The 57,671-nt window shown below is 37.0% G+C and carries 49 protein-coding genes, 12 pseudogenes and 1 other annotated feature (2 of these 62 running past the window's edge); of the genes and pseudogenes, 25 read left to right on the top strand and 36 right to left on the bottom strand.

What is annotated here, in order from left to right; translation table 11 throughout:
- On the bottom strand, positions 1 to 219 hold the start of the coding sequence (locus ACWM1W_RS16385) for an epoxyqueuosine reductase QueH (protein WP_004647714.1). The gene continues 450 nt to the left of window position 1, outside the view; the window shows 219 of its 669 coding nt (coding positions 1–219); the start codon lies at positions 217 to 219; its stop codon lies beyond the left edge, outside the window.
- 301 nt (positions 220 to 520) lie between these two features.
- On the opposite strand from ACWM1W_RS16385, the gene ACWM1W_RS16380 reads away from it, so the two are divergent.
- A complete protein-coding gene (locus ACWM1W_RS16380) occupies positions 521 to 997 on the top strand; it encodes a hypothetical protein (protein ID WP_034171260.1) in 477 nt (158 codons plus the stop codon).
- A gap of 71 nt (positions 998 to 1,068) precedes the next feature.
- Here ACWM1W_RS16380 and ACWM1W_RS16375 read toward each other — a convergent pair whose 3' ends face one another.
- Positions 1,069 to 1,581, bottom strand: coding sequence for a hypothetical protein (locus tag ACWM1W_RS16375; protein WP_312309335.1), 513 nt, complete (start codon positions 1,579 to 1,581; stop codon positions 1,069 to 1,071).
- A gap of 300 nt (positions 1,582 to 1,881) precedes the next feature.
- Here ACWM1W_RS16375 and ACWM1W_RS16370 point away from each other — a divergent pair, with 300 nt between their 5' ends.
- The 5 genes from ACWM1W_RS16370 (at position 1,882) to ACWM1W_RS16350 (ending at position 6,421) form a co-directional block, all read left to right on the top strand.
- Positions 1,882 to 2,865, top strand: coding sequence for a putative oxygenase MesX (locus ACWM1W_RS16370; protein WP_312088449.1), 984 nt, complete (start codon positions 1,882 to 1,884; stop codon positions 2,863 to 2,865).
- A 51-nt stretch (positions 2,866 to 2,916) separates the two neighbouring features.
- Positions 2,917 to 3,960, top strand: coding sequence for a methionine synthase (locus ACWM1W_RS16365; RefSeq protein ID WP_375726216.1), 1,044 nt, complete (start codon positions 2,917 to 2,919; stop codon positions 3,958 to 3,960).
- Between the two features lie 97 nt (positions 3,961 to 4,057).
- On the top strand, positions 4,058 to 4,552 hold the full coding sequence (locus ACWM1W_RS16360) for a flavin reductase family protein (RefSeq protein WP_004780032.1): 495 nt from the start codon (positions 4,058 to 4,060) through the stop codon (positions 4,550 to 4,552).
- 43 nt (positions 4,553 to 4,595) lie between these two features.
- Positions 4,596 to 5,396, top strand: coding sequence for a sulfite exporter TauE/SafE family protein (locus ACWM1W_RS16355; RefSeq protein WP_048881932.1), 801 nt, complete (start codon positions 4,596 to 4,598; stop codon positions 5,394 to 5,396).
- Positions 5,397 to 5,503: 107 nt separating this feature from the next.
- On the top strand, positions 5,504 to 6,421 hold the full coding sequence (locus ACWM1W_RS16350; RefSeq protein ID WP_375726215.1) for a LysR family transcriptional regulator: 918 nt from the start codon (positions 5,504 to 5,506) through the stop codon (positions 6,419 to 6,421).
- 78 nt (positions 6,422 to 6,499) lie between these two features.
- Here ACWM1W_RS16350 and ACWM1W_RS16345 read toward each other — a convergent pair.
- The 4 genes and pseudogenes from ACWM1W_RS16345 to ACWM1W_RS16330 all read right to left on the bottom strand — a co-directional run bounded on the left by ACWM1W_RS16345 (position 6,500) and on the right by ACWM1W_RS16330 (position 9,540).
- A pseudogene (locus tag ACWM1W_RS16345) lies at positions 6,500 to 7,781 on the bottom strand (ISNCY family transposase).
- 707 nt (positions 7,782 to 8,488) lie between these two features.
- Positions 8,489 to 8,784, bottom strand: a pseudogene (locus ACWM1W_RS16340) (IS3 family transposase); the annotation flags it as partial.
- 16 nt (positions 8,785 to 8,800) lie between these two features.
- The gene (locus ACWM1W_RS16335) at positions 8,801 to 9,178 is read right to left on the bottom strand and encodes an IS5/IS1182 family transposase (RefSeq protein WP_052209095.1); all 378 of its coding nucleotides are present in this window, start codon (positions 9,176 to 9,178) and stop codon (positions 8,801 to 8,803) included.
- 2 nt (positions 9,179 to 9,180) lie between these two features.
- Positions 9,181 to 9,540, bottom strand: a complete 360-nt coding sequence (locus ACWM1W_RS16330; protein ID WP_461603323.1) for a transposase family protein — start codon at positions 9,538 to 9,540, stop codon at positions 9,181 to 9,183.
- Positions 9,541 to 10,279: 739 nt separating this feature from the next.
- Here ACWM1W_RS16330 and ACWM1W_RS16325 point away from each other — a divergent pair.
- The 3 genes from ACWM1W_RS16325 to ACWM1W_RS16315 are packed head-to-tail and all read left to right on the top strand — an operon-like array spanning position 10,280 to position 13,949.
- A complete protein-coding gene (locus ACWM1W_RS16325) occupies positions 10,280 to 11,956 on the top strand; it encodes a phosphoethanolamine transferase (RefSeq protein ID WP_034171268.1) in 1,677 nt (558 codons plus the stop codon).
- Position 11,957: 1 nt separating this feature from the next.
- A complete protein-coding gene (locus ACWM1W_RS16320; RefSeq protein ID WP_004780026.1) occupies positions 11,958 to 12,629 on the top strand; it encodes a response regulator transcription factor in 672 nt (223 codons plus the stop codon).
- 6 nt (positions 12,630 to 12,635) lie between these two features.
- Positions 12,636 to 13,949: an ATP-binding protein gene (locus tag ACWM1W_RS16315; protein ID WP_171248474.1), complete on the top strand. Its 1,314-nt coding sequence runs from the start codon at positions 12,636 to 12,638 to the stop codon at positions 13,947 to 13,949.
- A gap of 26 nt (positions 13,950 to 13,975) precedes the next feature.
- Here the strand turns inward: ACWM1W_RS16315 and ACWM1W_RS16310 are convergent, their stop codons facing one another.
- Together ACWM1W_RS16310 and ACWM1W_RS16305 are read right to left on the bottom strand one after the other, a co-directional pair.
- Positions 13,976 to 14,686, bottom strand: a complete 711-nt coding sequence (locus tag ACWM1W_RS16310) for a phosphatase PAP2 family protein (RefSeq protein WP_004780023.1) — start codon at positions 14,684 to 14,686, stop codon at positions 13,976 to 13,978.
- Between the two features lie 39 nt (positions 14,687 to 14,725).
- On the bottom strand, positions 14,726 to 15,112 hold the full coding sequence (locus ACWM1W_RS16305) for a diacylglycerol kinase (protein WP_375726214.1): 387 nt from the start codon (positions 15,110 to 15,112) through the stop codon (positions 14,726 to 14,728).
- A gap of 383 nt (positions 15,113 to 15,495) precedes the next feature.
- Here ACWM1W_RS16305 and ACWM1W_RS16300 point away from each other — a divergent pair.
- Positions 15,496 to 16,640 (top strand): IS3 family transposase gene (locus ACWM1W_RS16300; RefSeq protein WP_375725726.1). Its coding sequence is split into 2 segments (ribosomal slippage): positions 15,496 to 15,760 and positions 15,760 to 16,640, totalling 1,146 coding nucleotides; the frame shifts between segments, so codons are not numbered across the junction.
- A gap of 361 nt (positions 16,641 to 17,001) precedes the next feature.
- Here the strand turns inward: ACWM1W_RS16300 and ACWM1W_RS16295 are convergent.
- The 5 genes and pseudogenes from ACWM1W_RS16295 to ACWM1W_RS16275 form a co-directional block, all read right to left on the bottom strand.
- A pseudogene (locus tag ACWM1W_RS16295) lies at positions 17,002 to 17,141 on the bottom strand (ISNCY family transposase); the annotation flags it as partial.
- 153 nt (positions 17,142 to 17,294) lie between these two features.
- Positions 17,295 to 18,188 (bottom strand): LysR family transcriptional regulator, encoded by an 894-nt coding sequence (locus ACWM1W_RS16290; protein ID WP_461603322.1) that lies wholly within the window; start codon positions 18,186 to 18,188, stop codon positions 17,295 to 17,297.
- An 85-nt stretch (positions 18,189 to 18,273) separates the two neighbouring features.
- Positions 18,274 to 19,431, bottom strand: coding sequence for an MFS transporter (locus ACWM1W_RS16285; RefSeq protein WP_375726285.1), 1,158 nt, complete (start codon positions 19,429 to 19,431; stop codon positions 18,274 to 18,276).
- Positions 19,432 to 19,678: 247 nt separating this feature from the next.
- Positions 19,679 to 20,719, bottom strand: a complete 1,041-nt coding sequence (gene arsB / locus ACWM1W_RS16280) for an ACR3 family arsenite efflux transporter (RefSeq protein ID WP_034171275.1) — start codon at positions 20,717 to 20,719, stop codon at positions 19,679 to 19,681.
- 4 nt (positions 20,720 to 20,723) lie between these two features.
- Positions 20,724 to 21,038 carry an ArsR/SmtB family transcription factor gene (locus tag ACWM1W_RS16275; RefSeq protein WP_375726257.1) on the bottom strand — a complete coding sequence of 105 codons (315 nt, stop codon included), beginning with the start codon at positions 21,036 to 21,038 and terminating at the stop codon, positions 20,724 to 20,726.
- Positions 21,039 to 21,120: 82 nt separating this feature from the next.
- On the opposite strand from ACWM1W_RS16275, the gene arsC reads away from it, so the two are divergent.
- From arsC to ACWM1W_RS16255, 4 genes are all read left to right on the top strand, one after another.
- A complete protein-coding gene (arsC, locus tag ACWM1W_RS16270; RefSeq protein WP_034171277.1) occupies positions 21,121 to 21,549 on the top strand; it encodes an arsenate reductase (glutaredoxin) in 429 nt (142 codons plus the stop codon).
- Positions 21,550 to 21,667: 118 nt separating this feature from the next.
- Positions 21,668 to 22,600: an IS5 family transposase gene (locus tag ACWM1W_RS16265; protein ID WP_034171278.1), complete on the top strand. Its 933-nt coding sequence runs from the start codon at positions 21,668 to 21,670 to the stop codon at positions 22,598 to 22,600.
- A 111-nt stretch (positions 22,601 to 22,711) separates the two neighbouring features.
- Positions 22,712 to 23,176, top strand: a complete 465-nt coding sequence (locus ACWM1W_RS16260) for an N-acetyltransferase (protein ID WP_034171279.1) — start codon at positions 22,712 to 22,714, stop codon at positions 23,174 to 23,176.
- Positions 23,177 to 23,311: 135 nt separating this feature from the next.
- Positions 23,312 to 24,886 carry a sensor domain-containing diguanylate cyclase gene (locus ACWM1W_RS16255; RefSeq protein ID WP_034171280.1) on the top strand — a complete coding sequence of 525 codons (1,575 nt, stop codon included), beginning with the start codon at positions 23,312 to 23,314 and terminating at the stop codon, positions 24,884 to 24,886.
- A 309-nt stretch (positions 24,887 to 25,195) separates the two neighbouring features.
- On the opposite strand, the gene ACWM1W_RS16250 is transcribed toward ACWM1W_RS16255, so the two are convergent.
- From ACWM1W_RS16250 to istA, 3 genes are all read right to left on the bottom strand, one after another.
- On the bottom strand, positions 25,196 to 25,807 hold the full coding sequence (locus ACWM1W_RS16250) for a LysE family translocator (protein WP_375726256.1): 612 nt from the start codon (positions 25,805 to 25,807) through the stop codon (positions 25,196 to 25,198).
- 93 nt (positions 25,808 to 25,900) lie between these two features.
- A complete protein-coding gene (gene istB / locus ACWM1W_RS16245; protein WP_075167882.1) occupies positions 25,901 to 26,674 on the bottom strand; it encodes an IS21-like element ISAba8 family helper ATPase IstB in 774 nt (257 codons plus the stop codon).
- Complete coding sequence (istA, locus tag ACWM1W_RS16240) at positions 26,674 to 27,693, bottom strand: IS21 family transposase (protein WP_286716026.1); 1,020 nt, start codon at positions 27,691 to 27,693, stop codon at positions 26,674 to 26,676. Before istA ends, istB begins: the two co-directional genes overlap by 1 nt.
- Positions 27,694 to 28,042: 349 nt before the next feature.
- On the opposite strand from istA, the gene ACWM1W_RS16235 reads away from it, so the two are divergent.
- The 4 genes from ACWM1W_RS16235 (at position 28,043) to ACWM1W_RS16220 (ending at position 30,237) form a co-directional block, all read left to right on the top strand.
- Positions 28,043 to 28,492, top strand: coding sequence for a hypothetical protein (locus tag ACWM1W_RS16235; protein ID WP_375726255.1), 450 nt, complete (start codon positions 28,043 to 28,045; stop codon positions 28,490 to 28,492).
- Between the two features lie 23 nt (positions 28,493 to 28,515).
- Entirely contained in the window at positions 28,516 to 29,040 is a 525-nt protein-coding gene (locus ACWM1W_RS16230) for a hypothetical protein (protein ID WP_034171282.1), read from the top strand.
- A gap of 165 nt (positions 29,041 to 29,205) precedes the next feature.
- Positions 29,206 to 29,508, top strand: coding sequence for a hypothetical protein (locus tag ACWM1W_RS16225; protein ID WP_034171283.1), 303 nt, complete (start codon positions 29,206 to 29,208; stop codon positions 29,506 to 29,508).
- Positions 29,509 to 29,655: 147 nt separating this feature from the next.
- On the top strand, positions 29,656 to 30,237 hold the full coding sequence (locus ACWM1W_RS16220) for a hypothetical protein (RefSeq protein ID WP_375726254.1): 582 nt from the start codon (positions 29,656 to 29,658) through the stop codon (positions 30,235 to 30,237).
- Positions 30,238 to 31,059: 822 nt separating this feature from the next.
- On the opposite strand, the gene ACWM1W_RS16215 is transcribed toward ACWM1W_RS16220, so the two are convergent.
- Together ACWM1W_RS16215 and ACWM1W_RS16210 are read right to left on the bottom strand one after the other, a co-directional pair.
- The gene (locus tag ACWM1W_RS16215) at positions 31,060 to 31,806 is read right to left on the bottom strand and encodes an IS5 family transposase (protein ID WP_261634917.1); all 747 of its coding nucleotides are present in this window, start codon (positions 31,804 to 31,806) and stop codon (positions 31,060 to 31,062) included.
- A 66-nt stretch (positions 31,807 to 31,872) separates the two neighbouring features.
- Positions 31,873 to 32,538, bottom strand: coding sequence for an ACP-like domain-containing protein (locus ACWM1W_RS16210; RefSeq protein WP_461603321.1), 666 nt, complete (start codon positions 32,536 to 32,538; stop codon positions 31,873 to 31,875).
- Between the two features lie 151 nt (positions 32,539 to 32,689).
- On the opposite strand from ACWM1W_RS16210, the pseudogene ACWM1W_RS16205 reads away from it, so the two are divergent.
- Positions 32,690 to 33,610: pseudogene (locus ACWM1W_RS16205) on the top strand (IS5 family transposase).
- Positions 33,611 to 33,856: 246 nt separating this feature from the next.
- On the opposite strand, the gene ACWM1W_RS16200 reads toward ACWM1W_RS16205, so the two are convergent.
- The gene (locus ACWM1W_RS16200; protein ID WP_375726283.1) at positions 33,857 to 34,045 is read right to left on the bottom strand and encodes a YqaE/Pmp3 family membrane protein; all 189 of its coding nucleotides are present in this window, start codon (positions 34,043 to 34,045) and stop codon (positions 33,857 to 33,859) included.
- 430 nt (positions 34,046 to 34,475) lie between these two features.
- Here ACWM1W_RS16200 and ACWM1W_RS16195 point away from each other — a divergent pair, with 430 nt between their 5' ends.
- Positions 34,476 to 34,937 carry a DIP1984 family protein gene (locus tag ACWM1W_RS16195; RefSeq protein ID WP_375726284.1) on the top strand — a complete coding sequence of 154 codons (462 nt, stop codon included), beginning with the start codon at positions 34,476 to 34,478 and terminating at the stop codon, positions 34,935 to 34,937.
- 861 nt (positions 34,938 to 35,798) lie between these two features.
- Here ACWM1W_RS16195 and ACWM1W_RS16190 read toward each other — a convergent pair.
- The 3 genes and pseudogenes from ACWM1W_RS16190 to ACWM1W_RS16180 form a co-directional block, all read right to left on the bottom strand.
- The gene (locus tag ACWM1W_RS16190; RefSeq protein WP_375726288.1) at positions 35,799 to 36,620 is read right to left on the bottom strand and encodes an IS5 family transposase; all 822 of its coding nucleotides are present in this window, start codon (positions 36,618 to 36,620) and stop codon (positions 35,799 to 35,801) included.
- Positions 36,621 to 36,777: 157 nt separating this feature from the next.
- A pseudogene (locus ACWM1W_RS16185) lies at positions 36,778 to 38,011 on the bottom strand (IS3 family transposase).
- Positions 37,620 to 37,736: a sequence feature (AL1L pseudoknot), on the bottom strand. Its footprint overlaps the pseudogene before it by 117 nt.
- 351 nt (positions 38,012 to 38,362) lie before the next feature.
- A complete protein-coding gene (locus ACWM1W_RS16180) occupies positions 38,363 to 38,590 on the bottom strand; it encodes a hypothetical protein (protein ID WP_034171725.1) in 228 nt (75 codons plus the stop codon).
- Positions 38,591 to 38,764: 174 nt separating this feature from the next.
- On the opposite strand from ACWM1W_RS16180, the pseudogene ACWM1W_RS16175 reads away from it, so the two are divergent.
- Positions 38,765 to 39,256, top strand: a pseudogene (locus ACWM1W_RS16175) (IS5 family transposase); the annotation flags it as partial.
- A 63-nt stretch (positions 39,257 to 39,319) separates the two neighbouring features.
- Here ACWM1W_RS16175 and ACWM1W_RS16170 read toward each other — a convergent pair.
- Positions 39,320 to 39,486 (bottom strand): annotated as a pseudogene (locus tag ACWM1W_RS16170) (IS5/IS1182 family transposase); the annotation flags it as partial.
- A gap of 456 nt (positions 39,487 to 39,942) precedes the next feature.
- On the opposite strand from ACWM1W_RS16170, the gene ACWM1W_RS16165 reads away from it, so the two are divergent.
- Positions 39,943 to 41,175: an ATP-binding protein gene (locus ACWM1W_RS16165; RefSeq protein ID WP_375726274.1), complete on the top strand. Its 1,233-nt coding sequence runs from the start codon at positions 39,943 to 39,945 to the stop codon at positions 41,173 to 41,175.
- A 417-nt stretch (positions 41,176 to 41,592) separates the two neighbouring features.
- Positions 41,593 to 42,579, top strand: coding sequence for an IS110 family RNA-guided transposase (locus ACWM1W_RS16160; RefSeq protein ID WP_375726273.1), 987 nt, complete (start codon positions 41,593 to 41,595; stop codon positions 42,577 to 42,579).
- Positions 42,580 to 42,653: 74 nt separating this feature from the next.
- Here ACWM1W_RS16160 and ACWM1W_RS16155 read toward each other — a convergent pair.
- From ACWM1W_RS16155 to lipA, 13 genes and pseudogenes are all read right to left on the bottom strand, one after another.
- Positions 42,654 to 42,977 (bottom strand): annotated as a pseudogene (locus ACWM1W_RS16155) (integrase core domain-containing protein); the annotation flags it as partial.
- Between the two features lie 47 nt (positions 42,978 to 43,024).
- Positions 43,025 to 44,011: an IS110 family RNA-guided transposase gene (locus ACWM1W_RS16150; protein WP_313483543.1), complete on the bottom strand. Its 987-nt coding sequence runs from the start codon at positions 44,009 to 44,011 to the stop codon at positions 43,025 to 43,027.
- Positions 44,012 to 44,249: 238 nt separating this feature from the next.
- Positions 44,250 to 44,948: pseudogene (locus ACWM1W_RS16145) on the bottom strand (helix-turn-helix domain-containing protein); the annotation flags it as partial.
- 294 nt (positions 44,949 to 45,242) lie between these two features.
- Positions 45,243 to 45,804, bottom strand: a pseudogene (locus tag ACWM1W_RS16140) (IS5 family transposase); the annotation flags it as partial.
- Positions 45,805 to 46,195: 391 nt separating this feature from the next.
- Positions 46,196 to 48,388, bottom strand: coding sequence for a PhoX family protein (locus ACWM1W_RS16135; RefSeq protein WP_375726281.1), 2,193 nt, complete (start codon positions 48,386 to 48,388; stop codon positions 46,196 to 46,198).
- 205 nt (positions 48,389 to 48,593) lie between these two features.
- The gene (gene tatC / locus ACWM1W_RS16130) at positions 48,594 to 49,352 is read right to left on the bottom strand and encodes a twin-arginine translocase subunit TatC (RefSeq protein WP_034171712.1); all 759 of its coding nucleotides are present in this window, start codon (positions 49,350 to 49,352) and stop codon (positions 48,594 to 48,596) included.
- Positions 49,349 to 49,771, bottom strand: a complete 423-nt coding sequence (gene tatB / locus ACWM1W_RS16125) for a Sec-independent protein translocase protein TatB (RefSeq protein ID WP_004812198.1) — start codon at positions 49,769 to 49,771, stop codon at positions 49,349 to 49,351. Before tatB ends, tatC begins: the two co-directional genes overlap by 4 nt.
- A 9-nt stretch (positions 49,772 to 49,780) precedes the next feature.
- Positions 49,781 to 50,002: a Sec-independent protein translocase subunit TatA gene (locus ACWM1W_RS16120; protein ID WP_034171713.1), complete on the bottom strand. Its 222-nt coding sequence runs from the start codon at positions 50,000 to 50,002 to the stop codon at positions 49,781 to 49,783.
- A gap of 147 nt (positions 50,003 to 50,149) precedes the next feature.
- Positions 50,150 to 50,545: pseudogene (locus ACWM1W_RS16115) on the bottom strand (integrase core domain-containing protein); the annotation flags it as partial.
- Between the two features lie 146 nt (positions 50,546 to 50,691).
- Complete coding sequence (locus ACWM1W_RS16110; protein WP_034171714.1) at positions 50,692 to 52,503, bottom strand: monovalent cation:proton antiporter-2 (CPA2) family protein; 1,812 nt, start codon at positions 52,501 to 52,503, stop codon at positions 50,692 to 50,694.
- A gap of 245 nt (positions 52,504 to 52,748) precedes the next feature.
- Positions 52,749 to 53,689 (bottom strand): annotated as a pseudogene (locus tag ACWM1W_RS16105) (IS5 family transposase).
- Between the two features lie 81 nt (positions 53,690 to 53,770).
- The gene (locus tag ACWM1W_RS16100) at positions 53,771 to 54,862 is read right to left on the bottom strand and encodes a sigma-54-dependent transcriptional regulator family protein (RefSeq protein WP_005105904.1); all 1,092 of its coding nucleotides are present in this window, start codon (positions 54,860 to 54,862) and stop codon (positions 53,771 to 53,773) included.
- A gap of 255 nt (positions 54,863 to 55,117) precedes the next feature.
- Entirely contained in the window at positions 55,118 to 56,092 is a 975-nt protein-coding gene (gene lipA, locus ACWM1W_RS16095) for a lipoyl synthase (RefSeq protein WP_005237641.1), read from the bottom strand.
- Positions 56,093 to 56,435: 343 nt separating this feature from the next.
- On the opposite strand from lipA, the gene ACWM1W_RS16090 reads away from it, so the two are divergent.
- Both ACWM1W_RS16090 and ACWM1W_RS16085 read left to right on the top strand, forming a co-directional pair.
- Positions 56,436 to 57,398 carry a thiamine pyrophosphate-dependent dehydrogenase E1 component subunit alpha gene (locus ACWM1W_RS16090; RefSeq protein ID WP_004812189.1) on the top strand — a complete coding sequence of 321 codons (963 nt, stop codon included), beginning with the start codon at positions 56,436 to 56,438 and terminating at the stop codon, positions 57,396 to 57,398.
- A gap of 15 nt (positions 57,399 to 57,413) precedes the next feature.
- Positions 57,414 to 57,671, top strand: partial view of an alpha-ketoacid dehydrogenase subunit beta gene (locus tag ACWM1W_RS16085; RefSeq protein ID WP_048881927.1) — the start only. 762 nt of this gene lie beyond the right edge of the window; 258 of the gene's 1,020 nt are visible here — the first part of the coding sequence; it begins with the start codon at positions 57,414 to 57,416; its stop codon lies beyond the right edge, outside the window.

The raw sequence follows: 57,671 nt of genomic DNA, 5'->3' as shown, positions 1-57,671 counted from the left end.
ATTATGTTTTTCTGCAAAGCGAATATTTTCTTCCTTACGGATTTCATATTCCTTGACAGGGTGAATATTGGGATTATAAAAAAAGATCGAAAAGTCGATGCCTGATTCAATTAGGGTTTCCATCACTTCACCCGAGCATGGTGCACAGCAGGAGTGAAGCAGAAGCTTGTCGTGACCTGCTGGGAGAGTCAATTTCTGACGTTCAAGTTTGTTTGACATAGTTATATGGGTTTAAATCTAAACCCTATATTTTAACGATTTAATTAGATAGTAAGGATTTGATATACTGATATTTTCTAAGGTTAAGATGAAAGAAATTCACTAATTGAAATTTAATAAGAACTAAAGTATATAAGAGAATAACTGCAATAATGCTTTGGAATCAGAACATTGCAAGTTAATCAAGAGTCATTGAATGAAGCTTTAAAATTAAGTGAAGAAATTATTAGTAATATTGAGTTAAGTACCTCTTCTTTATCTAATTGCGCATTAAAGGAGAGTAGATTGGCAAGATTGCTAAATGAATTCGATTACCAAAGTACCATTATCAGCACAAAAATTTGCATCTGTTTATGAGAATTTAACGTCCGAAAATTCAGAGGATTGGTCAAATGCTGTTCATAGTTGTAGGCGAATATTACAAGATACTGCTGATGTGATTTATCCTGCTAGAGAGGATAAGACTATTAATTTAGATAATGGTAAAACTAAAATTATTAAATTAGGTGTGGATAATTATATAAATCGAATTATTACATATGTTGATGAGCAGTCAGACTCTAAAAGATTTGAGGAAATCGTTGGTTCACAGATGAAATATTTGGGCGAACGGTTAGATGCTATTTTCAAAGCTGCTCAGAAAGGTTCTCATAATATTATTACTTCTAGGCAAAAAGCTGATCGTTATGTTATTTACACATACTTGATAGTTGGAGATTTATTATCTTTGGTAGAGTTGCAAAAAACATTACCAATTTCAGATAAAGATTTTAGATAGCCGCTTAGCTTGCAAAATCAATAAGTATTTGGACACCCATTCTTCTTTAATTTGGACATTTTAATAAATCGTTAATTTTTGCAATGTTCCTCAGTTGGCAATATGAAGACCATGCCACTCACCAATGAACTAATACGATTACTTTCAGCCTTGCGCTGCTTAGTATTCACCGACAGAGCATAGATGATCATTGTGTCCCGATACATTTTTTCAGGCTCAACTTCATAGTCAATTTTCGAAGCACAAATCATTTGCCTGCTGACTTTGTGTGATGCTCTACGATAGACTTCACGATCATCACTAGCCAACGTCAGCTTTGTTCGTAATTCTTTTGCATACTGCATATATACGCTAACAAATTTGAGGTTATTTCCATATTTGAGATTTATGTATCCCTCAATATCATCTCGAACACCATTACTGTTTGCATCAATCCCACCAATGGTTTTTGTTTTATCTTCATTTTTTAGGAAGTTCGATGTTCTCACTTCTTTTAGTGAATTATGAATACTTGGATTAAGAAGCGAGGAACAGCCTATCATAAATATACTTAAGCAACTCAGTGCAATAACTGCTTTTTTCATAGGACTTATTTTACTTTTTCATTTAAATTTCGTTTTAGATACAAAGAGTATCTGAAAATCAGAGTATCCAATTAAAAGAAGAATCTATGTCCAGTACGATATACTATTAAGTGTCCAATTGGACAAGAATATGCTCTTAGCTTACTGAATAACTAAAAATCCTCAGCATCTTTAATTTATTAAGATGAGTATTTCTCATCTTAAGCTGAATTTATATCGTTTTACTCACTTTCTTATTCACGTTTAAATACAGCCATTCAGAAATTTAGCTTTTTATAAAATCTTTAGGTGGTAATCTCCATGAGTACAGCATTTGAGTGTTCAATTAAACGTATCCGTTTTGATGAAAACTACACGCCAGCAGAAAGCACACGTTTAACCACAAATTTTGCCAATTTGGCACGTGGGGAAAGCCGTGAAGAAAACTTGCGTCGTACCCTTGCGATGATCAACAACCGTTTTAATAGCTTGGCGACCGTTGATAACCCGAAAGGTGATCGCTACTCACTTGAGATCGACATCATTTCTGCTGAAATTGATATCGAAGGCAATGGCAAAACCTTTCCATTTATTGAAACACTGAAAAGTGTAGTGATTGACCATAAAACAGGGGAGCGTATTGAAGGCATGATCGGCAATAGCTTCTCATCTTATGTGCGTGATTACGACTTCAGCGTAGTATTGCCTCGATTGGGTTGTGGTGTAGGTGAAAAACCTGAAGATTTTGGAGATCTACATGGTAAATTGTATCAACATTTGGTGAATTCAGATGTATTTAAGGCAGAATTTACCAAGCCACCTGTGATTTGTTTAAGTGTTTCAACCTCTAAAACCTATTACCGTACGGCAAACGTACATCCTATTTTAGGTGAGGAATATACCAATGATGAATATTCACGTACCGATGAATATTTCGCCAAAATGGGCTTACGTGTACGTTACTTCAAACCAGAAGGTGGTAATGCACCATTAGCATTCTATTTCGCTGGCGACTTAGTCCGTGATTATACTGATTTTGAATTGATCAGCGCGATTGCAACCATGGAAAGCTTCCAAAAAATTTATCGTCCTGAAATTTACAACACCAACTCTCCGGCAGGTGTGGAGTATCAACCAAGCTTGAGCTATGGCGATTACTCACTGACACGTATCGTTTATGACCGTGTTGAACGTGGTGAGTTGGCGGTTAAGCAAGGTAAATGGACAGAAGAAAACTTCATCAAACCATATCAAGATATTTTAAATGAATGGGCAGCAAACTTTAAGGTCGAAACAGCTGCTTAAGACATCGAATTGACACACAGACTGACGAATTTTAGAGAAAGAAGATTAGACATGGCGCTTACACAACCGAAACTTTTACTCCCAACTTCAACTGCGGGTAGCTTGCCAAAACCGTCTTGGTTAGCTGAACCTGAAAAATTATGGTCTGCATGGAAGCTTGAAGGCGAAGAATTATTAGAAGCTAAACGTGATGCTTTGAAATTATCATTACATGAGCAAGTCACTGCAGGTATCGATATCGTGAGTGATGGTGAGCAAACCCGTCAGCACTTTGTAACCACGTTTATTGAACATCTTGAAGGTGTAGATTTCGAAAAGCGTGAAACCATGCGTATTCGTAATCGTTATGATGCAAGTGTACCTTCAGTTGTGGATGAAGTTTCTCGTAAAAAAGCAGTGTTTGTAGACGATGCGAAATTTTTACGCAGCCAAACCAGTCAGCCAATTAAATGGGCGTTGCCTGGTCCAATGACCATGATTGATACACTTTTTGACGGACACTACAAGAGCCGTGAAAAACTGGCTTGGGAATTTGCCAAAATTTTGAACCAAGAAGCTTTAGAACTTGAAGCAGCAGGCGTAGACATTATTCAATTTGATGAACCTGCGTTTAACGTATTCTTTGATGAAGTGAATGACTGGGGTGTACCAACCTTAGAACGTGCACTTGAAGGTCTAAAATGTGAAACTGCAGTTCATATTTGCTATGGTTACGGCATTAAAGCCAATACAGATTGGAAACAAACTTTAGGTAATGAATGGCGTCAATACGAAGAGTCATTCCCGAAACTACAACAATCTAAGCTCGATATTATTTCACTTGAATGCCAAAACTCACGTGTACCAATGGATTTAATCGAATTGATCCGTGGTAAGAAAGTGATGGTGGGTGCAATTGATGTGGCAACCACTCAAGTGGAAACTGCAGAGGAAGTAGCAAATACGCTACGCAAAGTATTGCAATTTGTTGATGCAGATAAACTGTATCCTTCAACTAACTGTGGTATGACACCGCTAGCTCGCCAAGTGGCACGTGGCAAACTTGAAGCTTTAAGCGCAGGTGCTGCCATTGTTCGTAAAGAGCTAGAAGCTTAATCAAACGTAGTCTCGTGCGAAGCAGAACAAATCATCGCAAGGTCATTTGTCCAGCTTTATGCACGAGCACGTGATATGTACATTTGAGATGAAAGAGATGATTGAAGCAACAGACTTTAGAAATGCAATGTCTTTACTCACCACAGCAGTGAATGTTATTACGACTTTGGGTGAAACAGGTATGCATGGATTTACTGCATCTGCCGTATGTAGCGTGACGGATACACCGCCAATGTTATTAGTCTGTATGAATCAATCCTCCCGTTCACATGCCCATTTTGTTGAAAATAAAGTCTTGGCTGTAAACGTACTAAGTACTCAGCATGAACAGCTTTCAAATGCTTTTGCTTCAAGTAAATTCAGCTCAGAAGATCGTTTCAAACTCGGTGATTGGAGTACGATGGAAACTGGTTCACCTATTTTGAAAGATGCCTTGGTCAGTTTTGACTGTGAGATTCAAGATATTCAGCAAGTCGGTACACACAGTGTTTTCATGTGTCGTGTTCTTAAAGTTCAACAAAGCGATCAAGAAGAAAGTCTGGTGTATTTTAACCGTGCTTATCATCAAGTGGGTCAATTGGAACACGTTTAACCCAATGCCTTAATTCCTTCATCTTTTTAAAAGTTAGTCTATTGTGGAACTTATAACCTTTTTAATCATCGGTGCTTTTGCTGGTTTTGCGGCAGGGCTGTTTGGCGTCGGCGGTGGTACGATTATTGTACCACTGCTTTTTATTGTCTTTACCCAAATGGGCTATGACCCCGATGTGGTTATGCACCTCGCATTAGGCACATCTTTGGCAACCATTGTTGTAACCTCGATTAGCTCATTGATGGCGCATCATAAAACTGGTGCTGTGATTTGGCCTGTTTTTAAAAATCTAGCGCCACCTATGGCAATTGGTTGTTTTTTTGGGGCAGGTATTGCTGGTTTGATATCAGGATTACATCTACAAATCATTGTTGGCTTATTTCTGATTTGGGTCGCATATACGATGTTTACAGGTGCCAAAAAAGCAATTGACCCAACGAAAACGTTACCCTCATCAGGTCAACAAGTTGCTGCAGGTAGTGTGATTGGGGTTGCATCAGCAATCTTTGGTATTGGTGGTGGAAGTCTGACGGTTCCATATCTGAATCGCTATGGTGTGGTCATGCAGAAGGCTGTTGGAACATCTGCGGCGTGTGGGTTACCGATTGCGGTTGCAGGTGCATTAGGATTTATGATTTTTGGCATGAATGCTGAAATCAATGTGCCGAATACTATTGGTTATGTTCATATTTATGCCTTCATTGGCATCAGTATCATGAGTTTCATCACTGCAAAATTTGGTGCGAAGGCTGCACATGCCTTATCGCCAGTAATGTTGAAGAAATGCTTTGCCGTTTTATTGGTCATTGTTGGATGCTTTTTTCTTGTGAAAGGATTCATTTGACATTACGCAATGATCATTCATCATGTTAAATAGCCTGCTTCATGTGGGCTTTTAATCTTTGCTTTTAATGTATCCTTACAAGGACAATGATTTGAGTTTCTCCCAAGATGATCGAATTAAAACACTTAAGAATGCTTTCAGCTTTAAGAGAACATGGTTCTTTAGTCGCAGCTGCGAGCGATCTTTGCATTACACCTTCAGCGGTATCTCATCAGCTACGTGAGCTTGATCAGTGGATGGGTGTTGAGGTCGTGAACCGCAAGACTCGACCTATTACTTTTTCTAATGTTGGTCAACGTCTACTAAAACTAGCAGATGAGATTTTGCCACAAGTACAAATCGCACAAGCTGATATCAGTAGAATTCTGCATGGTCAAACAGGTCGAATCACATTTTCTTCTGAATGCCATAGTTGTTTCGATTGGCTTATGCCACTACTAAATCAGTATCGTATTCAATATCCAGATGTCGATTTAGACTTCGCATCAGGATTTGAAGCGAATCCACATGAGTTATTGCAAAATGGCGAATTTGACTTACTGATTACAGCAGATCCAATCGCTTTAAAAGGTGTTGAATACTTTCCGGTATTTGAATATGAATCGCGACTTGTTTTATCAACAACCCATCCATTGGTACGTGTAGAGCAAATTACCGCTAAAGAGTTAGCTGAAGAAACACTGATTACTTATCCAGTGGATAAACATCGTTTAGATATCATGTCGAAACTATTTATTCCTGCAAATATTCAACCTAAAAACATTCGAACCACTGACTTAACCCAAATGCTGATTCAGCTTGTGGCGAGCGGACGCGGTATTGCAGCGCTACCTGATTGGGTAGTGAATGAATATGAAGCGAAAGGCTGGGTCACGTCACGACGTCTAGAATGTGTTTCACCTGAAGGATTACGCCGAACCTTATATGCAGGTTTTAGAGCGGATGAAAAACAGAGAGACTATTTTGAAGGGTTCTTAAAGCAGCTTGAACGATTTTCTAAGAAACGAAATAGCTATTATGCTTAAATCTAGGCTTTTTTCCTTTACTTCAGGGTCAAAGGAGTGCTAAAAAAGTGTAGAGTAGATTTGTATGTTATTCACCAATTAAAATGTCCTGTTTTTTACCCCCCAAGAGTCAAGCACAGGATTCAGATTTCTTTGTTCAATAACAGCTTTCTGAGCTTTACGACTCGGCATACTTTTCTTGAGACGAGAACGTTTATTTTGTTTTCCAATTCTTCATGTTGATGTTAAATATGCGCCAGGACTGAACCTAACCGTTTATTCTCAACAATCTCTCACTGATTCAGCTGACTTAATTTATCGAAGAGGCTGTAGTTGAGCTTTCGACCATCACACATGATGGCTACAGTACCTCCGGGTATTCCAGAAACTCAAGATATTTACTGATCAGCCTCTGATTTTCTTCTGTCTTCTCTAGGAGATATACGCATTTATCATAAGTAATGGTCAGGCTATTCGTGACTCTACGGGGTTCACGCCAAGTAAAAATATCATCCAGTTCAAGATCAGATTCGGTTAATGGCTTATGCAGGTTCTTTGAGTTTCGCGCACATTTGGCAAACTTCTCTGATTAAACTGCTCAATGAAGCAGGTTAGCCAGGCATTCGCTTCGGCAATCGAACTGATGCCTTCCCAGACGTATCTCCTTGATCAAACGGTTTTGAAGGGTTCTATCGCGTTCTACGCGACCTTTGGCCTGTGGTGAGTTGCCAAAGATAATATCAATGTTTAACTCATTCAGAATCCGGTTAAATTGCGTGATCTGGCTGTCCTGCCTGGATTTCTGCTTAACTCTGAATACCAAATGTTTGTCGCTATAAAAGTCCAGAGGTTTGCCGTATTGTTCAATGTAGGCTCGGGTTGAAAGCATGTAATCAAAGGTCATTTCAGCCTCACAAAAGCACAGATGCAACAGCTTTCCAGCGGCATCATCGATATAAACCAGCAAGCAGCATTTTACAGCTCGACCTTCAAACCAGTCATGGTATGAGCCATCAATCTAGATCAGCTCACCGAAGCAATCACGGTTATAGCGTGGCTGGTACGGACGTTTCATGCGCTGATCTCGATCCACAGGTCATTGGGCGTCATCCAGCGCCGAACGAACCGTTTCTACCGGGATATTCGGGTCAAATATGCTGCTGAGCTTCTCATGCGCCAATTTAGGTCCAAAGCCCAGCAGATGTTCAGAAATAATGGAAAGACATTTTGATTTTAACAGGACGTCATGGCGACGATGGCCAGGTTGACCACGACTGGCATGCGCCAGACCTGAAACCCCATCTTGATTAAGCTTCTGCAATAACCGGGTAATTTGACGGGTAGAAAGATTCAGGATTTCAGCAGCACGGACCTGGATAATACGATGATCTCAAACGTCTTACAGAACTGCAAGACTTTGAATCTCTTTATCAGACATAGTGATTAGCATCTATATTTCATATCCAGTCCATGATGATAAAAACCATCATAAACTAGACATTTTAATTGGTGAATAACAGTGTTAAAATTCTCTTGAAAACTCAAAGCTGTAGTTTATTTTTTGCCCCATCCCCCCAAAGTGGGCTTTTTTTATGATTTTTCACGTTCTACGTTTATTATTTAATCAAATTTTCACGACTTTTTTCATATTAGTTAAATAATTATGGTTAATCATAGGGTCTAAAAAAACGGCTCTAAAAGCCACTTTTTCGGTGCTAACTCAACATGCCCTAGAATAAGAATATGCTTATTGTTTTGCCTAGGAGTAGTCAATTCGTCATAGTTTGACTCAGTCTCTGACCGAGGATCTGTTGCTATATTCATATTACTAGATTCATTTAGTTTACTAGTATTTTCTTGTCTTGACTGTTCTAAGGTGCCTTTAAACTCAATTCTATGAGTGAGATCTTCAATATGTTGCACTAAAGAGCTTTCTCTTTGATTTGCTAAATCTAACTGATTTTTAAGTAAAGAAATTTGATCTTTTAGAACATTTTCGATCTCTGATTGTACACGTACTGGGCACCAGTTGGATTCCCATAAACTCTTGTTAATTTAGATAGATCTATGAGTACGTGACTATCCCTACAGTTCTTTATCATGATGGATAAAATCCACCATTATTTGTGTGGGCATTCGAGCTCCGCCTGGGTGAAAAAAGCGGCTGCTTTACGTAGAGTTTCATTGGCTCTTTGCAATTCTTTATTGCCACGTTTGAGTTGTTTAATACGTTCTTGATCTGAAAGTTGCTGTACTTTGGCTGGATTCTGTTGACTCAAATGCTTCTGATGCCAGAAACGTAGTGTTTCAGAAGTACAGCCAATCTTGGGAGCAATTGCTGTGATTGCAGCCCAAGTAGAAGTATAATCTTTTTCAGATTCAATAGACCTCTTGCAAAAATCATTTTTTAATCAATTCCATGTTGTAAATTGCAGTAATCAAATTAAGGCGTAAACCCATCCGTTTACGCCGATTGCGATAACGCTCAGCAAGAATTCTAAAGGTCTTTAATTTGCCATTTACGTGCTCAATTCGGATACGTCGTTTTCCAATTTCACGATTGATTTGCTTATGTAACAGCGTCAATGGCTTATTTTTGCTTGATCTAAAGGGAATAAGGCCGTTCACTCCCAGTCGATTCAAACCTTGATAGCCTTTATCTACAAGCAATAATGCCTTGTATTTTTGTTTTTTACGCTGTTTTTTAAATAACTCAAAATCATGCACGCTGCCATGTGCAATGGCTGTTGATATAATTTGGCCAGTCTCGTAGTGAATCGTCAGCTGGGCTTTGATCGTATGACGTTTTTTCTTGCCGCTATAGTACTTTTTCTATTTTTTTTTGGACGTTCTATCGTCATTTCAGTGGCATCAATCACGATAACTCCCCAATCTGCACCTTCGCCTTGTGGTAACTTTTTAGGTAAATAAAATTTATCGGACTTTATTAAAAGGTTTTCAATCTTTTGAATAATGCGTGAAGCGCTTGATTCATGGATACCATAGGTCATCGCAATATAGAAAAGTATGCGATATTCGCGCCAATAGCTTAAGGTCATCAACAGCTGATCTTCAAGCGAAAGTATTGAGGGTCTTCCTCGTCGACTATCACTTTGAGCGGCTCTCAATACTTCAAGCATTTCTGCAAAAGTTGAGGGTTGTATTCCGACAAGTCGTTTAAACTGCTGGCTTGGCAGTATTTTTTACTTTTGAGTAGTTCATGCAACAATGATAACCAAATACGGCTTATTGATCGGTACGAAAAACGACTACCAGGTTAGTCATTTTTTGATTTATGCAAGAGATCTAATCAATAATTGAACCGTTCTACCTCTAATTTCAGGGGTATATTTTGGTTTTGTCATCGGGACACTAGGCTTCGCTACATCTTGCGAAACAATACTTTATCTCATCTCAAGAAAGTTGGTCTCCGACAAACCCGGTAAGGTTCAGACAGACTTCACTCTGAGGCTGACTATAATAATAGATGATATTTGTCTAGGAGAGTGATGGCAGTCAACAGGCACTTTTTATGTTCATTCCTATGCAAGATTGTAAGCTGAAATCTACAACTTGGAGTTGATTAAAAACTGATCTATGACGGAATTAGGTCGACCACTTACCCACGTTACGTCTTAAATTTGGCTCAATTAAGGGGCGCTTTGCCTTTCAAATCTTTGTGCAATAAAACCGATGCTTACTAATAACCTTACTGATAAATACAATTTAATATTAAACAATGGCTTATATTTTTTGATGTCTTAGGATTAGATTTGAAATTAAAATATGTCTGAGTTTTTGTAGTTCTCAGATTATTTTAAGTCATTTTTAAGATTCAAATTTTAGGCTAAAGCATATTAAAGTCTTCGAACTTAAAAAATGCTTAAACTGACTTCTTTTCCAAGCTTTCTTCAAATCAAACCAATTCGTTTAGCAAGATTTAATCTGATGCTCGCTATTTGGTTGGGATTAGTTTTGAATTTTTCTTTTTATCAAAAAATTCATCAACTGACGCCCCATAGCAATTTCAAAGCATGGGCATTATTAGCTACGACAGTCTTGGTTGTTATTGGCTTTTATTATCTGGTATTACAATGGCTTATCTGGAAGTGGAATGCCAAAATACTAGCCAGTATTCTGATCATTCTGGGTGGCTTTAGTGCTTATTTTGTTAATAGTCTAGGTATAGTCATTACCCCAGACCAGATCCAGAATATGTTACAAACTGATGTTCGTGAAATTCGGGATCTTTGGTCAATACGATTAATTATCTGGACATTGGTATTTGTCATTTTCCCACTCTTTATCGTGTGGATACTTAAAATTCAGCCTGTATCATTGGGGCGTCAATTGTTGCATAAAAGTTTGAGCAGTGTACTTTCACTCGGATTAATACTCAGCTTATTATTCTGTTTTTATGTCGATTATGCTGCCATCTTTCGTGAGCATCGTGACCTGAAAGGGATGATCTCCCCACAAAACAGTATTGCATCTACATTATCCTATTATAAGAAAAAAGCCCCTAAAGCAAATTTGCCATTGGTGACCTTTGGTGAAGATGCACATCTACTTCAGCAGACTCAAATGCAAAGCAAACCTAAATTGATGGTGCTGGTAGTAGGGGAAACTGCACGTGCTGAGAGCTTTGCTCTAAATGGCTATGCACGTAATACAAATCCTGAACTGAGCAAACTGCAGGTGATAAATTTTAATCAAGTCAGTTCTTGCGGAACTGCCACAGCTGTTTCAGTACCTTGTATGTTTTCAGGGATGACACGTCAAAACTATGATGAACAGTTGGCTAGCCATCGTGAAGGATTACTAGATATTGCTCAGCGTGCTGGTTATCAAGTGACTTGGATTGATAATAATTCTGGCTGTAAAGGTGCCTGTAACCGGATTCAAAATTATCAAATTCCCATTCAACTGAAACAAAAGTGGTGTGATGCTGAAGGTGAATGTTTTGACGAAATATTGGTAGATAGTCTGAAAGATTATTTGTCACATCTCGATAAAAATAATCAAAAACCACAGTTGATCGTTCTGCACCAAATGGGCAGCCACGGTCCGGCTTATTTCAAACGCTCCAAATCACCATACCAACCTTTCCAACCAACCTGTAATACCAATGCCATTCAGGGCTGTAGCGCCGATGAGCTAAAAAATAGCTATGATAATTCTATTGTCTATACAGATTATGTCCTTGCTCAGATGATCAAAACGTTGCAGGATCAAAAACAATATCAAACTGGTTTCTGGTATCTGTCTGATCATGGTGAATCTACCGGAGAACATGGTCTATATCTGCACGGTGCCCCTTATAGCATAGCACCAACGCAACAGACCCATGTTCCAATGTTGATGTGGTTTTCAGAGTATTGGCAACAGTACAATACCCAGCAGGTCAACTGTCTCAAAGCACAAACCGGTAAGATGCACAGTCAGGATAATCTGTTCCCGAGTTTATTGAGTTTGCTGGGTATAAAAACGCAAGTGATTGAAGCTAAAAATGATATGCTTGCACAATGCTCATCATCATTAAAGAACAGAGCTTGAGATGCATAAAATATTGATTATTGAAGATGACTTCATGATTGCCGAGTCAACTAAAACATTGCTCAAGCTCCATCAATTTGATGTGCACTGGGTCAACAATGGTATTGATGGCTTAAAACAGCTACAACAGCAAAATTATAATATTGTCCTACTAGATCTGGGTTTGCCAATGATGGATGGTATGCTGGTACTTAAAAATATCCGTCAAAAGTTCCCAAGTTTACCTGTCCTGATTATTTCTGCTCGAGATCAGCTACAAAACCGGGTAGATGGACTGAATGATGGGGCAGATGATTACTTAATTAAACCTTATGAATTTGACGAGCTACTGGCACGTATTCACGCTTTAATGCGTCGAAGTGGAAGTATAAATATTGAGAAAGATACTAATAAGAAGTTATTACACAGTGGTTTGGAATTGGATATTGAGCAACACATCGCATTATTTAACGGACAGGCTATCGAATTATCTAATCGAGAATGGTCTATTCTCACCGCACTATTAACGTATCCAAACAAAATTTTTTCTAAAAATGATTTAGAAGACAAACTTTATGATTTCGATAGTGATGTAAGTAGTAATACTGTGGAAGTCTATATTCATCATCTGCGGGCCAAATTAGGGAAAGACTTTATCCGGACGATTCGTGGACTAGGATATCGCTTAGGGTAAAGCATGATGAAAAAACGCTATTCCTTGCAAAAACGTCTAATTATTTATATTTCATTGTTTAGCGTAGTATTAGGCTGTGTACTAATCTCTGCGGCATACCGGATTGCACTTGAAGAAATTAATGAAGTCTTGGACAAACAGATGCAAAGTCTCGCAGAGCGCATTGCAGAAAATCATCCTGAACCGCTACAAAGCGAGATTGATTTAGGAAAACAGTATAGTGAAGAAGATTTATTTGTAGATATTTGGTCTTATACAGATACTACATTACATCCACAGGATGTTTTGGTTGCATCGGTCAAGAAAGCAGGATTCTATACACATCAAACCCCATACGGAACCTGGCTAACTTATATCATTCCTGGAGACCAATTACAGATCCAAGTAAGCCAGCAAAAAAATGTCCGGCAAGATCTAGCATTGGAGCTCGCAGTGAATATGCTTCTCCCTTATGTACTATTTCTTCCTTTTGCTATATTCGGTTTAAGCTGGGTAATTCGGAGAAATTTTCAGCCTCTTATTGATTTTAAAACAGAATTGGCCAGCCGTAAGGCTCAAGAATTAAAACCAATTGAAATGAAAGAATATCCTTTGGAGCTAGAACCGACCATTCAGGAAATGAATTACCTGTTTGGCCGTATTTCCTTAGCCCAACAAGAGCAGCGTCAATTTGTAGCAGACTCTGCACATGAACTACGTACACCACTGACAGCTTTAAATTTACAGTTACAGATCTTATTACAGCAATTTCCACAAAGTGATGCCTTGCACAACTTGAGTCTGGGCATCTTAAGGATGCAACATCTGGTAAATCAACTGTTAAGTTTGGCTAAACAGGATGTCACAGAAGGTTTAACTGAGCCTGTACAATCCCTGTCTCTGAATCAAATGACAGTCGCCTGCATTGAGCAGTTGATCCAGCTGGCACTACAAAAAGAAATTGATTTAGGAGTAGAACAACAGCAAGAATTGTTGATTCAGGGCCAGGCCTCAGCCCTACACTCGATTATTTATAACCTGATTGATAATGCAATTAAATACAGCCCAGAGCATGGCGTGATCAATGTATCGATATTGCAGCAAGGTCAACAGGCGATTCTACAGATAGAAGATAGTGGAGCAGGGATTGATCCAGCGCAATTTAACCAAATTCGTCAGAGATTCTATCGGGTTCATAACCATGCTGAAATTGGTAGTGGTTTAGGTCTATCAATTGTGGATAAAGCAACTGAACGTTTGGGCGGTACTTTAGAATTTTCAAAAAGTAGCAGCTTAGGTGGTCTGTGTGTACAAGTGAAATTTGCCTTGGTCGAAGCCTAAATAGATAGACTTTTGTCTTTTAGGTATTAAGGCTGTTTGATGCTAGCGAGCAAGGAAGCGTTTTTTTCAACTGGCATTTTGTGGCTAAATAAAACATAACCAATGATATTAATGCACCAAATCACCCAGCCAGTCCACAGGTTGTGACTCAGGAAATGTGCCCCTCGCATCATTTGTGCCCAGCCCATAGCGAAGCCTAAGATCGCTGCAGCGATTAGAAAAAAATAAGCCCGCTGACGGTTTACAGTGCGATAAACAAAATAGCCTGTCATTAATGCAAAACCACTAGATGCATGTCCACCAGGAAAACAATGTCCAGCGGTAGCACTGAAATCCCATAAAAACCCATTAGATGTAGGTGTTACCATATCCCAAGGACAGGCATGAACTGACTGGGATTTGATAATTCCGATTATCCCAGTTGTAAGCACTACCATTATAAAGAAATAACCTAATTCCCAACGCCTCTTATGCCAAGATTGCCATTTTAGTGCGACCATCCAACCAATGAATAGCACTATATAAACTAGAATTAACAGATCTTTGATATAACGATGATTTAACTCTGCCAGTGCCCAATCTTGCCGGAGGGGAAATTGTCCCTGACCATCGATAAATGGATAGATTAGTTTTAAATCAATGACTCCACCCACATCAAAAAAATTCCAGAGAAGCAAAAAACTGAAACTCAGTAGCAATATTTGATTCAGTAAAAAACGAGATCGTTCGGACGACATTTTAAATATTCCATTCTTGTCGTTGTAGCAGAAATGAGATCAAAACGAATGACCGATTAAAATGATGCCCCAAGTTACGGTAATTAAAATGAGTGCGACAAACTGGGCGGCACTGCCCATATCCTTAGCATTTTTGGATAACTCATGCTGTTCTATGGAAATACGATCCACTACTGCCTCAATTGCTGAGTTAATCAGTTCAACAATCAGTGCTAGCAGGCACACAGCCACCATGAGTGCTTGCTCAGCTAGACTCTGTGATATCCAAAAACTAAGAGGAATCAAAATCAGGTTAATCAGCACGATCTGCCGAAAGGCTGCTTCAGTTAGGAAGGCTGTTTTAAGGCCGGTCGCGGAATAACGAGCAGCATTGAAAATACGTTGTGTTCCGGAAGTACCTTTGTAGAGTGAACGATCGGGGGACATAGAAGTGATTCAGTTAAGATGATATTTGATTAATTTAAATTTTTAACCTTAAAACTCCCTTAAAAATGGATGATTATTTGATTGTTTTGGCGCAAAAAATGGCTTAACCCACTTCAATAGTTTTTAATTTCTTGAAATGCTCTAAGGTATCCCTCATTACACATCTTCTTAAAAATCATCAAAAGTAGTAACTAATATCATGATTAGACTTCTTGCGTTAGTCAAAATTTAAACAGCCCAAAGCTACATTTTATAAGGTTTTAGCCAATTCAAAAATTAGGTAAAATGATACTTTCGCAAGAGGTATAGAGGTGGATCAGGAAATTTGAACAACACTTATAAGTGATATTTTGCTCCCCAAATGATGTTATAAACATCAATATATGGAGTATTTTATGGCACGTAGACCAAGAAGAAATCATTCAAATGATTTTAAAGCTAAGGTAGCACTTGCTGCGATTAAAGCAGAAAAAACACTTGCTGAATTGAGTTCTGAATTTGATGTTCATCAAAACCAAATTATCGACTGGAAAAATCAACTGATTTCAGCTTCCTCGCAAGCTTTCGATCAATCAAAAGCTCCAACAGAACCACCCATCGATCTAAAAAAACTACATGCAAAAATCGGTGAGCAGGCATTAGAAATTGATTTTTTAGAAGGTGTGTTGAAGAAACTGGGCCGCTTCAACCACAAAAGTTAATCGATGACTCACTTCAGATTTCAGTATCTAAGCAAGCTCAGCTGCTGAAAGTCTCCCGTGGTTGTTATTACTATCGCCCAAAACCTGTGAGTGCATCAGATCTGAAGCTGATGCGGTGTATGGATGAGTTACATATGCAATACCCTTTTGCAGGTAGCCGTATGATGCGTGATTTGTTGAATCGTCAAGGACATCATATAGGACGACGTCATACACGTACTTTAATGAAGAAAATGGGCATTAATGCGTTATATTGCAAACCAAATTTAAGCCAGGCTAATCAAGCTCACCGCAAATATCCATATCTGCTCAAAGGATTGGCTATTCAGCGCAGTAATCAAGTGTGGTCTACGGATATAACGTATATCCCTATGGCAAAAGGCTTTGTTTATTTATGTGCTGTGATTGATTGGCATAGCCGCAAGGTACTTGCGCATAGAGTATCGATTAGTATGGAGGTTACATTTTGCATAGAAACATTAAATGAAGCTATTGAAAAATATGGTCGACCTGAAATATTTAATACAGACCAAGGCAGTCAGTTTACCAGTGATGCATTTATTGATGTATTGAAATCAAATGGCATTCTAATCAGTATGGATGGTAAAGGTCGATGGGTAGATAATGTGATGGTTGAACGATTATGGCGGAGCGTTAAATATGAAGAGGTGTATCTCAAAGCTTATAGCAGTGTCACAGATGCGAAAAAGCAATTGAGTGCATATTTTGAGTTTTATAATCTGAAACGACCTCATTCGAGTCTAGACAAAATGACACCAAATGAGTTTTACTATGATCAGCTACCCCAACAAAACAAGGTGGCTTAACTAGAGCGGAATATCACTTATAAATACGCTTTTAGTTGTTCAAACATGTGGGACCACCTCTTATATTGTTCAAGGAGTAGGTCAGCTATTTGGTTAAGGTACTCGAGTATTTTTGTCATTCAGAATCGACTCATTAATCCTTTGTTTTTTTCTGTCATTTTCTATCTTAATGGCTAAAGCTAATATAATTATTATTATGATAAGAATGCTTATTTTGCCCTTCATTTGTATACTTCTATTAGAAATAACTTAATAAATATTAGCATCTCAGCTCGAGATCTTAAAGTAGGATTCAAACCATATTTTAAAATAGAGTCACTTTGCACTTAATGTAATACAATTCTTGAAAAATTCTAATAATTAAAAATTTAATCAAACGAGTGATTTGAAAGTCAAAAGATTTAAAAATTCTAAAGCATAGACTTGAATAATGCGATGATCTCGAACGTCTTGCAGAACTGCAAGACGTTGAATTTCTTTGTCAGACATAGTGATCAGCATCTATATTTCATATCCAGTCCATGATGTTTAAACCACCATAAACTAGACATTTTTATTGGTGAGAATATAGACACTTTAAATGGGTTCTAACAAACTCTGGAGCTTTCGTATAAGGTGTATTATGTTAATTTTAGAAAATCTAAGAAATTAATATTATTTTAAACTAAAATAATTTAAAAGATACTCCCTAACAAAAGAGATATTCGGTTTCGGTACACCTCTGTTCCAAACTAAATAGAGCTGGTTCTCTGGTGCTTCAATTTTATTGTTGATTGCTATCAACTTTCCCGTTCTAAGTTCTTCTTCACAATGATAATCAGGTAGCACCGACCAACCATGTCCAGCTATTAAAAGTTGTTTAATAGCTCTTAAGTCAGGAACAATGCATGATGCAATCATATTAATCTTAGTTTTAAATAAGGCTGACCAAACTGTTCTTATTAAAGGTAAATCTTCATCATAAGAAATTAATGGTATCTGTGTTAAAACATCCTTATTAGGCTTCTTACCAATTTTATTACTCAGGTTTGGAGCATGCACCAATAAGAATTTTTCAGTAATTAATGGTAAAAATTCGAACTTTTCTTCATTAGGCTTAGATGCTGTAACTGCTAAATCGATTAGCTTATCTTCTAGAAGCTCATATATTCTGTTTTTATTACCTGTTTGACAACGGATATTGAAACCTTTCTCCATCAACGAAATAAAAGGTGATGTTAAGCAGTAATATATAAAATCTGCTGGAGCAGCTAGAAATATTATCCCACCAGACACGTCACCTAATTTAAAGGAAGATAGCTTTAGTTCAAGTGCATCAACATTAGATGCTATTGACCGAGCTAATTCATCAGCGGCAATAGTAGGTTCAACACCACGTGGCTTACGTATAAAAAGCTTCTTGCCAATAAAAGCTTCTAAAGACTGAATATGTAGTGAAGCAGCGGGTTGAGTTATTGATAAATTCTCTGCTGCTTTTGAAAAAGATTTTGATCTATATACTTCTAGAAAGGTCCTTAAATGGGTAAGACGGCTCATAAGTTTGATCATTCAGATATTTCTTTAATATTGATTTTAAGTTATCGAAAATAAGAAAAGTAGAAAAAAATCGATAGATTTTTTTCTACTTCATAACTTAATTTTTTTTAATTTGAACCATTAAAATTACGAGGCCAATAATAGCTAAACAAGCGCCTGTAATGCCTGTATAGATCAAACCGACATGGCTGATAGTCAAGGCACCTAGTGTTGATCCCAGTGCAATTGCAAAGTTAAAACCAGCAATATTCAGACCTGATGCAATACTATCTGAATTAGGTGCATGTTTTTTTGCAATCTCCATTAATCTAGCTTGCAGAGTAGGCACTGAACCAAAAGTAAATAGGCCAAGTAAGGATACAAGAATAAGCATCATCACTGCAGAATGTATAAATAACCACATACTTAAGGTACTAAGGGCAATACCCACAATAATTACAATATTGGCTTTATTTGTACCAACTGCATCTGTAATTTTTCCACCTAGCATATTACCAATTGCAGCAAATATACCAAATAAGAGAGTGTATACAGGTATTGAAGTTACATTAACTTCTGTCACTTCAATAAGCATTGAAGCAATATAGGTATAAGCAACAAAAGATCCAGAGAAAGCAAATACCGTTACTAAGGCTCCATATATTAATTTGGAATTTAATAAACTTAGAAGCCCTTGTTTAATACTATATTTCTGGTCTAAATCAGTAATTAAAGGATCTTTCATACCAATAAATAATCCTAAAAACCCGAAAGCACCAAATATTGCAATCAATAACAATGCTAAATGCCAATCAATAATACTGCCTAGATAAGTACTAAAAGGAACTCCTATAGCCATTGCGATGGTGAACCCTCCAAATACAATGGCTACTGCACGACCTTCACGTCCATGACCTGCTAGTTTAGCTGCTGTACTTGCAGCAACAGCTAAGAATAAACCATGTCCCATTCCTGCAATAAATCGGGCAATAATCATTAAGGTTAAGTTAGTTGTTAGAGCGGTAATTAAACTACCTAGAGTAAAAATAACGGTGGTCATTAACATGACTTTCTTTCGTGACCAACCATTTGTTAAGAGAGTTACTATAGGTGCTGAGAATGTAGCTCCTAGTGTATAAGCAGTAACAAGTGAACCGATTTTTTCAACATTAACTCCTAAACTTTTTGCCATCACATCTGTGATACCAATTGGTACAAACTCCGCTAGACCTAAAGCAAAAGCCGTTATTGTAAAGATGTAGATAATGAATGGCATTTTTAAACTCATATTTAAATATATGAGAAGTTTAATTTCTATAAATACATAAAAAAAATTATAATATTTATATTAAATATAAAAAAAATTATACCTATTAATAAGAGCTATATCGGCTATTTAACATAATGGGCGTTATACGAAATTTTCAAAAAAATACAGTAAAAATGGGAGCTTAAGGCTCCCATTCTTGACTTCGCATAAGGTGTATTATGTTAATTTTAGGAAAACTAAATACTCTTTTGATTCATACTTCTTTAAAAACTTTTTTTCTAAGCCATAGCGAAACCGTGACTAAGGCAATCAATACAGGCACTTCAACAAGCGGTCCAATCACTGTTGTGAAAGCTACAGGTGAAGCTAATCCAAAAGTGGCAATCGCCACAGCCAGTGCTAATTCAAAATTGTTGCCTGCCGCTGTAAAGGAAATAGCAGTCGTTTTAGGGTAATCGTTACCCATCCACTTACTCATAAAGAAGCTGATGAAGAACATTGCAACAAAATAGATCGATAAAGGAATAGCGATTCTAAGCACGTCTAGAGGAAGGCTAATCACTTCATTACCTTTAAGACTGAACATGGCTACAATCGTGAATAAAAGCGCAATAAGGCTGATTGGGCTAATCTTTGGAATAAACTTAGTTTGATACCAATCCAAACCTTTCTGTTTGACTAAAATCAGCCGGGTTAAAAAACCAAGTAAGAATGGAATACCTAGATAAACCAGAACAGCATGGGTAATGGTCCAAAAACTTACATCAATGATTTGTGCTTCTACCCCAAAGAATGGCGGTAAGAAGGTCAAGAACAACCAAGCATAAGTACTAAAGAACAAGATCTGGAAGATACTGTTAAACGCAACCAAGGCAGCAACATATTGATTATCCCCACATGCCAGACCATTCCAGACGAGGACCATCGCAATACATCGAGCTAAGCCTATGAGAATTAGGCCAGTCATATATTCAGGATAGGTGTGCAGAAAAATGATTGCCAAAGCAAACATTAGACAAGGTGCAATGATCCAGTTTTGAACAAGAGATAATGTAAGGGTTCGCTTGTCCTCAAAGACTTTAGGCAAGGTTGCATAGTCAACTTTGGCAAGTGGGGGATACATCATCAAAATAAGCCCTATTGCGATAGGGATATTCACTGAATTAATGCTTAATTGATCTAATACAACAGATGTTTGAGGGAAAAACACCCCAATACCTACGCCTAATGCCATGGCAATGAAAATCCATAGAGTTAGGTTTCGATCTAAGAATGAGAGCTTTGATGCGGACATTGAATTACTCGCATTGCATAGAGATAGATAAGTTGCTCGCAGGTTTATTCAGTACTTCATCATTTAAAACATTGAGAACTGCATTTACCCATTCTGGTAAATCAGGATTTAATCGGTAGTACATCCATTGTCCTTTGCGCTCATCTAGCAAAATTGAAAGGTTACGGAGTAAAGCCAAATGACGAGAAATTTTAGGTTGGCTCAGTTGTAATATCTCTGTGATTTCACAAACACATACATTTTGTCTTTTTAAAATAATTTTTAAAATATCTAGACGTGTCGGGTCAGATAGGCATTTAAAGAAATCTGCTTGATCCATAATCTATACTCTTATATATGCTATTGCGAATATACGTATATCCATATATAAATGCAATATTATAAAGTCCTGAGTAAGTCCAATGTCATCAAAAGTTAAGATCTATCATAATCCAGCGTGCGGAACATCAAGAAATACACTGGCGCTAATTCGAAATACCGGAGAAGAACCCGAAATTATTGAGTATCTTCTCAACCCTCCAAGTAAAAGTGAACTCATTAATTTAATTGAGAAATCAGGTCTCTCTGTACGTAAAGCTATTCGCAAAAACGTGGAACATTTTGAAGCTCACAACTTGGATCAGCAGCACTGGACAGATGAACAGCTCATTAATTTTATGCTTGAGTATCCAATTTTAATTAACCGTCCATTTGTTGTGACTGAACTGGGCGTAAAACTATGTAGACCATCTGAACTCGTTTTAGATATTTTGTCTGCGCCTCAATTAGGAGCTTTTATCAAAGAAGATGGTGAAATAATCATCGATAAAAATGGTAAGCGGATTAAATAAATCCGCCTCATTTAACATAATGGGAGGGGGAGATTAAGCTAAAATTAGGGTTTTAATTTAGAGAGGCTTTGTTGCACAAACCTATCTCTAAAGGCTTATTCCCTAATATAATTTTCGAATGAATAAGCCTACACCTAAAATCTACCGTACAACCAATTGGTCCACATATAACCAAGCTCTCATTAATCGTGGGAATATTGCCATTTGGTTTGATCCAAAAACACAATGGTATGCTCAACCCAAAAGCAAACATGGTCGAAATCAAACTTATTCCGATACTGCCATCCAATGCTGCTTAATGATTAAATCCATATTTCGTCTTTCTCTACGCATGGTCACTGGCTTTGTGCAAAGCCTCATTAAGCTTTGTGGTTTAGATTGGACAGCACCAGATTATTCCGCCATTTGCAGAAGACAAAGGTATATTGATATTTCGATTTGTTATCAAAAAAGTAGTGATGGACTGCATCTACTCGTAGACTCCACTGGCTTGAAATTTTTAGGTGAAGGCGAATGGAAACGCAAGAAACATCAGCCTGAATATCGTCGACAATGGCGTAAACTACATATTGGTATAGATGCGAAAACCCTACAAATACTAGCAGTTCAGCTCACAGCGAATAATGTGAGTGATTCACAAGTCCTTGGGGATTTACTTGATCAAATTCCACAAGATGAGCAGATTGACTCTGTTTATACCGATGGTGCTTATGACACAAAACAATGCCGTCAGGTCATTGCAGATCGGCAAGCGCATGCTGTGATTCCGCCAAGAAAAAATGCGAAACCTTGGAAAGATACAAAGATCAGCTCGTTAGAGCGAAATGAATTACTTCGAACAGTTAAACGTTTAGGCAGGACACTATGGAAAAAATGGTCAGGCTATCATCGGCGAAGTTTGGTCGAAACTAAGATGCATTGCATCAAATTATTGGGGGATAAACTCAGTTCGAGAAACTTCCAAAGCCAAGTCAATGAGATGCATGCACGTGTAGCAGTATTAAATAAATTCACAGAGTTAGGCCGACCTCACACCCAAGTTGCCACTTAAATTTGAGTAGATATGGGAAATCTTAATTTTTAAATCTTTGTGCAACAAAGCCACTAGATACTATAATTGGTTGCTCATGGAGAGTAGTATTTTTCGGATGGATTTTTATATATGCCAAATTTTGTGATTGATAAGATTGAACGAAAAGCCGCATTAGACGTGTTAAAAAAATTTACAGTTAGAAAACTTGGATATTCCCTAAGACGAGCAGATATTTTTTTCCTTCAGCATAAGGATGAATATATGACGGCTCACTTTAATATAGGTTTAGATGATTTGTATCTTCGATTTGGAGATTGTCGACATGCAGCTCCAGATCACAAATCTATTGTTGTTGCGAGAATTGGGTTTCGTCAGACAAAAAGGGGGCATGGTACTGAATTGCTGAAAGTACTTTGTATGTTTGGCCAAAGATTTGGTTATGAATTTTTGCAAGTAGAATGCCCTAATCCTGATTGTCAGGCGTTCATGAGAAAATTAGGGTTTAAAGATACTCATATTCTACCTATTGGCGAATTGAGAAATTCTATTCAAGAATATGAGCTGTTGAGACAGACCGAAGCTAATTGCGTATAAGAGATTTTATGTTTTGCGTATAAGAGATTTTATGTTAAATATATAGTTATTAGAACAAATAAATATGAATATAGCTTTAAGTATTATCTAAAAGTATACTAAACTTAAAAGCTATACTTAATTAATTGTAAGTGAATGAAATTATTTTTATTTATTAAAAAAAAACTTGATTTAACTCTTAGAAACCTAATACTTTTTTTAGCAGTATTTTCTGTATCTACCCTTTTTATTATTTCTTTAGTTGTTAGTTATCAAATAGTAAAAAATCAACTTATCAATAATTCATTATCATTAAACTCTGAATATGCAAATAAAATTGCAACAAGTACTGATAATCATTTTAAAAATATATTAACCCAACTCGATTATAGTGCAAAAGTATTAGGAAAAGATTTTGATGATGAAAGCACTAGAGAATCAGAAGTACAGAGATTAAATATGCAATCTAATTACTACAATAGCGTAGTAATTAGCGATCCTCAGGGTAGGTTGATCAACTATTCACCTAATATTTTAAACATTGATAAAAACAAAGTACAAAGCACATTAGGAATTAATAACTCAATAAAAAATAAAAAGCCTTATATCTCTACACCTTATCTTTCTATTAGAAAGAATATGATTATTTTTATTTCTCAGCCGATTTATGATAGTAAAAAAAACTATAAGGGATTTATTGGATCTACTATTTATTTAAAGGAAAAAAATATTATTAATCAGATGTTAACTACATCTGAAAGCTATAAAAAAAGCTATATGTATGTCATTGATGGAAATGGTCAGATAATTTTTCATCCTGATCATAAAAGAGTTGGGGATATAGTAAAAAATAACAATGGTTTAGAATATATAAAAAAGCAAAAAGTTGGAAAAATTCGCCTGATCAATAGTAGAGGGATAGATAATCTTGCTGGATTTTCACATATAAAAACTACAGATTGGATAATTGTCTCGCAACAACCTACTATGGAATTATTAAAGCAAGCTACTTCAATTATTTATAAAGTTTCTGCTGGAATCTTTATATTCTATTTAATTATCTTTTATATCGTATGGAAATGTTCTTTTTTCATAGCATCACCTCTGCATAAATTAGCGAATATTGCTGGTTCGCTTCATCTACCAGAAGTACGGGGTGAAATTAAAACTATTTATCCATGGTATTACGAAATAGTTAAATTAAAACACGCTCTTTTACTAAGTGTTAAAAACTTTTCAATAAAAATCAATGAAATGGATCACTATGTTAACACTGACCCTCTTACTGGTCTAATGAATCGTAGGGGAATGAACTTTTTTATAACCAATCAAATGAATGAAAAAAATAATTTATCTATTTTACTAATAGATATAGATTTTTTTAAAAGAATAAATGACACATATGGACATGATCAAGGTGATTCGGTTCTAAAGTATCTTGCAAAAACTATGCAAAAAAGTTTTCGTAAAAATGACGTCTGTTGTCGTTATGGTGGGGAGGAATTTATTGTTGTGATACCTAATACTAGCCAACAAGATGTTTATGAAAGTGCTGAGCGATTTAGAAAAGAACTAGCAACACAGACCATCCCAAATGTAGGGTCTATTACAGTTTCTATAGGGATAGCTTCTTGGCCTGAAAGTTCTGAGGATATTTCAGAAGTTTTTAAAATTGCAGATAAATATCTTTATGAAGCTAAGAACAGTGGAAGGAACTGTGTAAAGTTCTAATCAATAGTTAAAAAAAATTTATACATATGAATAGGCTGGACTACTACCATTAATCGTAGATTATATCGTCTACCCTATTCGGTGTATAAAAGTATCATTATTAGAATCGTAATATCCACTAACCCAATCCTGTGCTTGACTTGGAAATGTCTGTATAGGATATTTCTACTTGGTTTTAAGGTAGGACATTTCTACTTAGGAATAACACAAAAATGGGAGTTAAAGGCTCCCATTTTCACTGTTTTTTTGAAAATTTCGTGTAAGTACCATTATGTTAAATAAGGGCCACGATTTCAAAAAATCACAGTATCATCTATTAGTAAAAGCTAGTTTGACGGCAAATAATATAAAAATTGATCCCGTAATTTGATCAATTTTTTTCAATGCTCCATTTCGATGAAGAAACTTGGAAATAGATTGCATTGAAGTAATAAGAATGACTGACCATAAAATGCCTAAACTAACATGCACACTTACCAAACTTAAAAGCCATAAGGTAGAATTTCCACTACTAGGTACAAATTGTGGTAGGAAGGAAATATAAAAGATCCCCACTTTAGGATTCAAAATATTAGTAAGAAATCCTTTTAAGAACCAGTTTTCATTTCTCATTTTAGTAGTTTTTATCTCAAAGCTTTTTCTTGGCTTGAATAGTAAACCTAAACCTAGCCATACCAAATAGATAGCCCCGACCCATTTCATTAAGTTAAAGGCTAATTCGGAGGCTGATAAGATAGCTCCCACACCCAAAGCAATTAAGATGCCCCATATTAGACATCCGGAGGCTATACCCAATCCAGCATGAAATGCTTTACGTTTATTCTCCACTGTAGCAGTTCTTATTATTAGGGCTGTATCCAATCCGGGAGTTACAGTTAACAAGATAATCGCTATAAAAAATGGAATTAGAAGCTCAAGCATACTGTCTCTATCAAACTAGTGTCAACGGCATTCTAAAATTGACCCCTTTTACCTTACAAATGGCAAAGTAAAATTGACCCCTTTGATCTCGTATTAAGTTTCAACCTGGGGCTGAATCCCAATTCTTTTTTTACCCTTCAAACGATAACTCTCACCCGATATTTGTACCACATGACAGTGATGTAATAGCCGATCTAACATCGCAGCGGTCAACGTGACATCATCCGCAAATGACTTAGACCATTGGCTAAAGGGTAAGTTACTCGTCAATATCGTACTGCCTTTTTCATAACGCTTGGCAATCACGTTAAAGAACAGATTCGCTTCTTCACGTCCAAATGGTAAATAACCAATTTCATCGATAATCAGTAACTTTGGTCCCAGTACCGCACGCTGCATATAGGTTTTCAATTTACCTTGCTGATAGGCTGTACTCAGTTGCAGCATTAAATCCGCTGCGGTAATGAACTTGATCTTAATGTTGTTCATGATGGCCTTATAGCCTAATGCCATAGATAAGTGCGTTTTTCCTACTCCGCTAGCCCCCAGAAACACCACATTTTCTGCTCTAGCAATAAAGCTCAGATTGAACAGTTCAATCACCTGTGATTTAGGGGCCCCTAGGGCATAATTAAAATCATAGTCTTCCAGGGTTTTGACTTGAGGCAGGCCTGAGAGTTTCATCAGTACCTGCTGACTGCGCTGTTGCCTGGCAGCATATTCATGCGTCAAGATTGCTTCAACAAAGTCGGCATAACTTCCATCCTGACCTAATGTTTGTTGTGCATGATGTGACCATTGTGATGCGATGGCAGGCAGATTGAGCTTTTGGCAAAGCTGCTCTATACGGTCGTATTGCAGATTCATCAGGAAACTCCTAGCAACTGATCATATACCGATAAGGGATGCTGCAAACTCTCGTAGGGCATGATATGCTGTGCTGCTGCAACAGGTACAGTGCCAGAACCTGTATCTGATTGCGGTAATGGCGTAAATTTTTGCTGCTCCTGTTGCAGTCGAACAGCCGGTTTTTCTTGCGTGGTGGCATGAATCCGCTGATTGGCGGTTTCATGCAGCCACCGGCCAATGTGGGCATTGGCGACATCAACATTTAACAGTAAACCCGAAGTCTTCAGGCTTGCTTTCAATGGCACAATAAAGCTTGATTTGAGGTATCCATTAAAGCGTTCAACTTTGCCTTTGGTCTGTGCACGGTAGGGCTTACATACGCGAGGACGAAAGCTGTATTTCTTGGCGCAGTCGAGCAGTTTGGGGTTCCATTTATGCTGCCCCTCCTGATAGGCATCCCGTTCAATCATGATCGTTTTAGCGTTATCAAACAGGATTTCTTGAGGTACTCCTGCAAAGAACTGAAATGCATTTTCTAGACCATCGATCCATGCATCGGTACGTTCATGATCATAAAATTTCACGAAAGTCGCTCTGGAATACCCTAATGTTGCGACAAAGGCTTTCAAAGTCGTGTTGTTGCGTCGAATCGTGGTGAAATCCACCTGCATTTGTTGGCCAGGTTGGGTTTCAAAACGAATGATCGGTTCCGGTTTAGCAACTGGTTTTAATGTTGCGAGATATTCCCTCAAGATCCTGATCTTTCCTGGATATCCCAACCTTAAAATTTCCTGGTAGAGCACAACAGCAGGAATCCATTCAGGATGAGCTGCGTTTACACGTTTGAGTAAATAGGGTTTATATGGATCAAGAATACTTGTTCTAGGTTGTGTACGCCGATACTGAGGTGTTTCCTTCTGCCGTAAATATTTACGTACGGTATTTCGGGACACCCCCAGTTCACGACTAATGGCTTTAATGGATTTACCTTGCTGATGAAGTATTTGGATTGTCACTGCTTGCTCCAAAGTTAACATGTTGAGCAGTCCAAAATGACCGCTATATTAACCAAGGGGGTCAGTTTTTAAATGCCGTTAGGGGGTCATTTTTACACTGCCGCTAACACTAGAAAAGTACCAATTATAAATTAAATAATTTAAGGCCAATCAGAAAAAAAATTGAAGTTCAGCTAAAGTTAACATAATACACGTTATGCGAAGTCAAAAATGAGAGTTTAAGCTCCCATTTTTATTGATGATTTTTCAGAAATTAGAGCCTAGATTTTTGTCTAGACTTCTTCAAATTTCACATAACGGCCATTATGTTAAATGGACTACAAATTAACACTAAGATATTCTTATTTTTTAATTTTGATGTGAATTTTAAATGCGTGAAGATATTGAGATTCTACTAAGTTTTTCAAACATGGTTGATAGAGTCACGAATGGTGATGTAATACGACAGAATAAAGAAGAAATTATCACTAATTTTTTAAAATCATATTATGCAGACATGTATGAAGTTGAAAAACTACATGTTGGTGATAAATATAAAAATGCAGATATGACTTATTTAATTGATTTAAAAAGAAAAATTTTTGAAAAATATTGGCATAATCATGAAGAATATTATCAACCATGTTCTGGTGGAAACAGTGCAAATTTTGATTGGGTAAAAGTCTCTAATATAAAATTGTATGAAAAAGGAGATGACTTTCAACAACTATATTTAATTTCAATTACATACAAAGGTATTTTTGAAGATATCAAGCTATATATAATCGAATATAAAGATGGAAGGCTAGGTATTCAACAAGAGTTTTTTGAAGTTATTTAAGATTAAATATTTAAACGAAATATATGAACTTAATTTCAGCAATTTTATTAAAGCAACACCCTATTAGTGGATGTATTCAAGATGGAAGAGGGAATCCTAAACCGTTTCCAATTCTTGCTATTGATGGGATTCCATTAAATGTATGGATAGATAAAAACACCAATATCATTGAAGAGACAAATACTCTTGTTCCAGCACAAGGATGGTTATATGACTTTGAAAACAATCTGTCTTTAAGTGATGCCTGGAAAATTCTAAAACCTGAAGTTTCTGAATATGGTGCTGTCTCGACAGTCGTACCAATTTTAATTTGTCCTGATGATTTAGACCTTGTGTGTAGCGTAATTATGGTTGAACAAGTTATTACAGAAACAGAGGTCACATGGATTAGATTTGGACGAAGCTGGAATCATATACACGATCTAGTTACATCAGTAATTTGGGAGAAGCCCTTTGCATCTCCTGTCTTAACATTCAAATTGAGTAATTTTGAAGAAGCATACAATAATTTAAAGAACTTAGATGAAGTCTGGAATGGGGTTATTTAACATAATGGGCGTTATGCTAACTTTAAGGAAGCCTAGACAAAAATCTAGATTCCATTTTCTGAAAAGCTCTAGATAAATTAAGGATATATCTCAATTTTTTTGATTTCGTATAAGGTGTATTATGTTCATTTTAGAAATAATTAAAAGTTTGGAAATACTAGTGAAATGCAACTTATAGAAATGGAGCCTTATTTTTGGGAACTATATGAGGATAGCGAAAATATATATCTCAATGTTCTTATAAATATGAGTGCAATTTCTTGGGAGAAAACTATCTGCCTAGATAAACAAACGATTCAGCAATATCAGACTCAAGGAAAAGGTTTTATTGATGACTTAGCTAAAAGAATTGAAAGCAGCCAATTTAGAAAAGATTATGAAAGATTTTATTCATTTCCAGATGCCTCTGCAGAACAAAAAGAGGGAATGCTTCTAGCATTTAATGAATATAGGGCTAAGCAAAATTAAAGCCATTTAACATAATGGAGCTTATACGAAATTTAAAAAAAGCCCATGTCTAAGGCATGGGGTTCGTATAATCTGTATTATGTTAATTTTAGTTTTTCTTCACTTTAAAATGAATGTCTAAATACACTAGAGAATGGTTCTATGAATATGAAAACTGAACCTTGGATTGAGGATAGTGATCCCTTAAAGCCCTATTATGGGAAATTAAGTAATCAGGAATATACCGATATTTCTAATATATTTACTTTATGGATTAATCATAATAATTATATCAATCCTTCAGTAATTTCTAAAAATAAAAAATTAAATTTATTAGATTATTCAAATAAATACAACGAAAAATGTAATCAAGACTTATACGAACTGCTATGTGAGAGCCTAAAGCAAACAGATGGATATCTCTATTGGCTACCTATAAACAATGCAAAAAATGAAAATACCTTTGCCGGATATTCTCCATTAATGATTGCTAAGACTCCAATAGAAGCCAAGTATTTAGATTATGCTTCTCGCTCTTTTCTGCAAATGCAAAATGGTGGATATGCAATTATTGAAAGCAACCTAAATTTTATAGCCCTGGTTGTTGATGGCTACTATATGCAGGTGGCATTACATTCAAACTTTATGAATGAGCAATTTCAAGAATATCTCGATAGTTGGAACGAAATCGAAAAAAAGCTTGATGAAACTACAGCACAATGCCTTTCACAAGCTTATTTCATACAGTAGAAATTAGAGAGGAATGAAGTATGTAAGGTACCTCATTTAATATAATGGCAGTTATACGAAATACACTTGTATATTAATATAAATATCAATAACTTAAAATTTTAGTCATGACCAAGAAAAGGCAAAAAATTGGCTTTTGTAATAAGTTGGTGAGTTTTTAAGCGAATCTGTAACATTTTGCCAGTAAAATTGGCTAAAAAACGATCAATTTGGCGATCGGTGCCCATTTCATGCGGATCCAGGTTCCAAAACTATCCCCAATTGCTGGGGATAAAATTTAGGCTATTTTGTACGCCTGGGCTTACGTGAATTCCGGCCCTTTGCGGCTATCCAGGATACTGGAACTTTCCTATGATGAACTCATCAGGAACAGGAAGTTCCATAACACAAAACAAGAATTATAAGTTATTGCACAGGAACCAGAGGGTAATAACAGCACATCAAGCAAAAGTAAAAAACCCTGACAGGATGTCAGGGTTTTTTATTATCTAATTTTTTAAATCAAGGTTGGATGAGCATCCAGAATGCGGATCAGCGTTGCTGCTGGGCCGAGGTTAGTGAGAGATTGAGATTCCTGTTAGCAAATAACAGTTACACAGAATTTTGACTGGGTTCTAATATTAAACCCAGTCAAAACAGGTATTAACTTATAAACTCAAAACCAACTTGAACAGCATAAAGACCACCGTTTATAATTTTTGACAGTTTTGTAATAATGCGTAGCCACCTTTAGATTTTTTTAAATCTAACAGAGAGTAGACCACTGAGTCTCCAAACACGCCATCATTAGGGTCTGTTGACATTTACTGTTCATAATTAAACCTATAAAGGTAGCCATAAAAATATACAGGCTAAGGCAACAGAACTTTGATAATTTCTTTTGAGCTTGTCATATCGAGTAGCTATTCCTCTAAATTGCTTTAATCTACAAAACATATTTTCAACTAAATGCCTGATTTTATATAAATACCAGTCCATATGATCATTGTTCGATTGGCTATTTATTTTCTTTGGTATATTCGCTTTTGTCCCTGTTTTTCTGATCTGTTCACGCAGTGGTTCTGAATCATAGCCTTTATCTGCGCAGACCACTTTTGTCTCTTTTAAGTCTAATGTTGATATTAAATCAGGTGCAACTTTGACGTCATGTGTGGTTCCATCGGTAATCATGAAATCAACAGGATTGCCATTTGCATCAACAATCAAATGTATTTTTGAGGAGTTTCCTCCTACACTTTTAGAAATGGATTGATTCGCTATACCGGCAGAATGTTGATGAGCACGTACGTGAGAGCCATCAATAAAAATCCACTCCATATCGGGGCATGATGCTAATAATTTGAATAATCTAAGCAACTTACCGCTGCTTGACCAACGATTAAAACGTTTGAAAATAGAGTTTGATTGACCGAAATAGGAAGGAATATCTCGCCACGGACAGCCTGTTCTAATTCTATAGAGAATAGCTTCAATAAAATTACGTAAGTTTGAGTTGTGATGAATAGATAAATTACGCAAAATAGTTTTCAACTTTTGCCAGTGTTGATCTGTCAGCATGGTACGAGGCATAGCGAATAGTAAAATTGGGTTTGGCGATTTGATTTTACTACTTCGCTATTTTTTAAGCTAAAAGTGTCAACACACCCTAATAGTTCCTACGCTCAGTAAGTAGTTATTATTGGAGAATACTGGATTATTTTTTTTACTATATTGATCATCAAAGTTTAGCTGTTGTGAAATATTATCGTAAGTCACTGTCGCACTAGTTTTTTGATTATTAAAGTGGTAGGTTACGCTTAGATTTTCGTTGCTATCACACTTGTAGTTGACGACATAATTTTGCTGGTTAGATGGTTGCTGCTGGTCAGTGATAAAGGCTTTCAAATTAAATTTTATTTCGGTGCTTGCATGCTTACGGGCATCATTGCGTGTTTGGCTTACGATAAGCTTATAATCCCCTGTATAAGGCAGGACTTGGAAATCACCAGAGAGTTCACTAGTTTTATTGTTATTTCCAAGATACAGTAAATTTAATACCACATCGTCTGATGTGTTTTGTCTTACTACTCTTAATACTTGATTAGCTTGTGCATGGAATATATATTCCTTTGTATCATAGCCAGTAATACTGCCCTTAATATCCAAAACTTGGGGGTTAGCAATATTACTGTGACTATTTTTATGAGAAGTCTCGACTGCATTAGTATACTGACTATTGTTATCAGGTGTTGTGTTACAGCCTGATAGAGCAGCTATACACGACATCACCAATGCAAGAGCGAGTATTTTCTTTGATTTCATCTTAAAACCTTTCGTATTAAAAAAATAATTGATTATTTTAACATCCAAAATAGTTGAGTTTATTGACGTCGGAAAAACTATATATTACATCCATAACGGCTTTGTTGCACAAACCTATCTGTAAAGGCTTTTTCAGCGATATAATTTTCAAATGAAGAAGCCTACACACAAAATCTACCGCACAACCAATTGGCCCGCATATAACCGAGCACTCATGAGTCGCGGAAATATTGCCATTTGGTTTGATCCTGCTACGCAATGGTATGCTCTATCAAAAGGCAAACAAGGGCGAAATCAAACCTACTCCGACGCAGCCATCCAATGCTGCTTAATGATTAAATCCTTATTTCGTCTGTCTTTACGTATGGTTACTGGCTTTGTGCAAAGTCTGATTAAACTTTGCGGATTAAATTGGATAGCTCCAGATTACACCACGCTTTGTAGAAGACAAAAGCATATTGATATTGCAATCAGCTACCAAAAAAGTAGCGATGGGCTGCATCTACTCATGGACTCTACAGGCATGAAGTTTCTAGGTGAGGGCGAATGGAAACGCAAGAAACATAGACCTGAATATCGTCGCCAATGGCGTAAACTACATATTGGTATAGATGCCAAAACCCTGCAAATACGAGCAGTTCAGCTTACAACCAATAATGTCAGTGATTCATAGGTGCTTGGTGATCTACTTAATCAGATTCCACAAGATGAGCGGATTGACTCTGTTTATACCGATGGAGCTTATGACACCAAGCAATGCCTTCAGGCCATTGCAGATCGGCAAGCGCATGCGGTGATTCCACCTAGAAAAAATGCGAAACCATGGAAAGATACAAGGAGTAGCTCGCTAGAACGAAATGAATTACTTCGAACAGTCAAACGTTTAGGCAGGACACTATGGAAAAAATGGTCAGACTATCATCGGCGAAGTTTGGTAGAAACCAAGATGCATTGCATTAAATTATTGGGCGATAAACTGAGTGCAAGGAGTTTTGATAGCCAAGTGAATGAGATCCATGCACGTGTAGCAGTCCTTAACAGATTTACGGAATTAGGTCGACCACTTACCTAAGTTACGCCTTAAATTTGGCTCAATTAGGGGCGCTTTGCATTTCAAATCTTTGTGCAACAAAGCCCTCATTATTAAGCAATATCATTATGTTCCATCATTATTACTATAATTCATAAAAATGAGTTCTTTTCTAAATGATATCTTTAGGCTAGGTAAAAATAAAAAACCACACTTAAAAAGTGTGGTCAATTTGGAGAACGTCTCAGGTCTAAAAAGAAACAATAGTTAATTTCCTCTTCACAGAAATTAGTAGAGCAATGCTTTCCTGATCTTTTTATCTGTCTTATACTGCGATAAAGCATATACAGCCCAGATTGCGGCCGGAAGCCATCCTAGAATAGTAATCTGAAGAAATAAACACATCATTCCTGCAAATGAACGACCTATCGTAAAAAACAGCAGCCAGGGAAAAATTAAAGCAACCAAAAGTCTCATATTACGGTCCTACTGATACGTTATTTCAGGTGAATTAATTTTCATTGAAGGGGTCAATTAAACAACTTTCGATCACGTTCTTCTGTTAAATACTTATCCATTTGTGTAATTAATTTGGTTCTAGCCTTTTCATCATCTCCGGTAATTTTCCACATGTAGGATCCGATTAAAAATCTTGCATCTAGTATCACTGAGAAAATCCACGATTTGATGCACTTGTATCATCATCTTGATTATCCATATCTATACCGCCTTTGATTATTCTTCGCGAAAGGTAAATAGCTTGTCTATGTTAGTGAGTCGGGAATACTGAATAGCTACCGATTCTGTAGACACCTTTTAGTTAGATAAAAAAGCAATTTTTTTGATCTTTAAAGAATGAGGATATAAGCTGTTTAAAACTTAATTCTAATTGGTTAATAGGTGAAAAATGAAATTAGCAGAAGCTCTCTTACTTAGAAGTGATCAACAAAAAAAAATTATTTCACTAAAACAACGTATCAATGCAAATGTATTGGTACAAGATGGTGATCAACCATCTGAAGATCCAAATGAACTACTAAAACAAGTATTTTCTTTAATTCAAGAATTTCAAAAATTAAGTTATGCAATTCATGAAACTAATGCTTTAACAAAATTAAATGATGGCCGTTCTCTACTTGCTTTATTGACTTTACGTGATGAATTTGTAGAACAGCACAAAACCCTAACTGCAGCAATAAGTAATACATCTCGTGAATCTGATCGTTATAGTACGCGGGAAATAAAGTGGCATAAAGTTATTCCAGTTTCATCATTACAAAAACAAGCTGATGATATTAGTCTTAAATTACGTAATTTAAACGTGTTAATTCAGTCGAATAATTGGAAAATTGATTTGATTGAAGCCTAATAGTCCTTTAGATATAATTAAGTTGAACATACTGGGCGAGTACAAGATCCCTTACTTCCACAACATAGGATTGTAAATAAAGTGTAGTGGCTTGCAAAGCAAGTGGATAAGCTTAAAATTTTAAGTACAAATCAATCCATCACTTGGCATAACTCAAATCTTTGTGTAAACAAAGTTACACGTTACTTATAACTACCATGTACTGACAGTATGTTCACCTCAATTACTAAAAATAAAGAAATGAGCAAGCATCAGCTCAACTACATTTCTATTTTTAATTCAGTTCGGCTTTGTTGTATAAAGAGCTGAAAGATAGACTTTGAAAATTATAAAAATCGGAAATTTATGATATAAAAAATGTGCTCGACGATGTCGAAAAGCCGACTTGGAAACAAGTCGGCTTTTTTAAACAACTTTGTAATATTCTCTAAATGATAATGGTTTAAAAAGTAGGTATTTATTGATTTTTACTATTTTATCAAAGACTCTATTTCGAAAACTATCCCTCAATTTTTGTGGGTTAGAGCTTACAAAGATATCGGCTTGTTTTGGTTATTTGGAATAAGACTAAGTTGCCTAACAGATTGGTATATATCACAATTTTATTATTTATATGATTTATATAAAATAAGCAAAAAGAATTTCACTATAAGGAAATCATGAGAAAAAAGATTACCTATCTAGCTGGGGCTATGACCATAGTTTTACTAATAGCGGTGATTAAACATGAAAATGAAGTAAAGGGGGATGAACAATTTAGATATTTAGATTCCATAGCATCTAAGCAACCTTAGTAAAATTGCACTTATATTTAGAAATACTAGATCATATAAAAAACCATTAGATCTCTTGCGAAAGTCATTATTGCAAGTTTATCCGGTTTACGAGTGCAGCAATTAAGTTAATGCGTAAACCGAATCTTTTCCGTCTATTTCGATAGCGTTCACTTAGCATTCTAAATCTTTTCAATTGACTATTAATGTGTTCGATCACAACTCGTATTTTTCCAATCATTTTATTGTACTTTTTCTCAACATCAAATAAGGGTAAATTCTTCTTTTTCTTTATTGGCATCAATAACTTAAAGCCATCTTGCTCTAATCCGTAGTAGCCTAAATCGGTCATAACATATTCACAATGTTTGAATTTCTTAACCGTTTTTCTTGCCAATTTAATATCATGCTGACTGCCATTCGATATATCTAACCCTATGATTTGTTTGCTGTTCGGATGATAGATCACTTGTGCTTTTAGCGTATGTTTCTTCTTTTTACCACTATAGAACTTACTCTGATTTTTTTTCGGACGTTCTATTGAACATTCTGTCGCATCAATAATGACCCAGTTAAAGTGTTCGTCTGCTGTGGTAATGCTTCGTTTTGGCAGATTAAAACGTCTTGATTTCATCAATGCATCTTCAACCTTTTTAATGGTTCGATTCACATTACTTTCAGCGATATGGTAATTTGCCGCTAATTCCAGTTGAGTGCTGTAGTTCCGTAAGTAATTGAGAGTTAATAACAACTGATCCTCTATATCTAAGGTAGGAGGACGACCTGATTTCTTTTTGAGTGATTCTGCTTTTTCTAAAACCTCTACCATTTCAGTAAAAACTTGTCGAGGTATGCCAACCAAGCGTTTGAATTCAGAATCTGAAAAACGATTTAATTTCTGATATCTCATGAAATTTATATTGAGGTGGTTTTTACTTTCGCAAGAGGTCTATTATTTAACATAAAATCTCTTATATGAAATTTGAATACAAGTCCCAGTTAGCTTCAATCCTGGCTTACTTTACGTTTTGAACCGTACCGGGTTTGTCGGAGACTTTTTATTTAAGTTAGGCCACCTGACCTAACTGTTTAATTTTATTATAGTACATTGCTTCAAACTCAAAAGGCGATACATAACCCAGTGCACTGTGTACACGCTCTTTATTGAACCAATCTACCCAGTTTAGTGTCGCAAGTTGTACATCTGCTAAACCTTGCCAATCTGCTTTTAAATATTCAATCACCTCTGTTTTGTATAAGCCATTCACCGTTTCAGCCAAAGCATTATCGTATGAATCACCAGTCGTACCGACTGATGCTCGTAAATTTGCTGCTTCTAAACGCTTGGTATAGCGAATGGAAAGATATTGCACACCTCTATCGGAATGATGAATCACATTCTTTGGCATGCCTCGATCATGCAATGCTTGCTCTAATGCATCAAGCACCATATCTATATTCATCCGTGTAGATACTTTCCATCCAACAATTGCTCGTGAGAACACATCAATAATAAAGGCAGTATAGACCCAACCTGAATTAGTTTGAATATACGTAAAGTCACTCACCTGAGAAGCACTGCTTCGCAAGGGTCAGGATGATCAGCATTAAAATTCCGTTTTACTAAATCATCTGCTCTTTTTTGAACATCTAGGCTACGGGTAGTTTGTTTATTCTTACCACGCCAAACACCTTGTAGACCTAACTTTTGCATCAATCGAGCAACAGTACAACGTGCAATAATATAGCCTTCACGTTTCAGTTTTTGCCAAACTTTACGTACACCATATCGACCTGAACTTTCCTTCCAAATTCGTTTAATTTGTTCCGCATGATGCAAGTCATGTAAATCTCGTTTCGCTCGATGATCTGGATTGTCCGCGAGATCTAAAGTCCGGTAATAGGTTGAAGGGGTGATCGGTAAAATTCTACAAATCGCCTCGACTCCATGCAGCTCTTTATTATGATGGATAAAATCCACCATTATTTGTGTGGGCGGTCGAGCTCCGCCTGGGCGAAAAAAGCGGCTGCTTTACGTAAAATTTCATTGGCACGTTGCAGTTCTTTATTTTCACGTTCAAGTTGTTTAATACGTTCTTGATCTGAAAGCTGCTGTACTTTGATTGGATTCTGTAGATTTAAATGCTTCTGATGCCAGGAGCGTAGTGTTTCAGGCGTACAGCCAATCTTGGGAGCAATTGCTGCGATTGCAGCCCAAGTAGAAGGATAACCTTTTTCGGATTCAATCAATAATTGAACCGCTCTATCTCTGATTTCAGGGGTATATTTTGGTTTTGTCATTGGGACATTCTCTCAAGAAAAGTGGTCTCCGACAAACCCGGTACGGTTCATTTTGTAATTTTAAAAGTTCGTCGTTCCGCAAATCGGTGAGCTAGGTCAGGATTCCGGCCGTCCAAGTGTTTAACCAAGATTGGCACACCATTCGGTGTGACTCTACTTCGTAGTTTCATAGGTTTTTTTAAGCCCGTATATCTTTTGGTGAAGATATACGGGATTCTATTCTTTATATTTCTGGGAAATAAAAGACCTGCTAATAGAATATTTATAGCGGGTTTCGTGCGCTATAATCTGTCAAGAAAAGCTTAGCTATTAATAAACCTCCCGGAGGAGGTTTAAACAATATTTTTTAGATCAGATCGAATATATTTTTTTATTTTTGGGGTGAATAAAACAATTATCTAAAGTTAATCTTATGACTTGCCCATCAACAATAATTTGATTAGAAGGTTGATATATATTTCCTCCAATATTTGAAGTCAAATTACTACTAGATTTAGGCTCATAAACTCTTTTTATAATAACCTCATCACCTTCATTATTCATGGCAGTAACATCTTCAAGTCTATGCTTAGAACACATATATACCTCTATTCTTTAATGATGAAATAGTAAACTCAATAAATCATAGCTAGATATAGATAATATCAAACAAATCACAACAGAACTGCAAATCTTTTTAGCTTGTACTCTATCTTCCAGGATATTTACCCATAAGAAAAGAAAAAACCCCTCAATATCTAGAATGCGAGGGGTAATGTGGTTGGCGAGGCCCGTATCAGCAATGGATGGCAAGAACAAACGGGCTTTATCATGATTGATTCACAAAGTGTAAAAAACACAGATACTGCACGTGATAAAGGGTATGATGCTGGTAAAAAAGTTTCAGGCATTAAAAGACATATTATTGTTGATACTGAAGGTCTCCCGCATGGAATATTGGTTACGACAGCAGATAAAACAGATCGTCAAGGTGCGTGAGATACTATAACTTTGCTTAAAGATAGCTTACAAAATGTAGAGGTTGTACTTGTTGATGGCGGTTATACAAGTGAACCCTTTTCTTTGGCTGTTAATAATTTAATCGGATCCCGAGTTGATGTAGCTAAACGAAGTGAATTGCATAAATTTGCAGTCATTCCACAACACTGGGTTGTGGAAAGATCATTTGCCTGGTTAGAAAAATGTAGAAGGCTCTGGAAAAACTGTGAAAAGTACCTAAATACGAACCTTCAGTTCATTAATTGAGCCTTTTTAAAGCTACTTTTGCATAGAAAATATTCTGGATAGGTTCTAAGGTGGGAAGTCTCAAGGAAGCATACTTCTTTGGCATCCACTTATTAGAATATAGAGCAATGCGCAAAATACTTCATAGACATCAACGACTCTTGGACGTGTTTGTTTTCTTCCGCTCAATCGTAGCGGTTCAATTTCTTTAAAAGCTTCTCGACTAATGTTGCTGGATATGGTTTTCTCATGAGGGGAATTTAACAAATTATTTTTTCAATTGCTAAAAAAGAATGAAATTAATACTGGATAGGCTCTTAGTTTGGCCAATAGATTCCCTCTATGGGCATTTTTTTGATATAGATACTCTAAAATAAACTCTTTAGCATTTCATAAGCAATGAGTATTAAGGCTGAGACCATCAGCAACACAAAAATGAGTTCCACTCTAGTTAACATCTTAGTTTCATTTACTTTTCACTTAATTTATATAGCAGTTAAGTCGCAGCATCAATGACATAACATGACATGGAAAATAATCAAAAAAGATAGAATCTAGATTTTTATTACATTTACTATCCGCATGCTTCAACAGCAGCTTTGAATGTTTCACTTAACCTTTAAACTTTTTTAAAAGTTAAATGTATTTACATATGAGTTCTAAAATTTGATATAATTTATTAAAAATTTAGATTCTAAGTGTAAATAATGAGAAGTGCTAATATTCGACGTGATGGTTACTTAAAATTTCTGAATACATGGCAAAACCGTGATGTCATTAAAGTACTTTCAGGTGTACGTCGCTCTGGAAAATCCACCTTATTGGCGATGTTTCAACAAGACCTAAAAGCACAGGGTGTACAAGCCGAAAACATCATTGCCATCAACTTCGAATTTATGGAATTTGAAGAACTCACCGATTACCGTAAACTACATGATTATGTATTGTCCAAAGTTGATAAAAGTAAAAAAAACTATGTTTTTTTAGATGAAATACAACATGTTACCAATTTTGAGAAAGTGGTCGACTCTTTATATGTTCGGGATTATATCGATTTATATATTACAGGCTCAAACGCATTCTTTCTAAGTGGAGAACTTGCGACTTTACTTACAGGACGCTATATCGAGCAACATGTTCTACCTTTGTCATTCCAAGAATTTAAACAGTGGCATATTGAAAATAATCCGATCATCCAACAATTATCCAATCGTGATTTGTATGCCATGTATACGCGTAGTAGTTTCCCTTATACGCTTGCCATGACTAGCCAGCAAGAAACTTATGATTACTTGCAAGCGGTCTATGCCAGTGTAATGTTTAAAGATGTTATTCCCCGTTTGAATACTGCCGATATTAACTCTCTCGAGCGTGTCGCAAGATATTTGTCAAGCGTGACAGGTTCACCTATTTCCATCAATAAAATTAAAAATACCTTTGTTTCAAGTGGGGTTAAAATTTCATTTGAAACAGTAAAGCGCTATATTCAGGGCTTACAGGACAGTTTGTTATTTTATAGTGCTGCACAATTTAAAGTACGCGGGCGTGAGTTATTACAATCCTCTGAAAAATACTATTTAGTTGATGTCGGATTGCGCCGGATTATGTTGCCTGATGCTAATGCTGATCAAGGTCATATCTTAGAAAATGTAATTTATCTTGAGCTTATCAGACGAGGTTATACGGTCTATGTAGGGCGGGTTGATGAATATGAAATTGATTTTGTTGCTGTCGATACTTTACAGAATTTAACTTATTATCAAGTGGCATTAGAAACGCTCAATGAGGAGACACTCAGCCGAGAGTTACGTCCATTACAGAAAATTTCTGATTCGTATCCCAAATATTTACTTACCTTAGACACGGTAGGGGCTGAAGCAAATTATAATGGTATTGTAAAAATGAGTGCTCTCGATTGGTTGCTATCTGAAAATAAGTAAAGTTGAGGGTAGACATGGATACTCTTATTTATTGATTAAAACTCAAAGACTTTTCAGCATCATCCAAGAATGTATTCAAGCATAATTTCTGCTCCAATTATGATGGATCGATTTACCTCGATTCGATTGAGTCAGACCATCATGATTGAGCCAGAGTCGCTTACTGAAAGTAGCGAGAATTGCGCTGGTGTACTAGCTTGTATCTTACCCCTCATAGTGATTAGCTATCACTATATTGCAAATTACAGAGTTTCGTGTACTAGCAAAACATAAAGTTTGGGTTTGAGATAAAACCTATAATTTGCCCTAACCACTTACACAACTCTGGACGGTAACTAAGCACTCTGATGCTGTATTCACAAGAAAAGACAGTGGTTATGCTAAAACAATAATTGGGTAAATCAGGCAGGTAAGATTATGTTTTATCTTGGTATTGATGTTGCTAAAGCTAAAATTGATTGCTGTTTAATTTTAGACAATTCTACAAGTAAGAAGAAGACAAAAACCTTTTCGAATACACAAAACGGTTTTGAGCAACTTCAAATTTGGCTAAATCACCATGCTGCTACTTCTATGCAGACCATTACATTAATGGAAGCCACTTCTATTTATCATGAACTCTTAGCTCAATATTTATTTAAAGCAGGTTATCAGGTCTGTGTAACCAATCCTGCCAGAGCTCGATATTTTGCTCAGAGTATGTCCAAGCTGAATAAAACAGACAAGGTAGATAGCAAAGTTTTAGCCAGATTTGCAATGACAGCAGATCTACATTTTTGGCAACCTCTGCCTGAACATATTCAATTGCTTAATGCATTGCTAGAGAGAAGAGCTGTCCTTTACGACGATTTACAACGTGAAAAGAATCGTTTGGAAAAAGCAAATTCTACTTTTACTATGGAGCCTGTACTGGAATCTATTCATAATAGTATTACGCAATTAAACAAACACATACAAAATATTGATCAGCAAATTGATAATCATATTGACCAAAATCCAGATTTAAAAAATGACAAAGATCTGCTCAGTAGTATTCCTGCCATTGCAGACCGAACCAGCTTATTAATGCTTAGTTTCTTGCGCAGCCACACTTTTGAAAAAGCTAGCCAAGCAGCAGCCTTTATCGGCTTGGTTCCAATTCAAAAACAATCGGGTAGCTCCATTCGTGGTAGAAGCCGCTTATCTAAAGCAGGCTCTTCCAAAATACGTGCTGGTTTATATATGGCAGCCGTTGTAGCAACTCGACATAACCCTCATATCAAAAAAATGAATGAGCGCTTATTAGCGAATGGTAAAACTAAGATGATAGCGATTGGAGCTGCGATGAGGAAGTTAGTCCATCTTTGTTATGGTGTACTCAAACACCAACAACCTTATCAAGCAAATTATTGCATCAATTCTTAATAATTTGCTTGACGGTGGAGACGGTATCTCAAACCTGATCTGACAGTTACCCATTTTTTATTGTGCCTGTCAGGTTAAATTTGAGCTAAATCCTTCTCAGCCCAAATCCGTTTTCCATCAAGTAAAGTTTCAAGTGGTGTACGACCACAGCACATTTTTCCTTGATGAGTCCGTTCAGTATTATAGAATTTCAGCCAATCGTCTAGATCAACTTGTAATTCTTCCAATGAGCTATAAAGCTTCTTCCTAAACGTGATTTGATAGAACTCCTGCAAAATCGTCTTGTGGAAACGCTCACATATACCATTTTTTTGCGGGGAAGCTGCTTTTGTCTTCGTGTGATCAATATCATTAACTGCCAGATATAACTCATAGTCATGTTGTTCTACCTTAGCGCATCCTCAGTACCTGAGATACCGTCTTGGTAGTCAATCAGGGTTTGAGATTATTTGACCACTAAATAATCTCTTCGATAGGCAGTCTGATGTTTTAAAACGCCATAACACAGATGTATAAGCTTGCGCATTGCAGCACCTAAAGCACACATTTTATTTTTACCCTGGCTTAATAATCGTTGATATAAAGCTTCAATGTGTGGATTATATTTAATCGCTGTTAATGCCGACATATACAATACTGAGCGTATTTTACTGTCACCTGCTTTTGATAAGTGACTTTGCTTGTTGACTGAACTGCCAGACAACTGATGTACTGGAACCAAACCTACATATGCAGCAGCTTGACTTGCTTTTTCAAACTTGTGCGAATGAAATAACCCCAACAGTAATAAGCCTGATCGTTCACCGATTGAAGGAATAGTTTGCAGTAATTTCAAATCCTGTTTCAATGTTGGATCTTGATCTATGTGATTATTTATTAACTTATCAATATGTTCAAGTTGCTGATTTAAATACTCAATATTCTCTTCAAGTAATTTAATCACAACAACGGAGGTATGAGTGGACTGCGCCTTTTCAAGTCGATTCTTTTCCTGCAATAGACTACCTAGATAGACATCTCGTCTGCCTAGTAAAGCTTTTAATAATCTGACATTTTCAGGTTCAGGCTGCCATATGATTAACTTTGCGGTGTAACCATAACGTGAAAGAGCTTCACTATCAGCTTTATCCGTTTTATTTAGCATGGACATGCCTTTGGCAAAGGCTCTTACTCGTGAAGGATTAGCCACACAAACCTTTACACCTGCATCATATAGATAATATCCCAAATTCTCATGATAAACTGAAGTCGCTTCCATGATTGCTGTCACTTGATCAGGTTCAATTTTAAGAGTGATGAGCCATTTGAGCAGACTGGAAAAGCCACTTTCTGTATTAGTAAATATTTTATTTTTTCTTTTTCCAGTCAAACCTTGAGGGAAAATGCAACAATCTATTTTGGTTTTACTGACATCAATACCTAGCATAATCATGGTGATATTCCTTGAGTTTAAGCTATGATTTTTATCCCATTAACCATCATCTTACCTTGTGAATACAGCATCAAAGTGCTTAGTTACCGTTCAGAGTTGTATGAGGGATAAGGGCAAATTGTAGGTTTTATCTCAGGTTCAAATTTAAGATTTTAGCAGCACTCCAAACTCTACAATTTGCGTATAGTGGTAGCTAATCACTATATCAATCAAGCTACAAGCAGCACTGCTGCGCAAGTGTGAGGATGCGAAGCATTGGTAAGTCCTGAGATTGATAGAATGGCAACACACGATCATTGAGTAAATCAGCCGCTGTAATCGGTATTTTTGTTGTATAGAGCTTGCAATGAACGACCTTGCTATAAGTGTCGATGAATGTTTGTTGGTAGATTCGTCCAACACCTTTGAGATTCCCGACATAAAAGGTGTCTTGCGCACCTAAATAGCCTGGATGAGCTGTTTCGATTTCACCACAAGCAACGTCATCCTCATGCTTACGTTCAAGTGCCGCAATCTGCTGATCATTTAATTCAATACCATCCTGTGCCACTTTAGCCTCAAGTGCTTTTAAACGCTTCTTAAAGTTCTCCAAATCATGGCGCAGCCAAATAGAGCGAACACCACTCCCTGAAACAAATACACCTTTCTTGCGTAATTCATGACTAGTACGGTGCTGACCATATACGGGATATTGAATTGCGAAATCAATAACTACCTGTTCTATAGCATCATCTACACGATTTTTTAGATTTGGTACTCGACGGGACTTATTGATTAATGCATCAATATCACCGGACTGCACTAACTCCTGATAGCGATAGAAAGTATCTCTAGATACGCCCATCACTTTTCATGCTCTGGATACATTCTGAAGTTCTTCGGCTAAATTGAGCAGACCTACTTTGTGTTTAATGATTTGATTGTTAGTATGCAACATAAGAAAGTTACCTTTGTTTGATTAAGATTTCGACACCTTTATCAAAACGGGTAACTTTCTCTTTTTCAAGAAGAATGTACGATCAAGTCTGAACGAATACACTTAAATATTGAGGTTGCACCGCTATAAATTGAATCTGATAGCCATATTTGTTTAACACCTTTTTTACCAGAGAAAAGTCTAGTCCGTGCCCATTTTCCTGGACAGATTTACACCTGAAACACTGTCCCAGGTACTGACTTTATTACATAAGAGCTTCAGAGGTTTATCTATTCTAAGTCACTGAAATTAAATTTAAAATATGCATATCGGCCGACTTAATTTCGTGAGTTTATTTAACACGGCTACACGTGCATGAATTTCATTCACCTGGCTATCAAAGCACTTTGCCGTTAATTTATCGCCTAATAGCTTGATACAGGCTATCTTGGTTTCTATCAAGCTTCGTCAATGTTAACCTGACCACTTTTTCCAAATAGCTCTAGCTAGATATTTGACTGTTTTTATAATTCGTTTCTCTCTAAATATCCTGTTTTTTGATGTTTCCAAAATTTTGTATTTTTTAGAGGAATAACTGCATGTGTATCTTGATCTAAAATGACTTGTCGGCAGTGCTTGGTGTCATAAGCTTCATCTGTACAGACAGGATCAATTTGCTCATCCAATGAGATTTAATCAAGTAAATCTTCGAGTGCTTATTAATCACTTACATCATTTGTTATAAGCTGAACTGCACGTATTTGCAGCGCTTCAGCATCTATTATACCTATATGGAGTTCACGCTATTTTTGTCGATATTCAAGCTGATGCTTCTTACGTTCCCATTCCTTTCGCCTAGAAACTTCAAACCAGTAGATGGAGACCATCAAGATTTTTTTGATAAATAAAAAGCCCCCCAGTGGTAAGTTTTTTTAACAAGATCTTATTTAACTAAAAATCAGATGAATGTAAGACATATATGAAGTTATTGTTTAGTATACTGCGTTTAACTTATGTTCACCTGAAGTCTACTTCATTAATTAACGATTAGATAATCATCATTTATTACATTAACTTATTGTTTTTTTATAAATTAGAATTTATAGGTTCATTAACCTCCCTATAAAAAATTAATAACTTTTAGGATACTGCTCAAGATGCTTATTATTGACTAGTTCATTCTTAAATCTAAAAAAATTTAAAATTTAAAAGATTGAAAAAAACAAAAATGCCAGCATCAAGCCAGCATTTTGAGATAAGTCAGTTATTTATCCAGCTATAGTTCCACCATCTTTACGAGTGATCACTACAGTTGCAGAGCGTGGCCGGGAAGTGGCAGACGAGTTAGTCTGTGATGCAGGCCAATGACTAGTGGGCTTATCATAACTTCGAGAATCCTCTCCAGGATGCTGTACATTAATGAAAATCGCTTTATAGTCTGGTGTCATGGTTACCCCCGTAATCTCGCAGCCTTTCGGACCTGTCAGGAAACGACGTAAAGTTTGATCTGAGACTTGAGCACCGACAATAGTTTCCTGACCAGAAGATGTGATTGTTCGAGTACCATCTCCAACCTTACCAGGTAAAGCAGCCAACATCATACAGTTGGTCGTATCTGTATAAGCACCATCATCAGTCTGAATCCAGAGTACACCACGAGGGTCAAACCACATCCCATCTGGTGAAGACAGATCATTATTATCATTCAAACCTGATAGATTAATATTTTGTGCCATTTTAGCTTCAGCACCAAATAGGTAAATATCCCATTTGAATGTGATGGCTGTGGTCGTATCCTTATCTTCATGTAAGCGGATAATATGACCATTTACATTACCTTTGCCACCCTCAGGATCGCTATAGTTACGTGGATTGGCTGCATCTAAGGCATGTGTAGTGCCGCGGTTAGAGTTATTAGTGAGCGTAACATAGACTTCTCCATTCTCAGGATTAACTGCAACCCATTCTGGACGATCCATTTTAGTAGCGCCTACGCTATCTGCTGCTAGACGAGCAAAGGTCACGACATCTGCTTGGGAACTAAAAGGATAGATATTGTTCAGCTCATTCAAACCATTAATACCATAACTCAGCTCAATCCATTGACCACTCCCGTCTGCATTGAATTTAGCAACATAAAGCTTGCCATGATCCATATATTTATCTCCGACTGCATAACCACCATTACGGTCGTTTTCACTCCATTTATAGTCAGAAACAAACTTATATATATATTCTCCACGTGAGTCATCGCCCATATAGAAAGCCAGGTTATCATCTTCACGAGCACGACTGGCACGACAGTCTTCATGGGCAAAACGTCCTAAGGCTGTACGCTTAACTGGATTTTGTCGGCTATCAAATGGATCAATTTCTACAATCCAGCCAAAAGTATTGGGGCCATTACGATAATCTTTGCTAGCATCACCGGCAGTAATATCTGCACTCCATCGATCATAAAGATCCTGAGGTTCAATTGTACCTATTGCAGATTCCCAGCCATAACGTGAGCTTGAACCTGCTTTTAAACCATAACGCTCCAAAGCGACCGTTTCTTGCGGTAAGCGATGAGCATCATCAGTTTTGCTACGGACAAAGTAACCAATAAAGTTTTCTTCAGTGGTGAGATAAGTACCCCATGGGGTATAGCCGTTGCCGCAGTTGTTATGCGTACCGCGTGTTAGTTTTCCACCTGGTGAAAAGCGTGTAGATAGAAGAGTAGATCCACTCGCAGGGCCTGAAAAGCTCATGACTGTTGAGGCAGTAATTCGACGGTTATAAATCGAATTTTTGACAATTTCTATTTTTTGATTGGAATTGTCTTTTTTGATATGAATGATTGAAACACCATGTGCATTTGTCTCACGAATGACTTCATCTTCAGGGCGGCGACCATCAACTTTGGTTGGACCTTGAGGATGTAAAAAAGTCGGATTGATATATTCATGGTTCATAACGAGTAGACCGTGCTCAGACACAGTCGGGTCATACCGGCCAGAAGTGATATTTAAGCCAAAAAAACTCATTCCATCATGGCAGTCGCCAGAGCGAAACTGAAAGCTTGGCCCATTCGGGATATTGTTGTCATCCCAGTCTGAATATGCAGGATTAATAGAATCTCCAAGTGCATACAGGACATTGGCTTCATAACCGTCTGGTACAGTGACGATATCATTCAAGTTTTTAGCAACTGGTGTAAAGTTCAGTTGCTCTGGTTTTGCATTTGGGTCAATAGCAGGCGGGTTTGGTACAGTCTCGGTTGGCGGCAGAGAAGAGCTATTATCGCTGTCCCCACATCCGGCCAGAGAGGATGCAAGGGCCAATGCTGCAGCCCCACTTGCAGTTTTGGCAATTAAAGCACGGCGAGAAATGGATTGTTCTAAAATATCCCGAAAATGATGATTATCTGATGTATTATTATCCAATTCCTGATTTTCATCATAAGGTAAGTAATCTGTCATTATTTTATTCCCATAACTAAGGTCTGGTTGTTTTAAAGTCAGGAATAAATTAGCGGTTGAATATGACAGTCAGGTGAAGCTAATATTGCGGATTTATTAAATATAATATTGATTTATATATTAAAAATAAAAGCAGCTTAAGCTGCTCATAGAGTATTTTCTTCTTTTATGTTCTTTTTTATTATTATTCAGTTAAGTCCGGTCATCATTTTTCTATCCATTTTCCTGCCGCTAAGCCTAATTCAAATAACAGCCACATTGGAACAGCTAACATAATCATTGATAGGGCATCGGGTGGTGTCACAAACATGGCAATAAAAAAACATCCCACCACAATAAATCGTCTTTTTTCCACCAAGGTCTGTGTGCTGACAACACCAATTATAATAAGCAGGAGCGTGATAATAGGGATTTCAAAAGTAAATCCGAAAACTAAAAATAGTTTTAAACAAAAAGCCAGATAACTATTGATATCGGTCATCGGTGCAACAGTGTCAGGTGATACGCTGATAAAAAAATGAAGGATAGAAGGTAAAGCGATTAAATAGGCAAAAGCAATACCTGCATAAAACAGTACAATACTGCTGATTAATAGTGGTAAAGCTAACTTTTTTTCTTTTAGGTACAATGCTGGTCTAATGAAGGCCCAAAGTTGATACAAAATAAAAGGCATGGCGATAAGTAAAGCAATAAAGAAGTTCAACTTAAATGGAGCCATGAAAGTCGCAGTCACATCTGTTGCAATCATGGTAGAGCTTTCAGGTAACTGAGCGCGTAAAGGCTTTGATAAAAGCTGATAAGTTTGGCTTGCAAAAGGCAGTAAACATAAGAATAGTCCTAATAATACGCCCACAATTTTGAAAAGGTGCTTTCGCAGAATCACTAGATGCCTGGTAATTGGCATTTCTTCTAACGGGATTTGCCGGGTATCGTTGTTGGTTTGAGTCGAAGGCAAAATACTCATACGGCCACCTTTATATCAGCATAAATTTTTTCTTGTTTTGTCACTTTATTCAGCTGGATTGGCGGTAAATGAACAGGTGAAACTGATTCATTAATTAATTGGTAAGTCAGCTCATAGTTCAAAAGATGTTGTTCCGGATTTCTAATGATGGGCTGATGGATTACATTTATATTATCCATTTGTGCCTGCATTTTAATTTCTAATTCCTGAATACGTTTCAGCTCGCTTTGCATTTGTTCCCGTAGTTCCGATAGTCGCAATTCACGGTCAAGATCATTTTGTATATTGCCGGCGATCCTTTTGATTTTGGCTGACCATTTACCTATAAAACGTATCGCTTCAGGGAGTTTATCTGGTCCAAGAATGAGCAAGGCAATTGCTCCAAAGACCAACAGCTCAGTCATTCCAATATTGAGCATAGCAATACCTCAATTCTTGATTGAACTCTCACTGGCTTTAACTTTCGCATCAATCGTTCGAGGGTACTGAAGTTGAGCTGCCTCAGCTTCTTCTTCTTCACGGACAGATTTCTTAAAGTCCTTGATTGCACCCCCTACATCTTTTCCTAGATTTTTTAGTTTAGAAGTACCAAACAGTAAGATCACTACAATTGCAAAAATCAGTACATGCCAGATGGATAACCCTGCCATATTTTATCCTCATTTAATCTTTTTAAATTTATTGGCTTATATCAACACTAACAAATGACAGAGCTATGAAGATTTGATGTCAATATAATGACAAGGGTAATCCACCCATAAATAACCGAAGTTAAAAATAGAGGTCAAGCAGCCATTAATTAGAGGTAGCCTTCGTCTGTTTGCTTGGTGTGGTCTTTCATGGTTGTAATGCCACAGCCAACTCGTTGCATAATCTTGCACTTCTTCCAGTGTTTCAAATAAATGCGTACTTAGACAGCTATAGCGTATAGTTGGATTATAATGTTCAATATACGCATTCTGCTGTAGCTTACCTGGTTGAATATATTCAATACGAATACCTTATTCAGTTCCCCAGCGCCCACATTCATGATTGATAAACTCCGGACTATTCTCAAACCGAATAACTAACGGATTTTCTCGCCACTCTAGCAACTGATTCAACGTACGAATAACCCGAATTGTTGGTAATGAGAATTCTGCTTCAATCGCTAAACCTTCTCGACGAGAATCATCAATTATATTCAATAGCCGACACAAAAAGTGCCCCAAATAGAAGAATTACTGCCACACCGCTGGAAACTTGAACGGAATTAAAAAAATAGGTATGGGGTTCAGCGGATACTTACAAAAAAGATGTCTACACAGACCTCTTTTTTATTTGGGCTTAATACGTGAAATTATTGCTGAGTGTCATCTTCATTCAGAATTTGCCCTGTGTGCTTTGGTGTGATTAAAGGTGCAGTCGGACGCGGTCCTGTGTATTGCAAACCGATACCCGCATAGACATCATCTGCTGCAACTTCGGTTTCAAAACGTTCCTTATCTCGTTCTCGGATTTCTTGGCTAATTTCTTCAACATTACTCTGGTCAACACCCAATTCTTCTAAAATGGCACCGCCAAATAGCATTGCCGACTCGAAGGTTTCTCGAATCATGTAATCCACATTTTGTTTTGCTAAATGCAGCGCATGCTCACGGTCATAAGAGCGAACCAGTAACTTGGTTAAAGGAAATTCATGTTGCACCAACTCTACAATCTCATTCGTCGTTTCTTTGTGGTCTACGCAAACAACAATTGCCTCAGCCGTATCTGCTCCCGAGGCATGTAAAATATCTAAACGAGAACCATCGCCATAGTAAATTTTAAATCCAAATCTTTCAGCGTTTTGAATCATGTCGATATCATTATCAATGATGGTCACATCAATCCCTCGAGCAAGCAGTAATTGACTGGAAACTTGTCCAAAACGACCGAAACCAATCATCAATACTTTTCCAGAAAGTCCTTCGGCAATACGGATATTTTCTAAAGAAGTTTGTTCTGTAGTTTGGGTAAAACGTTTAAATAAAAAGCCAATAATCGGGGTCAAAATCATCGATAAGACTACAATCGCAGTCAGGTTTGAGCGTTCAACAGCACTAATGACTTGAGCACTCATGGCGGCAGTAAAGAGTACAAAAGCAAACTCACCCCCTTGAGCCATCAGTAATGCGCGATCGAGTGCTTCGGAGTGTGAACTTTTGGTCATGCGTGCAATCAGGTAAATCATGGATGCTTTGACAAACATCAGCAGAAGTACAGCACTTAAGATTAACACCCAGTTATTTTTTACGACGTTAAGGTCTAGTGACATGCCTACACCTAGAAAAAATAATCCGAGCAATATGCCACGAAACGGTTCAATATCTGCTTCAATCTGATGGCGAAAAGTGGATTCGGAGAGTAATACCCCTGCAAGGAATGCCCCCATTGCCATCGATAAGCCAGTGACTTGCATCAGTAATGCTGCGCCGAGCACCACCAAGAGTGCTGCTGCAGTCATGACTTCACGGGCTTTGGCTGCAGCTAATAAGCGAAATAAAGGATTAAGCAACCAATAGCCTGCAGCGATTAAACCTGCAATTGAAATTAAACCAATTCCGATGCTCTGCAAACGCGTAGAAGTACTTTCAACAACATGATTCGGTGCGATAAAAGCGACAATTGCCAATAAAGGTACAATCAACAAGTCTTCAAACAGCAGAATCGAGACAATTTTTTGTCCTCGTGGTTGAGCAATGTCTCCACGATCTCCCAAAAGTTGCATTACAATTGCAGTTGAGGTGAGTACAAAGCCTGCAGCACACACAAAACTCACTTGCCAAGAATAGCCATAGACCAAGCCTACAGCCGTTAGCCCCAATGAACAGGCACTAATTTGTAATGTACCTAATCCAAAAATTTCTTTTCTTAAACTCCATAAATACAATGGACGCATTTCTAGTCCAATCACAAACAGATACATCACAATACCAAGCTCAGCGATATGCAAAATAGACGCAGAATCGTAGAAAAATGCCAGTCCAAATGGACCAATAATTAATCCTGCAATTAAATATCCCAATACCGAGCTTAATCCTAGGCGCTTGATTAAGGGGACTGCGATCACTGCAGCCGTGAGCAATATGACAGGGGATAAAAGGCTGATAGATGTGGCTTCTGCACTCATATATTTCTCAGATTTTGTATTGGGGCTGTTGACATTTCAAGTATAGAATTTACCCGATAAAGGTAGCCAAATATATATATACAGGCTTCAAGCTAATGCAACTGCAGAGCCTGTAAATAATTTTGTGTAATTGCTTTTCATAAATTTAAAGGTGATCACTTAGAACCTATCCAGAATATTTTCTATGCAAAAGGGCTTTGTTGCACAAAGATTTAAAAGACAGCACCTGCTTATCTGAACAGAACTCAAGTGACAACTTGGGTATGTGGTCTGCCTAAGTCCGTAAATTTATTTAATACTGCCACACGTGCATGAATCTCATTGACTTGGCTTTGAAAATTTCTCGCACTGAGTTTATCCCCCAACAATTTGATGCAATGCATCTTGGTTTCAACCAAACTTCGCCGATGATAACCAGACCATTTTTTCCAAAGCATTCTTCCTAAACGTTTCACTGTTTTTAATAATTCATTCCGCTCTAAAGATCTCAATTTCTGATCTTTCCATGGTTTTGCATTTTTTCTTGGTGGAATGACCGCATGTGCATCTCGATCTAAAATGACTTGTCTGCAGTACTTCGTATCATAAGCACCGTCGATATAGACCGAATCAATTCGTTCGTCTAAAGGAATTTGAGCAAGTAAATCATCGAGTACTTGTGAATCGCTCACATTATTTGTAGTGAGCTGTACTGCACGTATTTGCAAGGTGTCGGTATCAATACCAATATGAAGCTTACGCCATTGGCGACGATATTCAGGTCCATGTTTCTTACGTTTCCATTCACCTTCACCTAGAAACTTCAAACCAGTTGAGTCTACGAGTAGATGTAGTCCATCGCTACTTTTTTGATAGCTAATCGCAATATCAATATGTTTTTGTCTTCGACAAAGCGTGCTGTACGAATATCGCTGATATTCGGAGCAGCTCATTTACACAGTTTAATCAAACTTTGAACAAAACCTGTGACCATGCGTAAAGAGAGTCTGAATAGAGATTTGATCATTAAACAGCATTGAATAGCGGTATCAGAGTAAGTTTGATTTCGACCTTGCTTGCCTTATGGTTGTGCATACCACTGAGTGTTTGGATCAAACCAAATGGAAATATTACCTCGGTTAATGAGGGCACGATTGTAGGAAGACCAGTTAGTTGTACGATAGATTTTAGGAGCAGGTTTATTCATATTGAAATTATAGGACTGAATAATCTTTCTAGGCTAGGTTTATGCAACAAAGCCCTTTAGAGTTGAAGTAACAAATCAAATTTAAATCAGATTTGAAAAATAATTACGGTAGTTGCTGTCCTGTGGTAATAATTCTAATAAACGCTGTACAGCATCAATACGATCATGTGTTTGCCCAATAATCCGTAATAATTGATCGGTATCCTTTATTTGATAAATCAACTGGCTTAAACGGGCATCAAAACAATGTCTCCAAGTACTGAGTAAAGGGCTTTCTGATTTAGATAAAAAGCTACCTTTATATAGCGAGAATGTACTCGAAATAAGATTTGCATTTAATGATTGTTCAGCACGTAAAAAATCACATTGGACTTCACAGGTAAGCCTATAAATGCGAGCCTCAATTGAATGAGGTAATAGGCTACGAAGTTGTGAAAGCTCAGCCTTTAAGGTTTTTAGGCTGACATTACGCTCACCATAAAGGGCATAGTGTAACTCTTCTAAACCAATGCCGTACGGATACAAAGCTAAAATGCAAAGTATTTCAATTTGACGGTGAGTCAAGTTCAAAGTATGCCCATTAAATTGAACCCAGGGCGAACCTAGCGCTTTAATGTATAAAAAATTTTTCTGTTCAAATTTTATTGCTCGCTGTATTAAGTCTGCACAGCGTTCCACAGCAAGAATGCCTAGAGGGGTATGTTTTTTATATTTTGTGGAAAGATTGATAATGCCATGAAATTGACCTGAAGTCGGATCCCAGATAGGTGCTGCATAACAGACCCAATCACGAACACTGTCCATTTGGTTTTCATGAGAATATACACAACTTGATGTTTGACTATTTAATGTCATACCAATCGCATTGGTCCCAACCGCCTGCGTTGACCAATGGCCACCTTCAATAAAATGTACCTGTTCAGCAGAAGAAAGCATCGCGGAACTACTCCAGGTCCATAACAGAGTACCATGGTGATCTGTAAGACCAATTGCCATATCGGAATCATCAGCAATTCTTAATAAATCGGCATAATTATGCTGAATAGAGCGGCGGAATAGGGAAGTCTGATCTTCTTGAGGCAAAGCCAAAACGGGTGCAGCCTGAACAATATGCTGATTAATTAAATGTGTTGTTTGCAGCTTTTTTGCTAGTGCTGTATTGAACAGGTTCATATCATATTCCTTTATGATTAGACTGTAATATCTTTAAACTTCAGAAATCAATTTCCAGATCTATACTCATTCAATCTTTTCTTACGTGTACCAAATCATTTTTCTTGGATTCGTTAAATAACCTTTTTTGGGTTTTACCAGCCTTTTAGCTACTTTAAAAGTGTTGTTATGGACTGGAAATGACTATTTTTATCTGAAGTGTTAATAAAAGTAACCATTATGTTGATAAACGAGATCCTTTAAATGATGAAAATGTCATTCACGCACGTAGGGCACAGGTACAGCCTCACCATAATACTGGCGGTCAGCAAAATAACTCGATCGCACTAATGGTGCACTCCAAATATTCTTAAACTCTAAGTGCTCTCCATGAGTTTGATAATGTTTAAACTCTTGCAATGTAACAAAACGATGAATTGGCGCATGTGATTTGGATGGCTGTAGGTATTGGCCGATTGTGACATAATCAATTTGATAATCTTTCAAATCATTTAATAACGCAATAACCTCAGCTTCAATCTCTCCTAAACCCACCATCAAACCACATTTCGTTGGGATATCAGGGCAGTAGTGTTTAAATTTCTTAAGTAAATTCAATGAATGCTGATAGTCAGCGCCTGGTCGCATGGCTTTATACAGGCGTGGCACGGTTTCAATATTGTGATTAAAGACATCAGGTGGATTTTTGCTCAAAATTTTAAGTGCAATATCTGCGCGACCACGAAAATCAGGAACCAAAACTTCAATCAAAGTGCCTGGACTAGTTTGACGAATTTCTCGAATGCAATCTGCAAAATGCTGTGCACCGCCATCTTTTAAATCATCTCGGTCAACGGAAGTAATCACAACATACTTTAAGTTTAGATTCTTCACTGTTTCAGCCAAATGCAGTGGCTCGTTAATATCTAAGGCATTAGGACGGCCATGCGAGACATCACAGAATGGACAGCGTCGAGTACAGATATCACCCATAATCATGAATGTTGCTGTTCCACTACCGAAACATTGCGGCAAGTTAGGACAAGCCGCTTCTTCGCAAACGGTATGTAGTTTTTGTTGTCTTAATAAATCCTTAATGATTTGGACTTCCTCAGGTTGACTAATTTTAGTCCGGATCCATTCTGGCTTTTTCGGTATCGTTTCCGTTGGAACAACTTTAATTGGAATACGCGCCATTTTTTTAGCGCCACGTAGCTTCTTTCCAGTTAATACTGGGTTATTTAAATCCATTTCAAACACTCCGTCGTTTAAAATAATTAATATTGAGCCTGATATTAAATAAGCTGCTTTAAATGCATTAATAATATTAAAACAGGGCAAAAAAACTTATCATATAAAACAAAGGTTGGTTAAAGGTTTGTTTTTGTATATAGCTGAATAATATTAAAAAATTTACAAATTTTTTAATATTATAAACCACTGTTTTTAATGTTTATCTTATGTTTTTATGCATTATATTTTTTTAGTCTAATATGAAATTAAATAAAAATATTCTTATATAAATATACGATTTAAAAATCCAGTTATTCAATTTGGGATTTTCTTTTAAGCGTAGTTAATAAGGAATAAATATATGCAATTAACGGAAGAGCAATTGCTAGCAGCATACAAAAGAATGCGCGACATTCGTGAATTTGAGGATCGACTTCACGATGAAAACAATACAGGTGATATCCCAGGTTTCATCCATCTTTATAGCGGTGAGGAAGCTGTTGCCGTAGGGATCTGTGAAAATTTAACAGATAAGGACTTCATTACCTCAACACATCGTGGTCACGGACATTGTATTGCAAAGGGCTGTGACATTCACGCCATGATGCTAGAAATTTTTGGCAAAGATGATGGTTTGTGTCGTGGTAAAGGTGGCTCAATGCACATTGCGGACTTAGATAAAGGCATGCTCGGTGCAAACGGTATTGTGGGTGGTGGTCCACCTTTGGCTATTGGGGCAGCTTTAAGTGCTAAAACACTCAAAAATGGTGGGATTGGTCTATCTTTTACCGGTGATGGCGGTTCAAATCAGGGCTTAACTTTTGAAGCCATTAATATGGCTGTTGTGTTAAAGCTTCCTGTCATTTTTGTTTTTGAAAATAACGGTTTTGGTGAAGGTACTGCACATGATTATGCCGTAGGCAGTAAAGATATTGCAGGCCGAGCAGCAGGTTTTGGCTTACCCGCTGAAAAAGTAGATGGAACAGACTTTTTTGCTGTGTATGAAGTTGCACAAAAAGCCATTGAACGTGCCCGCCGTGGTGAAGGTCCGAGTGTGATTGAAACGGTAACCAACCGTTTTTATGGACATTTTGAAGGTGATCCGGGACTTATTCGTTCCAAAGAAGAACTGGATTATGTCAAAGAACATAAGGATCCATTGAAAATATTCCGCGAAAAAGTCAAAGACAAAATTGACGAAGCCAAGCTCGATGCGATTGACGCTCAGTCTAAAGCCAATGTAGACGATGCCGTTGCAAAGGCACGTGCAGCTAAGTACCCAGAAGCCTCTCAGTTACTTACCGATGTATACGTCTCTTACTAAAGGAATAGTAGAAAAATGCCAAATAAAAGTTATCGAAACGCGATTAAAGAAGCAATTGAATTAGAAATGCGCCGAGACCCAAGTGTCATTGTGGTCGGTGAAGATGTTCGTGGTGGACATGGTGGTAAAAATACCGATGATAATAAGCTGGAAGGTTTTGGCGGTGTACTTGGTGTAACCAAAGGCTTATGGACTGAATTTGGTTCTGAACGAGTCATTGATACTCCAATTACAGAATCAGCGATTATTGGTATGGCGGCAGGTGCTGCTGCA

The sequence above is a fragment of the Acinetobacter sp. TW_SC_4 genome (assembly GCF_054861205.1).
The sequence above is the reverse complement of the archived record's forward strand: the minus strand, read 5'-3'. Positions and strand labels throughout refer to the sequence as shown.

Bases quoted from the DNA above. Each gene is read 5' to 3' on its own strand.
- ACWM1W_RS16200 (WP_375726283.1), bottom strand. From the start codon at position 34,045: ATGAGACTTTTGGTTGCTTTAATTTTTCCCTGGCTGCTGTTTTTTACG.
- ACWM1W_RS16180 (WP_034171725.1), bottom strand. From the start codon at position 38,590: ATGTGTTCTAAGCATAGACTTGAAGATGTTACTGCCATGAATAATGAA.
- ACWM1W_RS16315 (WP_171248474.1), top strand. From the start codon at position 12,636: ATGAAAAAACGCTATTCCTTGCAAAAACGTCTAATTATTTATATTTCA.
- ACWM1W_RS16375 (WP_312309335.1), bottom strand. From the start codon at position 1,581: ATGAAAAAAGCAGTTATTGCACTGAGTTGCTTAAGTATATTTATGATA.
- ACWM1W_RS16165 (WP_375726274.1), top strand. From the start codon at position 39,943: ATGAGAAGTGCTAATATTCGACGTGATGGTTACTTAAAATTTCTGAAT.
- istB (WP_075167882.1), bottom strand. From the start codon at position 26,674: ATGAATCTGCAATACGACCGTATAGAGCAGCTTTGCCAAAAGCTCAAT.
- arsC (WP_034171277.1), top strand. From the start codon at position 21,121: ATGTCATCAAAAGTTAAGATCTATCATAATCCAGCGTGCGGAACATCA.
- ACWM1W_RS16110 (WP_034171714.1), bottom strand. From the start codon at position 52,503: ATGAGTGCAGAAGCCACATCTATCAGCCTTTTATCCCCTGTCATATTG.
- ACWM1W_RS16210 (WP_461603321.1), bottom strand. From the start codon at position 32,538: ATGAAATCAAAGAAAATACTCGCTCTTGCATTGGTGATGTCGTGTATA.
- ACWM1W_RS16305 (WP_375726214.1), bottom strand. From the start codon at position 15,112: ATGTCCCCCGATCGTTCACTCTACAAAGGTACTTCCGGAACACAACGT.
- ACWM1W_RS16330 (WP_461603323.1), bottom strand. From the start codon at position 9,540: ATGCTTGAAGTATTGAGAGCCGCTCAAAGTGATAGTCGACGAGGAAGA.
- ACWM1W_RS16190 (WP_375726288.1), bottom strand. From the start codon at position 36,620: ATGAGATATCAGAAATTAAATCGTTTTTCAGATTCTGAATTCAAACGC.
- ACWM1W_RS16135 (WP_375726281.1), bottom strand. From the start codon at position 48,388: ATGACAGATTACTTACCTTATGATGAAAATCAGGAATTGGATAATAAT.
- ACWM1W_RS16365 (WP_375726216.1), top strand. From the start codon at position 2,917: ATGGCGCTTACACAACCGAAACTTTTACTCCCAACTTCAACTGCGGGT.
- ACWM1W_RS16160 (WP_375726273.1), top strand. From the start codon at position 41,593: ATGTTTTATCTTGGTATTGATGTTGCTAAAGCTAAAATTGATTGCTGT.
- ACWM1W_RS16360 (WP_004780032.1), top strand. From the start codon at position 4,058: ATGATTGAAGCAACAGACTTTAGAAATGCAATGTCTTTACTCACCACA.
- ACWM1W_RS16265 (WP_034171278.1), top strand. From the start codon at position 21,668: ATGAATAAGCCTACACCTAAAATCTACCGTACAACCAATTGGTCCACA.
- ACWM1W_RS16250 (WP_375726256.1), bottom strand. From the start codon at position 25,807: ATGCTTGAGCTTCTAATTCCATTTTTTATAGCGATTATCTTGTTAACT.
- ACWM1W_RS16275 (WP_375726257.1), bottom strand. From the start codon at position 21,038: ATGGATCAAGCAGATTTCTTTAAATGCCTATCTGACCCGACACGTCTA.
- ACWM1W_RS16150 (WP_313483543.1), bottom strand. From the start codon at position 44,011: ATGATTATGCTAGGTATTGATGTCAGTAAAACCAAAATAGATTGTTGC.
- ACWM1W_RS16195 (WP_375726284.1), top strand. From the start codon at position 34,476: ATGAAATTAGCAGAAGCTCTCTTACTTAGAAGTGATCAACAAAAAAAA.
- ACWM1W_RS16255 (WP_034171280.1), top strand. From the start codon at position 23,312: ATGAAATTATTTTTATTTATTAAAAAAAAACTTGATTTAACTCTTAGA.
- ACWM1W_RS16120 (WP_034171713.1), bottom strand. From the start codon at position 50,002: ATGGCAGGGTTATCCATCTGGCATGTACTGATTTTTGCAATTGTAGTG.
- tatB (WP_004812198.1), bottom strand. From the start codon at position 49,771: ATGCTCAATATTGGAATGACTGAGCTGTTGGTCTTTGGAGCAATTGCC.
- ACWM1W_RS16235 (WP_375726255.1), top strand. From the start codon at position 28,043: ATGCGTGAAGATATTGAGATTCTACTAAGTTTTTCAAACATGGTTGAT.
- ACWM1W_RS16320 (WP_004780026.1), top strand. From the start codon at position 11,958: ATGCATAAAATATTGATTATTGAAGATGACTTCATGATTGCCGAGTCA.
- ACWM1W_RS16325 (WP_034171268.1), top strand. From the start codon at position 10,280: ATGCTTAAACTGACTTCTTTTCCAAGCTTTCTTCAAATCAAACCAATT.
- ACWM1W_RS16370 (WP_312088449.1), top strand. From the start codon at position 1,882: ATGAGTACAGCATTTGAGTGTTCAATTAAACGTATCCGTTTTGATGAA.
- ACWM1W_RS16290 (WP_461603322.1), bottom strand. From the start codon at position 18,188: ATGATCAAACTTATGAGCCGTCTTACCCATTTAAGGACCTTTCTAGAA.
- ACWM1W_RS16285 (WP_375726285.1), bottom strand. From the start codon at position 19,431: ATGCCATTCATTATCTACATCTTTACAATAACGGCTTTTGCTTTAGGT.
- ACWM1W_RS16100 (WP_005105904.1), bottom strand. From the start codon at position 54,862: ATGAACCTGTTCAATACAGCACTAGCAAAAAAGCTGCAAACAACACAT.
- lipA (WP_005237641.1), bottom strand. From the start codon at position 56,092: ATGGATTTAAATAACCCAGTATTAACTGGAAAGAAGCTACGTGGCGCT.
- ACWM1W_RS16350 (WP_375726215.1), top strand. From the start codon at position 5,504: ATGATCGAATTAAAACACTTAAGAATGCTTTCAGCTTTAAGAGAACAT.
- ACWM1W_RS16220 (WP_375726254.1), top strand. From the start codon at position 29,656: ATGAAAACTGAACCTTGGATTGAGGATAGTGATCCCTTAAAGCCCTAT.
- istA (WP_286716026.1), bottom strand. From the start codon at position 27,693: ATGTTAACTTTGGAGCAAGCAGTGACAATCCAAATACTTCATCAGCAA.
- ACWM1W_RS16230 (WP_034171282.1), top strand. From the start codon at position 28,516: ATGAACTTAATTTCAGCAATTTTATTAAAGCAACACCCTATTAGTGGA.
- ACWM1W_RS16225 (WP_034171283.1), top strand. From the start codon at position 29,206: ATGCAACTTATAGAAATGGAGCCTTATTTTTGGGAACTATATGAGGAT.
- arsB (WP_034171275.1), bottom strand. From the start codon at position 20,719: ATGTCCGCATCAAAGCTCTCATTCTTAGATCGAAACCTAACTCTATGG.
- ACWM1W_RS16380 (WP_034171260.1), top strand. From the start codon at position 521: ATGAATTCGATTACCAAAGTACCATTATCAGCACAAAAATTTGCATCT.
- ACWM1W_RS16260 (WP_034171279.1), top strand. From the start codon at position 22,712: ATGCCAAATTTTGTGATTGATAAGATTGAACGAAAAGCCGCATTAGAC.
- ACWM1W_RS16090 (WP_004812189.1), top strand. From the start codon at position 56,436: ATGCAATTAACGGAAGAGCAATTGCTAGCAGCATACAAAAGAATGCGC.
- tatC (WP_034171712.1), bottom strand. From the start codon at position 49,352: ATGAGTATTTTGCCTTCGACTCAAACCAACAACGATACCCGGCAAATC.
- ACWM1W_RS16310 (WP_004780023.1), bottom strand. From the start codon at position 14,686: ATGTCGTCCGAACGATCTCGTTTTTTACTGAATCAAATATTGCTACTG.
- ACWM1W_RS16215 (WP_261634917.1), bottom strand. From the start codon at position 31,806: ATGCCTCGTACCATGCTGACAGATCAACACTGGCAAAAGTTGAAAACT.